Origin of the sequence: Veillonella sp. KGMB01456 (assembly GCF_023051165.1) — a bacterium.
Classification (GTDB): Bacteria; Bacillota; Negativicutes; order Veillonellales; family Veillonellaceae; genus Veillonella_A.
On the sequence record NZ_JALKIG010000011.1, the window covers coordinates 1 to 57671 of the forward strand.

The window sequence follows — 57671 nt, forward strand, 5'->3', positions numbered from 1 at the left end:
ACAGGAACAATATTGTGTCTTATTTATTTGTCGCATTTGATTATACTATGAACCATTATAAATAACTCTAATTATTTTATTTTTAACAGTTGCATATTTTGAATTGTTATGATACTATTTAATCATAGGAACAAAACAAATTGTTAGGCTAACAGAAAATTAGTTAGCATAATGATTTTGGAAATGAAGGATGAATAATCAAAATGCCGATGGAAGTTGGTGTTGAGACCATTCAGTTTGCATAGGCATTTGGTTACGACACCAAACAGTTAGTTTGTATGACGCCAAGATGCGTGAAAGGTGAGGAGCGGTTTTTATGAAAAATGAATTGGAAAATTTGAAACAAATTGCTCACGGGTTAGCTCAGCAGTTTGGCGAAACTTGTGAAATTGTAATTCACGACGTACGGACGCCGGAAATGGAAGGTACCGTTGTTTGTATTGAAAACGGCGAAATATCTAACAGAAAGTTAGGTGACGGACCGTCACATGTGGTGCTCGATGCACTTAAGAATGACGGCAAAGATTTGGAAGACCGATACGGTTATTTAACCAAAACTAAAGACGGTCGCGTTTTTCGCTCCAGTACCATGTACATGCGTGATGATAAAGGGCAAATTACGTATGTGTTCTGTATTAATTCAGACATTACCAATTTGATTCATTTGCAACAAATGGTAAATCAACTCACGGAACCGGTGGGGCTCGCGACGAGCACTTCGGCAAGTAAAGAAGCCGACGGGGCTGAACGAATTACGACGAGCGTAACTGATTTGCTGGATGATTTAATTGAGCAGGCGGTGGCTAAGGTAGGTAAGCCGGCGCAGCTCATGACGAAGGCCGAACGGTGCGAAGCTTTGAAGTATCTAAACGATGCGGGCGCCTTTTTAATATCTAAAGCGGCGGACAAAATCGGAGAATACTTCGGCATTTCAAGATTTACTTTATACAGCGATTTAAACGCTGTTAAAGATAAAGAGAAGGAAGAGCAAATTAAAGCGAAAGTTAAATAATGGGGACATAAACATCGGTTACAGCACCGGCTGATTCGCTCACATAAGGGGCTGATAATCAGTCTGACAATTTGTTAGCCGATACACATAGGATGGATTTAGAGGTTAGTAGGTATGGGAGGTATAACATGGATTCATTGAAGTGGCAAGTTAATACATTACCTAAGGGTAATGATGATAATTTAGCTATCATGTCGGTGGCGGAAGCCAAAAAAGCCCGCGCGTTTCATCAGAGTTTTCCACAATATGAAACAACACCGTTAACGCAACTGCCGCAGTTGGCCAGATTCTGGGGCTTGGGAAGCCTTTTTATTAAAGATGAATCATATCGTTTCGGCTTAAATGCCTTTAAGGTATTGGGCGGCTCGTATTCGATGGTCAAATATGTAGCGCAGCAGCTCCATAAAGACGTATTGGATTTGCCGTATAGCGTAATGACATCCGAAGAATTGCACAAACAAATGCCGGAGATTACGTTCTTTACGGCTACCGACGGTAACCATGGTCGCGGGGTAGCTTGGTCAGCTCGTCAATTAGGTCAAAAAGCCGTTGTATTTATGCCAAAAGGGACGACTAAATCCCGCTTGGAGCATATTCAGCGCGAAGGGGCTACGGTAACCATTGAAGATCTCAATTATGATGATTGTGTGCGTAAAGCGGTAGCCGAAGCGGCTAAGGTCAAAAACGGCGTAGTTGTGCAGGATACAGCCTGGGAAGGGTATGAAGAGGTACCAAGCTGGATCATGCAAGGTTACGGCACGATGGCCTTGGAAGCGGGTGAACAATTGGCGACGGCCGGTGCTATGCCGACTCACATTTTTGTTCAAGCCGGGGTAGGATCGTTAGCCGGTGCCGTTACAGGCTATTTTAGAAATTTATATAAAAATGAGGCGCAACAACCGAAAATTATCGTAGTGGAAGCTCAAGCGGCAGATTGCCTATATCAAGGGGCTGTAGCCGGTGACGGCAAACCGCGTATGGTGGGCGGCGATTTGCAGACGATTATGGCCGGTCTTGCTTGCGGCGAGCCGAATACGATAAGTTGGGAAATTTTACGAAATCACGCTGATGTGTTTGTATCCGCACCGGATTGGGTAGCCGAGTGGGGCATGCGCATCAGTGCAGCTCCGATAAAAGGGGATACGCCGATTACATCCGGAGAATCCGGCGCAGCACCGTTGGGGACGGTCGCAGCCATTATGACTTGTCCGGAATATAAGGAATTAAAAGACATCTTAGGTTTGGACGAAACATCGAAGGTATTATGTTTCTCCACCGAAGGCGACACCGATCCGATTCGCTATAAAGACATCGTTTGGTACGGTAAAAAATAAGGGAATCAATTAATTGATTTTGGTGAGAATGCGTAGAAATTAGGTTAATCAATTAAATGATTATAAGTAAGAATGTGTAGGTATTGAGGAGGTTGTATTATGGATTTTGAAGCTATCAAAAAAGCAGCGCAGAGCTATGAAGCGGCTATGACGAAATGTTTGCGTGACATCGTGGCAATTCCCGGTGAAAGTGCTGATGAAAAGGGCCATGCCGATCGCATTGCGGAGGAAATGCGAGCCGTAGGTTTTGATGAAGTGCTGATTGATCCGCAAGGGAACGTGTTGGGCTATATGGGAAGCGGTAAAACGTTAATTGCTTATGATGCTCATATTGATACGGTAGGTATCGGCAATCGTGAAAACTGGACATTTGATCCGTATGAAGGTTTTGAATCGGCCACCGAAATCGGCGGTCGCGGTGTATCGGACCAGTTGGGTGGTATCGTTTCCGCCATTTACGGCGCTAAAATCATGAAAGACTTAGGCCTTTTGAACGATAAATATCGCGTACTCGTAACCGGTACCGTTCAGGAAGAAGACTGTGACGGCCTTTGCTGGGAATACATGATTAAAGAAAGTAAAATTCGCCCTGAATTTGTAGTATCTACGGAACCTACGGACGGCGGTATCTATCGCGGTCAACGAGGACGTATGGAAATCCGCATCGACGTAAAAGGCGTTTCCTGCCACGGCTCCGCACCGGAACGCGGTGACAATGCAATTTATAAAATGGCCGATATTTTACAAGATATCAGAGCCCTTAATGAAAACGATGCGGCCGCTGAAACGAAGATTAAAGGCCTCGTAAAAATGCTCGACAAAGAATATAACGATCAATGGGAAGAAGCGCAATTCCTCGGTCGCGGTACGGTTACCGCTTCGGAAATCTTCTTCACATCCCCAAGTCGTTGCGCCGTAGCTGACTCTTGCGCCGTATCCTTGGACCGCCGCATGACAGCCGGTGAAACTTGGGAAAGCTGCCTCGATGAAATCAGAGCTTTACCGGCCGTACAGAAATACGGCGATGATGTGACCGTATCCATGTACCAATATGATCGTCCATCGTACACAGGACTTGTATATCCGATTGAATGCTATTTCCCAACCTGGGTTATTCCTAAAGACCACAAGGTAACAGTTGCGCTTGAAGAAGCCTATAAAGGCTTATACGGCACGGAACGCATCGGCGACAGCACGACCGTTGAAATGCGTAAAGCACGTCCGTTGACGGATAAATGGACATTCTCCACTAACGGCGTTTCCATTATGGGACGCAACGGCATTCCATGTATTGGTTTCGGTCCGGGCGCAGAAGCACAGGCTCATGCACCGAATGAAAAAACTTGGAAACAGGACCTTGTAACTTGTGCCGCTGTATATGCAGCTTTACCAACTATGTATTGTAAATAAAGGGGATAGTATCATGACAGATTTCAATAAAGTAGTTAGTGAATTAGCCAAATTGGATTGTAAAAATATATTCGGCGAGGATTTTTTCCTTACCTGGGAAAAAAGTGATGATGAATTAAAAGCCGTTTGGGCCGTAGCTGATGCGCTTCGTGCTTTGCGTGAACAGAATATCTCCACGAAAGTGTTTGACAGCGGTCTCGGCATCTCCTTATTCCGCGATAATTCAACCCGTACACGCTTCTCCTTCGCATCCGCTTGTAACCTCTTGGGCCTTGAAGTGCAAGACCTTGATGAAGGTAAATCGCAGATTGCCCATGGTGAAACGGTTCGCGAAACGGCCAACATGGTATCTTTCATGGCCGATGTAATCGGTATTCGCGATGATATGTACATCGGCAAGGGCAATGCGTATATGCATGCCGTGTCTGATGCGGTTAAAGAAGGCTTTGAAGACGGCGTGTTGGAACAGCGTCCGAATCTTGTGAACCTGCAGTGCGATATCGACCATCCGACTCAGGTTATGGCCGATGCAGCTCACATTATTAAAGAGTTCGGCGGTATTGAAAACTTAAAGGGCAAAAAAGTGGCTATGACTTGGGCTTACTCTCCATCTTACGGCAAACCTTTATCCGTACCGCAAGGGGTTATCGGCTTATTCACGCGCCTTGGCATGGAAGTTGTTTTGGCCCATCCGGAAGGCTATGAAGTAATGCCGGAAGTAGAAGAAGTAGCTAAGAAGAATGCAGCGGCATCGGGCGGTTCTTTTAAAAAGACCCACGACATGAAAGAAGCCTTCAAAGACGCTGATATTGTATACCCTAAGAGCTGGGCACCGTTCGCGGCTATGGAAAAACGAACTAAATTATATGGCGATGGCGATTTAGAAGGAATTGATACCTTAGAAAAAGAATTATTACAACAGAATGCTAATTATAAAGATTGGGCTTGCACCGAAGACATGATGAAGCTCACTAAAGACGGCAAAGCCTTATACTTGCACTGCTTACCGGCCGATATTACCGGCGTAAGCTGTGAAACCGGCGAAGTAGACGCCACTGTATTTGACCGCTATCGTGTACCGCTTTATAAAGAAGCAAGCTATAAACCATACGTAATTGCCGCTATGATTTTCCTTAGCAAATTCAAAGACCCTGTACAGAAATTGAAAGATTTACAGGCTAAAGGTAAAGCGCGCATAGATCGTTAATTGGAAGCAAGGTACTGTGGCTATAGCGTAGCAAAACTACCCTATAGCCCGGTGCTAAGGTATAAGTTTCAGAGGTATACAGTATGGCAAAACGGGCAGTTATTGCATTAGGTGGCAATGCATTGGGCAATACGCTACCGGAACAGATGCAAGCAGTTAAAGGGACCTCAAAAATCATCGTTGATTTGGTTGAAATGGGGTACGAAGTTGTTGTCACACACGGCAACGGTCCTCAAGTGGGGATGATAAATAACGCTATGGCTGCATTATCGCGAGAAAATCCGAAACAACCGAATACACCATTATCGGTTTGTGTAGCCATGAGTCAAGCCTATATCGGCTATGACCTTCAGAACGCGCTAAGAGAAGAACTGTTAAATCGCAACATTCGTGACTTAGCAGTGTCCACCATGGTGACGCAGGTACGGGTCGATGAAAATGATCCGGGGTTTAAAAATCCTACGAAGCCGATCGGTCACTTCATGAGTGAAGCAGAAGCGCGCTATGCGGAAGAACATTATGATTACAAATGCGTAGAAGATTCGGGGCGCGGTTGGCGACGGGTAGTCGCTTCGCCGGCACCTATGGAAATTGTGGAACTGGATGCCATTAAGCAACTCGTAGGTCATCAATTGGTGATTTGCTGCGGTGGCGGCGGTATTCCGGTTGTGAAAAAAGACTATCATTTAAGCGGGGCCTCCGCAGTTATTGATAAAGATTGGACCAGCAGCGTCTTGGCACAGGCTATTGATGCGGATGTATTTATAATTTTGACAGCCATTGAAAAAGTAGCCATTCATTTCGGTAAGCCGAATGAACAGTGGCTCGATGAAATGACGGTAGCGGAAGCTAAACAATATGCTGCGGACGGTGAATTCGCCGCCGGTTCCATGCTGCCGAAGGTAGAAGCGGCCATTCAATTTGCTGATAGCAAACCGGGCCGCACAGCCATTATCACCTTATTGGAAAAAGCCAAAGAAGGGCTTGAAGGCAAAACCGGTACACGTATACACCGGTAGAAAGGTGGCTAACTATGTTATTACTTGGCGAAGGTACGGTTATTACAAGAAATCCGGCTCAGCCTATGATTACGCGCGGTGCCGTCGTGATGGACGGCAAGACGATTATCGCGGTGGGCGGTTACGATGAGCTGAAGGCGAAATATCCTGACGCTACCGTAATTAATGCGCATGGCAAGTTGATTATGCCGGCGTTTATTAATGCCCATCATCATATTTACTCCGCTTTGGCACGCGGGCTGGCACTACCGAATTACAATCCCACTAACTTTAACGAGATTTTAGAAGGCATGTGGTTTTATTTAGACAATAATCTAAACAGAAATTCCGTGTGGGCCAGTGCGGTGGCTACCTATATGGCCTGTATTGAAAACGGCGTTACCACGATTTTTGACCATCATGCCAGTTATGGTGAAACGGCCGGCAGCCTCAGTGTTATCGGTGATGTGGCCAAAGAGTTTGGCGTTCGTTCCTGTCTTTGCTACGAAGTGAGCGATCGGAACGGGCAAGAAGCCATGGAAGCAGCCGTAGCGGAAAATGTGCGCTTCGGTAAGACAGTAAAAGAAGCTGATCCGGAGGATATTGAATTAGCGGCTATGTTCGGTCTCCATGCATCGTTTACATTGAGTCCGGCCACGCTTGATTATGTACGGACGCAAAATACGGACGGTTTGGGCTATCATATTCACGTTGCCGAAGGTATAAGCGATGAAGAAGACAGCATCGTTAAATACGGTAAACGGGTTGTCAATCGACTTTATGACGAAGGGATTTTAGGACCGACTACGATTACCGGCCATTGTATTCATATTGATGCGGATGAACTTTCAATTCTTAAAAAGACGGATACTATGGTTGTCCATAATCCGGAAAGTAATATGGGCAATGCCGTAGGGGCACCGGATATTTTGGCCATGACTAAAGCGGGTTTACGTGTAGGTCTCGGCACGGACGGTTACACCAGCGATATGTTGGAATCCTATAAAGCGGCGAATTGCCTCGTTAAACATCGCAGCGGTTTACCAAATCAAGGGTGGGTTGAAATTCCGACCATGCTCTTTGATACGAACCGCAAGATGGCGGAACAGTTTTTCCACATCACCACCGGTATTTTGACACCGGGCGCAGCAGCCGATGTAATTGTGATGGATTATGAACCGCCAACACGCTTAACCGCTGATAATATTAACGGTCACCTCCTATTCGGTGCCAACGGCATGAATGTAGTGACGACAATCAGTAACGGCGTGGTGCGGTACCAAAATCGCCAATGGCAGGGCCTCGATAAACAGGCGTTGCTCGGCGAAGTACGTGAGATAGCCGAAGAACTGTGGCATCAACTAAAGGCTTAAATTGGAAGCGTAATCTTCCGGCAGACATCATAGGCAGAAAGTTATAGCCGACATTATAGGCCTAAACTACAGACATAAATAAGAAGTATAAATTACAGGTGTAATGTATTCGATGTTCGCAAAAAGGAGTGAGTCCTCATGAGCGATATTATGTACCCGGTAAGTTTTGATAAATTAATGAATCATATTCTACAGGAATATGCTCTTCATCAACGTATTTATAATGTAACTAAAATTCACCACTACGAAGGAACCAAGGTGCTGAAGTTGTTTGGCAAAACCTTGGAAAACCCATTGGGACCGGCAGCCGGGCCGCATACCCAGTTAGCGCAGAATATTATTGCCGCCTATGTGGGCGGCGCACGGTTTATCGAATTGAAAACCGTGCAAACCATGTACGGCGAAGAACTTGGTATTCCGAGACCATGCATCTACTCCAATGATGAATCGTACAACGTGGAATGGTCCGCTGAATACAGAGCGGATGAAGCCATGGCGGAATATATTAAAGCCTGGTTTGCCCTCAAATTAATCAGTAAAGAATTTGGTTTGGGGAGTCCGGACGGCTTTATCTTCAATATGAGTGTGGGCTACAATTTAGCGGGCATCAAAGACCCTTTAATCGACGCTTTTATTGAAAACTTAAAAGACGCCGGTAAGACGGAAACCTGGCAGGCTTGCAAAGCATGGACCTTGGCTAATTTAGACAGATTCAAGCAGATTGATGCAGCTTATGTTGAAAACATTAATTCAGATATTTGTCAGTCCATTACCTTATCTACCATGCACGGTTGCCCGGCCAATGAAATTGAAGCCATTTGCAGCTATTTGTTGGAAGAAAAGGGTCTCAACTTATATTTGAAATGTAATCCTACTTTACTCGGCTATGACCGCGTACGCACTTTATTGGACGATGCCGGTTTTGCCTATGTAAAGTTTGATAAACATCAATTTGAAGTGGATCCCACTATGGCTGACGCCGTGCCGATGATAGAGCGCTTACAAGCGTTAGGTCAAAAGTGCGGTAAGCAATTCGGCGTTAAGCTCACCAATACCTTCCCGGTTCAAATTCTTGAAAAAGAACTGCCGGGTGAGCAAATGTATATGGCCGGCAAAGCCTTATTGCCATTGACGATTACCTTGGCGGCCGAGCTGAGCCGAGCATTAGACGGTAAACTCGCTATTTCCTATAGCGGCGGCGCCGACCGCAAGAGCATCGGGGATATTTTTGAAACCGGCATTTGGCCGATTACGGTATGTACCACCTTGCTGCAAGGTGCCGGTTACGATCAGCTTGATGATTTGGCAAAACGCGTAGAAAGTAAAGACTATGATTCTATTACTGCGTTAAATGTACCGGCCATCGAAAAGTTGGCACAAACCGTGGCGCTATCACCGGAATTCCACAAAACCGAGGCTATGCGCATAAAAAGAGCGAAACAGCCCGGTTTTCAGGCGGCTCACAGTGAAGATTACCGGTGCCGCGTAACCTGTGGTACTTGCGTTCGTGTTTGCCCGAACCGGTCTAATGAACTCGTTACGGTGTATGGTCAAAAACTGATTATTCACATTGATGAAGCGTGCAATGAATGCGGTAACTGCGCCTGCAATTGCATCGAACCTTGCCAACCGTACAAAGATCGATTGACCTTCTTTTTAGACAAAGCGCGGTTACAGGCAAGTGAAAATGACGGCTTCTACAAAGCCGGTGAAGAATGGGGGTTCCGTTTTAAGGGGCAGGAAGCCGTGCTTCCGCTTGAAAAATTACCGAGCCCGTTACAGTCGATAGTAAGTGCATTCAGTAAGGAGCTGCCTTATTATCTATAACCCTTCAATGTTGAAGGAGGGAGGCTTACCCTATGTTTAAATTTCAAATTAACGGACAATGGCATGAAACAGCAACGGACAAGACATTGCTTCAATATTTGCGCGATGACCTTCACTTAACGGGGACGAAGGATGGTTGCGCAGCGGGCGCTTGCGGGGCTTGTACAGTCATTGCCGGCGGGAAAAAGGTAAAAGCCTGTGTACTTAAGGTTTCACAGTTGGCGGATAAGCCGGTTGTGACCATCGAAGGCTTGACGGAGCGAGAAAAAGACGTGTATGTATATGCTTTTGGTGAATGCGGTGCCGTGCAGTGCGGTTTTTGTATTCCCGGCATGGTTATGAGCGCCAAAGCATTGTTAGATGAGAATTTAAATCCTACCCGCGACGATGTGAAGTTAGCGATTAACGGTAATATTTGTCGCTGCACGGGGTATGTAAAAATTGAAGACGCCATTTTGTTGGTAGCGAAACTATTTCGTGAAAACAGTCCGATTCCCGAGAGCGACAGATCCGGTAAAATCGGTAGCTTACTCCATCGGGTCGATGTGAAGGAAAAAACCTTGGGCACCGGTTTATACACCGATGACATGGTGTTGCCGGGCATGATTTATGCCAAAGCGGTACGCAGTAAATATCCGCGAGCCGTGGTGGAACATATCGACATTTCCAAGGCCTTAGCCCATCCCGATTGCGTAACGGTGCTATTGGCGAAAGACGTGCCTTTTAATAAAACGGGGCATATCATCCAAGATTGGGACGTGCTCATCGCCGAAGGCGATACGACGCGCTATATAGGCGATGCCATTGCCCTTGTGGCGACAGAACATAAGGACACGCTTGATGAAGTGTGCAATTTGGTGGACGTTACCTATACGGAACTGACCCCGATTCTAACGCCGGAAGCGGCTATGGCACCGGATGCACCGCTCATTCACAGTGGTGGCAATATGCTATCCCATCAAGTGCTTAATCGCGGTGATGCGGACGCAGCCATTAAAGCGGCTAAATATGTGGTAACCCGTCACTATTCGACGCCGCAAACGGACCATGCGTTCATGGAACCGGAATGTGCCATTGCGGAACCGCGTGAAGACGGCGGACTCAACCTGTATACGGGTGGTCAAAGCGTGTATGATGAGCAACGCGAAGTAAGCCGTATGTTAAAAGTCGATCAAAGTGAAATTCATGTTCACAGCATGCTGGTAGGCGGCGGTTTCGGCGGCAAGGAAGACATGAGCGTGCAGCATCATGCGGCACTCATGGCTTGGCATACCAAGCGGCCGGTGAAAGTGAAGTTTTCACGACAGGAAAGTCTGGACATTCATGTGAAGCGCCATGCTATGGAAATGGATATTACCACGGCCTGTGATGAAGAAGGCAATTTGGTAGCCAGCAAGGTTGTTATTGTGTCAGACGGCGGTGCTTATGCATCCTTGGGCGGTCCGGTTTTACAAAGGGCCTGCACCCACTCGGGCGGACCTTACCACTATGACAACTTCTCGGTGGAAGGTACCTGCTACTATACCAATAATGTACCGGGCGGTGCGTTCCGGGGGTTTGGCGTAACGCAAAGCGTGTTCGGTCAGGAAATTAACATTGATTTACTCGCCGAAATGGTGGGCATGGATCCTTGGGAGTTCCGTTATAAAAACGCAGTTCGCCCCGGTGAATCCTTACCGAATGGGCAATTGGCGGGACCGGAAACGGGGCTCGTTGAATGTTTGGAAGCGGTAAAAGAGGCCTACTATGCTTCACCTAGAACGGGTCTCGCCGTATGTATGAAGAATAGTGGTATCGGCGTAGGCTTGCCGGATACGGGTCGTGTACGCCTTGAAGTACGGGACGGTAAAGTGCGCATTCGTACGTCTGCAGCCTGTATCGGCCAAGGTTTGGGTACCGTAGCCACTCATATTCTCTGCGAAACTACCGGAATTTCGCCGGATGATGTCATCGTTGAGGCGCCGGATACGGATAGAACGCCGGATTCGGGAACTACCACAGCATCGAGACAGACTGTTTTCACCGGCGAGGCAACGCATGTGGCAGCCCAAGAGCTAAAAGCTGTGCTTGATTCGGGGAAAACGTTAAAAGACCTGGAAGGTTGTGAATATTACGGTGAATATCACGGCATTACGGACCCGATGGGCAGTGACAAACCGCATCCGGTAAGTCATGTGGCGTACGGTTATGGCGCCTGCGTGGCCACAATCGATGAGAAAAACTTTGTAAGTAAAATGGACGTAGCCTTTGATGTAGGACGTGTCATTAACCCGAAAGCCTGTGAGGGGCAGGTTGAGGGCGGTACTTTGATGGGCATGGGCTACGGCGTAACAGAAGATTTTAAAATGGATAACGGTCGTGTAGTAACTAAATATGGAACCTTGGGTTTACTCAGAGCGAAACAGCGGCCGGACATTACCGTACATTTTGTTGAAAAGGGTACGCCGGACCAAATGGCGTACGGAGCGAAAGGGATTGGCGAAATTGCCAGCATTCCGATGGCTCCGGCTATATCCAATGCATACCGTCATATTGATAAAGAAGAACGTCGGCGACTTCCTTTGCAACATACAGGCTATAAACGATAGGCAAGGAGTTGAAGGGGTATGACAACGGATAGAACCGAAGTAGTGCAGTCGAACGCTGTAGGCGTCGATGAACTTACGGAAACACTAACGGATGAGGTTGAAGTAACAATGCCGGGTGGCACCAAGCGCGTGAATCCGGTAGATGAAATTTTACCGGTGGGACAGATGTTTGCTTACGGCTTGCAGCACGTACTGGCCATGTATGCCGGTGCGGTAGCCGTGCCGATTATTATCGCCCAAGGATTGGGCCTTTCCACAGAACTTTTGACATGTTTAATCAATGCCGACCTTATGGCGGCCGGCATTGCTACCTTGATTCAAACCTTGGGGGTCTGGAAAATAGGGGCCAGAATCCCAATGATTCAAGGTGTTAGTTTTGCCTCGGTAGCACCGATGTTGGTTATCGGCCGAGAATTCGGCCTTACGGCCATCTTCGGCGCCGTTATCGTGGCCGGCTTAATCGGGTTCTTGATTTCGCCGTATTTCAGTAAATTGATTCGTTTTTTCCCACCCGTTGTAACGGGGACAATTATTACCTTAATCGGTATTTCGCTCTTACCGGTAGCCGTTCGCTGGGCCGGCGGGGGCAATCCGAATTCAGCGGATTTTGCAAGCCTTCACAATCTGGGCTTAGCCATAATTACGTTAGCCATCGTGGTGCTCGTGTACCGTGTATTTAAAGGCTTTATCAGTAATTTATCAATCTTAATCGGTCTCATGGGCGGCACTATGGTGGCGTACTTTATGGGCTATACCGATTTTAGTGCCGTTGGTCACGCTGACTGGGTCAGCATCGTGCCACCACTGTATTTTGGCTTCCCACGGTTTGAATGGTCCGCCATTTTGTCCATGCTGATTGTAATGCTCGTTATTATGGTGGAAACGACTGGTGACTGCATTGCTATCGGTGAAATCGTAGGGCGCAAGATCAATAAACCGCACCTCGCCGCCTGCCTCCGGGCTGACGGTATCTCCACCGCTTTGGCGGGTGTACTTAATACCTTCCCACATTCTGCGTTTGCTCAAAACGTAGGGCTTGTAGCGGTAACGGGCATTAAGAGCCGCTATGTAGTGGCTTGCTCCGGTATTATTCTATTGGTATTGGGCTTATTCCCTAAGATGGGGGCCTTGATTGCGTCCATTCCGAGTGCCGTTCTCGGCGGAGCCGGTCTTGCCATGTTCGGTATGATTATTGCCAGCGGGATTCGCGCCTTAGGTAAAGTATCCTTTGAAGGCAATTATAACTTGATGATTGTAGCAGTCAGCATCAGCGTGGGCATGATTACACTAGTGTATCCGAGCTTTTTTGCCCGCTTCCCTGAATGGGCTCAGACCGTAATGCATAGCGGCATTACCTTGGGCAGCTTGGTAGCCGTGCTTATGAACGTGCTCTTGAACGGCAGCGAAGGACATCCTTCAGATCGGCCGGATAAGATTAAATAGTTTCTTTACTCTTTTGAGACCGCTATCAAAATTACTTTCATATGAGATGCTTTGTTTTTTCAAAAAAATAATTTTGACAAAACGGAACAATCATTGTTTAATAAATAGCGTAAATATATAGTTAACATTAAATAAGAATAAATTATTAAACAACAAAAAATAGTTATGAATTTGCTGTACGGATATTTGTCTTATTGATAGAAACTGTATAAAATATAATTATATAAGAGGGTATATAATTATCAGTAGGTATTAAGCAGGTTGTTAGTATGAGGAGGTTCTCATGAGCGAAGAAACAAAACGGTCATTACATCCCGTGGATGAAATGCTGCCGCCTACGCAACTATTTGCCTATGGCTTGCAGCACGTATTGGCCATGTACGCCGGTGCCGTAGCCGTACCGATTATTGTGGCTCAGGCCATGCATTTGTCAGCGGAACAGTTAATTCACTTAATTAACGCGGATTTATTTACTTGTGGGATTGCCACACTGATTCAGACTTTGGGCTTTTGGAAAGTGGGCGCTCGTATTCCGATGATTCAAGGCGTTACCTTTGCGTCAGTTACACCGATGATTGTTATCGGTACGCAAGGCGGTATGACGGCCATCTATGGGGCCATAATCGTGGCCGGCCTGTTTACCTTCCTGATAGCGCCGTATTTCAGTCGTTTAATTCGTTTATTCCCGCCGGTGGTAACCGGTACAATCATCACGATTATCGGTATTACTTTATTGCCGGTATCCGTGCGTTGGATTACAGGGTATGGCAAGCCGACATCACCTGAATTTGCCAGTCCTATGAGTTTATTTTTGGCCTTTATTACCTTAGCCATTGTTATTATCGTATATCGTTATTGTAAAGGCTTTTTGAGTAACATCTCCGTGTTGATCGGGCTCATTGGCGGCACTATTATTGCCACCATCATGGGCGTAGCCGATTTCAGCAAAGTAGGTCAAGCGGATTGGGTGGCATTTATTACACCATTCTCCTTCGGTTATCCGACCTTTGATGTGGGCGCCATCATCTCCATGATTATCGTTATGTTTGTAGTTATGGTAGAAACGACCGGCGACTGTGTGGCTATCGGTGAAATTGTAGGGAAGCCGATGGGGCGTAAAGGACTCGCCAGATGTTTGCGGGCCGACGGTTTATCCACCATGCTCGGCGGTATTTTTAACAGCTTCCCATACACGGCGTTTGCTCAGAACGTAGGCCTTTTGGCGGTAACTCGTGTAAAAAGCCGTTTCGTAGTGGCAACGTCCGGTCTTATCCTCGTGGTGCTCGGCTTAGTGCCTAAGATGGCGGCCATTGTTGCGTGCATTCCGAACTCCGTGTTGGGCGGTGCCGGCATTGCCATGTTCAGCATGATTATTGCCAGCGGTATTCGTGCACTTTCCAAAGTAAACTTCGATGGCAACTATAACTTGATGCTCGTAGCCGTAAGTATCGGTATGAGTATGGTAACCTTGACCGAACCGAACTTCTATCATAACTTCCCAAGCTGGACGTCCGTTATTCTTCATAGCGGTATCACCCTTGGCAGTTTGACCGCCGTTGTGTTGAACCTTATCTTCAACGGCGTGGGTCACGAAGAAGCGGTGGAAGAGGAAGATTAATCGGTTAATTGGCTGAGCAATCATAAAAAGATGATGCTTAAAATCGTCTGAATTTTTGCAAAATAGAGGGACCACATTGATTTGTGGTCCCTTGTTGTTTATTCAACGATACGCGGTATTCAGCATAGCTTCGAACTCGATAGTATTATGTTGAATAAATATGGCATTATTTTGTTAAACAGTATTAAATTCAATTATAGCATGTTATAATAAAGTTTAGAATATTGAAAACAATCAATGCGGGCGTTGCCGGTGCAACATACAAACCGGCGCCTGCGGTGGCATACTAGATATAGATTATTAGAACCGGTGCATGTTTTAGATTTATGGTGGCTATGGTTTTAATGATGATGTATTTTTGTATGCAACAGAAAGGATTTACATATATATGGCAAAGATTATTGCTATTTCCATAAGTGAAAAAAAGGGTCAGAAAAAACACAACATTCCGGAAGCGGAATTGTTGACCGATTTCGGCATGGCCGGTGATGCCCATGCCGGCAAATGGCACCGTCAGATTAGTTTGCTCGGCATTCAGAGTATCGACTTGATGCGCGCTAAAGGGGCCGATGTGAATCCCGGCGATTTTGCTGAAAACATCACCGTGGAAGGTCTCGTTTTATACGAGTTGCCGGTCGGCACGAAGCTCAATGTGGGCAACGGTATTGTCCTTGAAGTGACACAAATCGGCAAGGAATGTCATTCCGGTTGTGAAATCCAAAAACAGGTGGGTTCCTGTATTATGCCGACTCAAGGGATTTTTGCCCGCGTGCTTACAGGCGGCAAGATTCGCGTCGGCGATGAAGTGACCGTCAGTAACGACTAATTTTATTTTAAATAAATCAGATTTGAATCAAGCAGAAACTACCGAATCAGTAGTTAATAAATCGGTAGTTAATAAATCGGTAGTTAATAAGTCTGTACCGAATGATTCGGTACCGGATAATACAGAAGTGTGTAAAGGAGAATTGTATGGTGCAGGATAATTGGCAACGGACAATTGAATATGTGCGTCTTTCGCTGACCGAAGCCTGCAACTTTTGTTGTCCTTATTGTCGGCCGGAGGCGATTACGCCGGAAAGTCAGACGAACTTATTGACGCCCGATGAATGGCTCACCGTTTTGGGAGCGTTTCATCAACTGGGCGTGCGAGCCTTGCGTCTTACGGGCGGTGAACCGCTACTCTATCCGCATTTAGACGAATTACTCCAGAAATTGCAGGAGCGTCAGTGGTTTGAAGATGTATCCATGACGACCAACGGCAGTTTGCTGGGGAAGCGTGCCAAGGAGCTTCAAAAGCTTGGTCTTAATCGCGTAAACATCAGCCTTGATGCGGTTGATGAAGATACCTTTGACATACGAACCGGACGAATCGGTGAGTTATCGGCCGTTATAGAAGGTATTGAAGCGGCACTTGCCGCGGGCTTTACGTCCGTTAAAATAAACACCGTGTTGATGGAGCCCATGTCCGATGACATGGTGCGATCCCTCTTGGCATATATGGAAAAATGGCCCGTAATTTGGCGTTTTATTGAATACATGCCGTTCCAAGGCCAGACATTTAGAGGCCCTACTTTTGAAGAATGGCAGGCTCAATTAACCAGAATCTGCGGGGGGCCGCTGATTCCGGTTGAAAAGAACGGAGCGAAAAAGGATGCTAAAAAGGGCGCTGAAAGCGGAAACGGTCATGCTCTTGACGCTGATGAAGTCAACGCCGATAAAGTCAATGCCGATAAACCGACCGCTGCTAAAAAATCCAAATCGGTAACCGGCTTCGGTCCGGCTACGTATTACGCATTGCCGCAAGGTCCGGTGGTGGGCTTTATTTTCCCAATGAGCCACAGCTATTGCCATGAATGCAACCGCGTGCGACTCACATCGGACGGGCGTTTGCGTCTTTGCTTATTGCGTGACGATGAAGCAGATTTGGTCAGCTTGGTGCGACAGGGTAAATCTTCCGAAGAATTGGCTGAGCACATTAAAGATGTATTGCAGCTGCGTCGTGAGCAGCATGAAGGGCCGGATATGGCAGCGCCTAAGCGTGCCATGTGGCGCATCGGCGGTTAGTCATTGCTTTTATTGGGTGTAAAAGGCAAGACTTAATCATTATATGAGGTAAAATGCGGTTTAGGCTTGACTGTAGGGTGTCGTCAGCCTGAATAGAGTAAATGAGGTGGTGTAATGAAACGATTTGATTGGGGCACAACGGCTAATGGTGAACCTGTTACTATGTATGAATTGGAATCGGATACAATTAAGCTGCGCGTAATCGACAGAGGGGCCACCATCGTCGACTTTATTGTAAAACCCTTAGAGCGCAACATTGTGTTGGGCTATGACTCCTTACAAGGTTATGAAGAAGGAACGGCCTATTTAGGTGCGTCAGTTGGTAGGGTTGCCAATCGAATTGCCGGCGCCCGCTGCGAAATTGACGGCACCGAGTATCATTGGAAGCCGAATAATGGGCCCAACTTACTTCATAGCGGTGAAAACAGCTTGAGTTTTGACGTGTGGCATTTAGTGCCGCAAAGCGCCAAACAGGCCTTTAACTATGATAAAATCACGTTGGCCACGATGTTGCGCAGTGAAGAAGACGGCTTTCCCGGCGACTTGCGAGTACAACTGGATATTATCGTCAATGGGGCGGACGTGAATTTAACGTATCGCTATATGACATCCCGTAATTCCGTAGTTAATATTACGGGGCACAGTTATTTTAATTTGAACGGCACCGATTTAGCGAGCGTGACCAAGAATCGTAATTTTGCCGCTCTGCAGGAGGCACCAGAGGCGTCGACTACTAATGAAGGCCCTAAAGAACAACCGTTGATAACGAATCACCAATTGCGCTTAGACGCGATTCGTTACATGCCGTTTGGTGAAAACCAAATCCCTACCGGTCATATTGCTTCGGTAGAACGAACACCTTTTGATTTCAGTGTATGGCGTACCTTAGGGAACAATTTGAATGCCTATAAGGAAGAATTGGCGGAATATAGAGGCTATGATCATCAGTATGTTTTGCGCCTGCCTACGACCAGCAAAATGTTTGCGCTACCCGTTAATCACCGTTTCAGCGATAGGGAGGATATGACCAAACACCTGGCTTTGTGTGGGACTATGCACGTAGCTGATTTAGCCCTGGAAGTATATTCCAATGCGCCGGGCTTTCAATTGTACACCGGTAACTGGCTCGATGAGACCGGCCGTGACGGCGTGCATTACGGGCCTTACAGCGGCATGTGCATAGAGCCGCAATTTGCCCCGAATGATGTGAACATGCCTAATTTCGGCGAATCGCTGACAAAAGCGGGGACCATTTATGAGCGGCATATTACCTATAGAGTAGATTTACTCAATGGCTGACAAAAACGATAATATATTTTACAATTAAAGTATGATACTTGACCGGTTGTGCCAAGCACAGCCGGTTTTATTTATATTGATATACCTGTTTACCAAGGAGGTTAAGACCTATGGACGCATTTACATTTCATAATCCGACCAAAATCGTATTTGGCAAGGACTGTGTAGCTCAATTAGAGCAAGATTTGGCAAAATACGGTCAAAACGTGCTGTTAACCTATGGCGGTGGCAGTATTAAACGCAACGGCATCTATGACGACGTCATGGCGCAACTTAAAGCGGCCGGTAAAAACGTCATTGAACTAAGCGGTATTATGTCCAATCCGCGTACTGAAAAAGTGCAGGAAGGGGCTGATTTGTGCCGTGAACATAAGATAGATTTCATCTTGGCGGTAGGCGGCGGATCCGTTATTGATTGCTCCAAATTCATTGCGGCAGTGGCTAAAACAGAGCCCGGCTATGACTGGTGGGAGCACATGTTTATGAAGCGTGAAAACGTAACCGATGCGTTACCGTTTGGTGTTGTGCTTACCATGTCAGCCACAGGCAGTGAAATGAACAATCGCGGCGTTGTGACCAATTGGGAATCGCAGAAGAAAATGGGCGGTTACGGCGATGCGCTGTTCCCTCAGTTCTCCTATTTAGATCCGGTCTACACCTATTCCATGCCGCATAATCAGATGATTAACGGTATTTGCGATATGCTCTCCCATTTGATGGAACAGTACTTCTCCTTGCCGGAAACCAACAACTTGAGCGATGCCCTCATTGAAGCGGCTTTTAAAAACATCATGGCTAACGCAGCTGTTGCCATTAAAAATCCGGAAGACTATGAAGCTCGTTCCAACCTCATGTGGGGTGCAACGTTAGCTTTGAACGGTATTATGGGGCTTGGCAAAAAACAGGATTGGATGGCCCATCAGATTGAACATGCGTTGTCCGCTTTTTACGACATTCCGCATGGTGCGGGCCTCGCCATTGTACATCCAATGTTACTTCGTTATATTTACAAAGATCATTTACCTCGTTTTGTTCGCTTTGCTAAAAATGTATGGGGTCTCAGCGAAGACGAATACGCCAACGAAGCCACCTTGGCCTTGGCCGGTATCGATGCGTTGCGCGCTTATTTCAAATCCATCGGGGCTCCCACAACTCTTACCGAAGTGGGTATTCCGGCTGAAGCGTTGCCTAAGATTGCTGAAAAATCTAACAGATATCTGACATCCTATACCAACTTTACGACGGAAGATATTTTGGCGATTTATCAGAGCGCGTTATGATTAATTTTCGATAATTAATTGATAAGAGCTTTTCAAGTGTTTAAAGAAAATTACAATATATATACCGAAACTTTACATAAATGAACTGTTTGTTCATTGCTATTAATAAATAGAAGTGTTAGTATAACAGTAGCATATGGCTCTTAAGAGCTCTTGGTGATGGCGGCATCACCTACCCGAAAGCGGCACGAAAGTGTCGCTTTTTTGGGATAAATTCAAATCGGATATTATTGGGTAAGGGGAATTAGCTATGACATGGGATGACTACAAAGATTACGTAAAATCGCTTAGTGATGAAGATCGGGAAAATATGGAATTGATAGAAAAGCTGGCTGAGATTGCGACACGCCATTTAAAAGATAAAGGGGAGTAGCGAAAGCAAATTCGCTTGAGCAGATGTAGTATTAAATAGACTTTTTGCGGCAGAAAGTATTTATGGTAAATACAATAGCTGTTTGTAAAAAGATAAAACTCAATAAATTCTATTTCCTTTGAGGCGGTCTTATTTCTATTGACCGCCTCTTTTGTTCCATTCATCGAAAACTCGTTTACGCCTTTTCTAAAATAACATACAATGCTATCAGATAAAGATAGGTTATAAAATATCTTACAGCATAGTTTATTGCATTTATTTTAGTAGGTTTATGTTTATGGAAATGAACGGGCTTTATTTAGTCATTGCTTCGGCCCTCATACTCGTAATTGCCTATCGCTTGTACGGGTCATTCGTGGCGGCTAAAGTATTAACAGTAAATCAATATCGCACAACCCCGGCGGTAGCGATTAATGACGGGGTAGACTATGTACCAACCAACAAATGGGTTACTTTCGGTCAGCACTTTGCAGCGATTGCCGGTGCCGGTCCTTTGGTTGGTCCTGTAATTGCCGCTCAGTTCGGTTACTTACCGGGCGTGCTCTGGATTTTGATTGGTTCCGTATTAGCCGGTGCCGTTCACGACTTCGTGTTGCTTTTTGCATCCGTTCGTTATAACGGTAAATCCATTGCGGATATTGCAAAATCCGAAATTTCCAGCGTTGCCGGTATGGGCACGTTGCTTGCTACTTTGTTCTTGCTCATCATCACGATGGCCGGTATGGCAGCCGTAGTTGCCAACTCCCTTGAAAACTCCCCATGGGGCTTTTTCACAGTAAGTGCTACGATTCCTATCGCCGTATTCATCGGTATTTACCTTCGTTGGATTCGCCCGGGCAAAATTCGTGAAGCCACTGTTATCGGTGTAGCTTTAATCATGGCCGCTGTTGTATACGGTCCTGACATCGCTCATTCTTCTTTGGCCCCTTACTTCACTTGGGATCGTAAATCCATTCAAATCATGTTGGCTGTTTACAGCTTCTTCGCAGCCGCTCTACCGGTTTGGTTATTATTAGCTCCACGTGGTTACTTGTCCACTTACATGAAAGTCGGCACCATCGGTGCATTAGCCTTAGGTATTATTCTTGTTATGCCGGTTCTTCAAATGCCAGCTTTCTCCGACTATGTAAACGGCGGTGGCCCTGTACTTAGCGGTTCCGCAGTTCCATTCGTATTCATCACCATTGCTTGTGGTGCGTTGTCCGGTTTCCATGCGACCGTATCTACCGGTACAACTCCTAAAATGATTACGAATGAAAAAGAAATGCTCCCAATCGGTTACGGTGCGATGCTTACTGAAGCCTTCATCGCTATGATGGCTTTGATTGCAGCAACCAGCTTACATCCAAACGATTACTTTGCAATTAACTCCACTACGGAAACTTTCTCCGCATTGGGTCTTCAAGTTCAAGAATTGCCAATGCTTTCCCAGATGGTAGGGGAAGACTTGATGCACCGTCCGGGCGGCGCTGTATCCTTGGCAGTTGGTATGGCTCACATTTTCTCCAAAATTCCTAACATGTCTCACTTGATGAGCTACTGGTACCACTTCTGTATCATGTTCGAAGCCTTGTTCATCTTGACTTTGATCGATACCGGTACTCGCGTAAGCCGTTATATGGTGCAGGAATTATTGGGTATGGCTTGGCCAAAAATGAAAGACGCTCACTGGTTACCAGGCGTTTACATTGCGTCCTTCCTCGTATGTTTCACTTGGGGTTACCTCGTATTACAAGGTAACATCGGTACCATTTGGCCATTATTCGGCGTATCCAACCAGCTCTTAGCAACTATGGGTCTCGCCATCGGTACAACGGTTATCATGCACCTTGGCCACAAACGCTATGCATGGGTAATGATGATTCCATGTTTCTTCATTGCCATCATCACTGTTATGGCTGACTATCAAAACGTATTCGGCAACTACATTCCGGAAGGTCAGTGGATGCTCGTTGGCGTTAGTGTAGTCATGTTCATCTTGGTAGCAGTCGTTATGGTTGAAGCGGTTCGCAGCTGGATTCGTTTGGTAAAACAGCCGCAAGATTTCCGTACCGAAGCTGATATCGAAGAGGAAACTCTCGAAGATATGGAACCTGAAAACGTTTAATCGAACGTTAATAGGCTAAAAAGTAAACGACTAATAGCTTACAAACATAAATGTACGCCCTTAAATTATGCTGTTAAGCAGATAAAAAATGCCATAGACACGTTGCTCGGTGAAAACCGTAGTAACGATGCCTATGGCATTTGTCGTATATTGTTAAAATGTTTGAAGCTGATTGTTGAGGCTAGCTTATTAATTAAGCATTTGATGCTTTGTCGTATAGTCCAAGTCGTTGTCTTATAGTCCGCGGCTTTCTTAGCTGATGCCCAACAATTCTTTAATCAGTTTAACCTGTGCCTTGCTCACTGGAATATCTACGAGCTCTTGGCCTTTGGCCGTCTGCTGGGGCAAACGTAACCAATAAGTGCCTTTGAACCACGGAATGACTTCCTGCACTTTATTTAAGTTGACGATATAACTGCGGTGAACGCGGAAGAGGGATGTGCCTTTTAAGCGATCCTGTAACTCCGTCAGCGTTTTATTGGAGCCGTATTTACCGGTATCGGTATGAACGTCGAGACGGCCCGATTCACCGGTAATGTAGTTGATGCTGTCGATGTCGATGAGCATGATGTGGGCACCGTCATCAACGGCCAGTTTATTAGTGCGGATAACAGGCTTGATGCTTTGATCGTTTGCGTCGTTCTGCTTTGCACCGGCTACGCTGATAGCTTCGGGAGCACTTTTGGCTCCGGTGGCCGCAACTGATGTAGCATTGTTAGCGGCTGCATGGTTAGCGGTTGTACCATTACTTGCGGCTGCGTTACCGGCGGCTCCGGTGCCGTGTGACTGCGTATGGCCGGTGGCTCCCACCAATTTTTGCACATGCTGAACCGCTTTAGCCAAACGGTCATCTTCAATCGGTTTTACCACATAGTCTAAAGCCTGCAGCTCGAAGGCTTTGAGGGCATATTCATCATAGGCCGTGGCAAAGATGATTTTGCTATCCGGTGAAATGTCGTGAATGACTTGAGCCAGTTCCAAACCGGACAGACCGCGCATATGGATATCAAGGAAGATTAAAGCCGGTTTTTCACGGGTAATTAAAGAAATCGCGGCCGTAGCGTTGTCGGCTTCGCCGATAATATCGATTACATCACTGTGGTTGGTAGTGAGTAAGTACCGCAGCTCGTCGCGAGCCGGCGCTTCATCATCAATAAGGATGGTGCGAATCATAGAATCGCCTTTCTATTCCGTTCGTTCCGGTGTCGGATCGGATTCCGGTTGAACTTTAGGGATGCGGATAACAACGGTGGTGCCTTCTTCAGGAACCGAAGTAATTTCAAGACCGTACGGGGCACCGTAGAGACCGCGCAAGCGGCGATGCACATTGCTAAGTCCGATATGACCTTGTGGCGGATGTTCCAGATAATAATCCGGGTCGCCTTGGAAACCGACGCCGTCATCGGTAACGGTGATTATAATATCCGTGTCCGTCATGGTTCCTTCAATGGCGATGGAACCGCCCACCTCGCGCGGTTGGAGACCGTGCTTGATGGAGTTTTCAATAATCGGTTGCAGCGTTAAGGACGGGATGCCGTAGCTGAAAATAGCGGGGTCCAAATTATGCGTTACGAATAACTTATCGCCGTGGCGGGCAATGGCAATTTCAAGAAAACCGCTGACCTGAGCCCATTCTTTTTCAAACATAATAACGCGGCCCGTATACTGCAAGGTAAAACGGAAAATTTGCGAGAATTTGATGAGCAAACGCCTTGCCAGCTCCGGATTGGTACGAATCAATGAGGAAATGGTATTCAGCGTATTGAACAGAAAATGCGGATTAATCTGGGTATGTAATGCCTGCATTTTCGCTGCCTCGGTCAAACGACGTTGGTAGTCGATTTCCGTCAGCTCCAGCTGGGTTGAAAATAAGTCAGCCAGACCTTGAGCGAAGGCAATATCCGACGAATCCGGATGATAGGACGGCGATGTATAATACATCTTCAACGTACCGATGATACGCGTTTTTATCATGAGCGGTACCACAATGGCACTGCTGAGCGTACAGTTCGGGTGGGTACAACCGATTTCAGCTGGCGAGTAGGCGATATGAATCGTACCGGACGTCAACGAATCGATGGTTACATGCGTCAAATGGTCATTCATGCCGGGCGCATGGTGATTGCTTTCGGCCCCGATATAGGCGAGAACCTGCTTCGTATCCGTAATAGACACCGCGTCGTAGGGGCTGTGCTTTTTAATAATTTGCACAACCGCATTGGCCGAATCCGGATTAAGACCTTTACGGAAATAACGTACCGTTTCGCGGGCGATGGACAAGATATTTTGACTCTGATTCGCCTTTTGCTGCGTCCGTTGGTAGAGGCCTGCTTTGATGATATACATGAAAAGGGCAAGGCCTAACGAGTTGGCAATCGTCATCGGTACAGCGATGCTGTTTACGAGGGCGTATGCTTGGTCATAGGGCTGAGCGACGAGCAAGATGATAAGCATCTGCAGAATCTCGCTGAAGAACCCGATACCGAGGGCAATCGGCCACGGAATGAGCTTGCCTTTGTAGTATTTTTGAAAAAGACCGGCCAAGAACCCTTCGGTGATGGAGGAAATGGCACAGGCAAGGGCCGTAAAACCACCCAACGAATAGCGGTGCAAGCCGGACACGATACCGACGGACGTGCCGAGGTACGGGCCGCCAATGAGACCGGCCGCCATGATACCAATCATGCGCGAGTTGGCAAGGGCATCCTGAATGGGAATCCCGCCGTAGGTGCCGAGGATGGCGATGCTGGAAAAAATGACCGTAAAGGCGATGCGGTCGAACCACGATAGTTTGTTGACCATGAGACGGTCGAAAAGTTTGAGCCTTGAAACGATGAGCCCCAGTATGACGGCATAGCTGATGCGTTTTATCATTTCAAGTAAAAGTATGTCGATAGCCATGAAAAATCCTTTCGTTAATGCAATTTATTGTTATTATTATATCACAGATGCAAAATACTAAAGGATAGCCATAGGGTTATATTAAGATTGCAAAATGGTCATTTTTCGATTGTGAAACGATGACGAATTTAGTAAAATAAAACCATCTAAAACATAGGTGAGATTAGGCAAGATTGAATGATTGATTACCTGTCACAGTGACAGTTTAGTTTGATAGGAGGCATAGTATGTGTTGGTGCGATATCGTATTTAAATCCGGGGCAAACCGTTTAGGTCAGGGTCTCGAAGGTACCCTTCATTTCTTGGCGTTCTGGGTGCTCACACTCAGCTTTGTGCGCTTGGGCGTGTTCTGGATTTTCGGATTATAAAAACGGTTTAACTTAAACTTTGCATAGGCTCAATATATTCATTTCGTTGAAATGATGTATATTGGGCTTATTTTTATGGTCTAAACTTGATTTAATTATTGCAAATTTGATTGACGAGTGATATATTTAACTCGTGATAAGAAAAATGAATATATTTTCAAAAATTATTTGTCACTCATATCACATGGAGGTTTAGGGCGTAGGTTTTATATCTATTAGGGGGCTATAATATGCGCACATTTAAAGTACCATACTCAAAAGACTTCATTTCAATCCAGGTGCCGGAAGCAAATCTCAAAGGCGTTTTAGAATCCGGCTCAGCCGAATATAAGGCTACGGCACCTGAAGAAGCATTAGTGGAACAAGCCTTGGATAATCCGATTGGCAGTGTCAAATTAGAAGACCTGGTTAAAGGGAAAAAGAACATGGTCATCATCACCAGTGACCATACCAGACCGGTACCAAGTAAGATTACCATGCCGATTTTGCTGCGTCGAATCCGTGAGGTGAATCCTGCCATTGATATTACAATTCTCGTGGCTACCGGTTTTCACAGACCCACAACCAAGGAAGAAATGATCGATAAATTCGGTCCGGACATCGTAGCCCATGAAAAGATTGTAAATCATATATCCGGTGATGACTCGCAAATGGCGAGAATTGGTACTTTGCCGTCAGGCGGTGCGTGTATCATCAATAAATTAGCTGTAGAAACAGAATTACTCATAGCCGAAGGTTTCATTGAACCGCACTTTTTTGCCGGTTTTTCCGGAGGTCGTAAGAGTATTTTACCGGGGATTGCCTCAGCGGTTACAGTCATGGCCAATCACTGTGCTGAATTTATAAATAGCCCAAATGCCAGGACCGGTATATTGGAAAACAACCCTATTCATAAAGATATGAAATACGCTGCTAAAGCTGCTAATTTAGCATTTATCCTAAACGTTGTTATCGATTCTGAAAAGCATATTATCAATGCCTTTGCCGGCGATTCTGAAAAAGCCCATGAAGTAGGCTGTGAATTTGTTTCAAAACTTGCCAGCGTACCAAAGGCACCCGCTGATATTGTTGTTACCACTAATGGCGGCTATCCGTTGGACCAGAATATTTATCAAGCGGTTAAAGGGATGACGGCCGCTGAAGCAACATGCAATAAAGATGGCGTTATTATTATGATTGCGGCCTGCAATGATGGGCACGGCGGTCAATCCCTATATGATAATTTAAAGGCGGTCAAAACCCCTAGAGAACTGCTTGACCGCATTGCTAAGGTGCCACGGAATGAAACAATTCCGGATCAGTGGGAAATGCAAATTCTAGCACGAATTCTTGACCAATTTACAGTCATTGTTGTGACTGATCAGTGTGATCCTCAAATGTTAAAAGACATGCATATTGAACATGCCTTTACATTTGCGGAAGCTTTAAATCGTGCTATGGAGATAAAAGGGAAGAATGCATCAATAACTGTCATTCCTGATGGAGTATCGGTTGTAGTGAAATAAAAGGAAATTAATAAGGAGCAGTAACTGAAATGTGAGTTTAAAAACTCGATTTCGTTACTGCTCCTTACTTTGTTTTAGACTTACCATATATTAATCAACGAGGAGGTGTTTTTATACTTGCTATAGATTAATAAGTGGGGCGGCGCAAAATTAATCTTCGCGTTCGTTGTCCATTGGTTCGCCGGATTTTGTTACTTCTACAGCTTTAGCATAGCTTTCTAAAAGAAGACGATAATTTGTAAAAATACGACCCCAAATTTGAGCCCATTTGTCGGCTTGAGGTGTATGCCATGTGCGCTGTAATTCTGCCAATACAGCACCGGCGTCAGTTACCACAACCCCTGCTTGGGTGAGGCGCATCATAGTGGCCATAGCAGCTTCTTTGGAATACGTACCGGATGCGTCAGGCACTGCAAATACGCGATAGCCTTCATTAACAGCACAAATAGCCGGTAATGCCATGCATACACTTGTTACCGTACCGGCGATGATTAACGTCTTTTTACCGGTTGCTTTTACAGCATCTACGAAATCTTTACAATCCCAAGAGTTTACTTCGCCGCGACGTGCTACATATACTGCATGCGGAGCCACTTCATGGATTTCCGGAATCAACGGACCATTTGGACCTTGGGGTACGGAAGCCGTCGTAATAACAGGCATATTTACTAATGCAGCTGCTTCAGCTAACGCAATCGCTCTGTCGCGAATACGCAAGAAATCAATGTCATTAATACATTGGAAGAGACCGCTTTGGTGGTCAATAAGCAACATAGCTGTGTCATTAACGTCAATCATAGGGGCTTTGCCGTCAAAATTTTTGTAAAGTTCCATTTTGAAATCTCCTTTCAAGGAATACAAACCTTGGTACATCTCTGGTGTACCTTGTGTATCCTATTATAGTGAGCGGGCTATTTAGAAACAATATGCAGAAATTTAAATATGTCTATACTTTGGCTGATTGTTAGAAAGCAATGAACAGAAAATAAAAAGTGTACATAAATTGCGTTTTTTGTAAAAAATATACAGAAATTGAAATGTGTTTATAGTTGACCGGGTTTTTCACAGAAATAATAGTCTCCATGATAAAATAAGAGATAATAATATAGCTATGATTTCAACAGTAAGGAGATGGAGATTTACCTTGATTGAAAGCTCGAATGAAAAAACAGGAACTAAACGACACGTATCAACGGATACTCGCGAACATATAAAAGATACACTGCTGCTTATGCTGAAAACCAGTCATTTTCGGACCATCCGCATTACCGCACTTTGTCGGGAAGCGCATATTGCGCGAGGAACGTTTTATTTATACTACAACACCATTGATGACTTGTTGGAGGATATTATTAACGATAGCCTGCAACTTATCAATTCCATGACGCCCAAAGAAAAGCAGGGATCGCTTAAGAAGTTGCAAATTATGTTAAATCAGACGGGGGATGAGGAGTTACCGAAGGACAGCTCTTTATTTCCGCCGTGTCATAAATATTTGGAACTTGAAAAATACAGATTCCTCGTAAAAGATGCGGATGTGGCTCCGATTATCGCTCAAAAAATCCACCAGTATGAAAGCCCTAAGATCGTTCCGGTGCTCATGAAAGAGCTAAATATGAAACAGGATGAAGCGGAATTGCTTTTTAAATTTATCGTTAATGGCAGCAGCTCGGTTAACCGCAGTTTGTTAGAGTTAAAAGAGAACGAGTGGTATCGCCTGCAAAAGAAGATTTTGCAATTTATTTTGGGCGGTTTGAAATGTGACCAGTGGAGTTAAAAAGCTCGGAGTATTCAATTAAATAGTGTGTGTACAAGCTCAATGTATAGCCAGCGTATTTATAAGCTATACATTGAGTTTTTTTGTTGTGAAAAAATCATAGAGAATTAATATGAATAAAATGAAATTAACATGGATTAGTGAATTTATAGTAAAAACTTTTCATTAATATATATTGTAACTATTTATTAATATATTTTCTGAAAATTATCATTTTAAAAACATGAAGTTTTCATGCGTATTTACTGATTAAAGTAGTAAATGAATAAAAGTTGTGACGTATTATTGCGATTTGATTATAATAAATTGGAACTAAAAAATAAATAAATCCTTTTATATTGCGTGTTGATGGACATAATAAACCTTCTTATATCAAACTTGAAATAAGAACTATATTAATGAGTTTAAAATGAAAAAATAACATTGGAAATATACGAATTGAATTGACAGTTATAAACACAAATTATAGAATTAAGATAAATAAAAGTGATATTTTTTGAGGTATTAATAAGGTTTTTAAAATGAATTTACTGTGATTTTTTTATCATGGGGAGGTTCTGTAATGAATAAGCAGTACAAAGTCATTTGGAGTAAAGTAAAAAACAGTTACGTAGTAGTATCTGAGTTGGCCAAACGTAATGGCAAAGCCGGATCTACACATAGCCAGTCAGGCCAGAAAATTGGCGTGGCTCTTTCTGTGTTGGCACTGTGTGCTGGGATGACAGCCGGGGTAAGTGCGGCTGATCAGTATTACAGTGTTAATGATATGAATGGTGCATTATCACAATTTGGGAATAAAAGTAACGACGGAGCCCAAGGTGTTGGCTCTGTAGCTGCCGGTGCAGGTGCTAAGGTTGAATCTGCTTCCGGTAGTTTCCAAGGTGCTATGGCTACCGTTGTAGGCTCTTTGAATACTGTAGCAGCTGGAACTCAACAATTTGATGGAGTTGCTAATTCTATTGTTGGTGCAGCTAATGCCACGCAGAATGCCAATGCGACACTTATTTTTGGTGCCGGTAATGCGGTAACTAATTCTTATGGTAATGTAACCTTTAATGTTGGTAATGTTGATCCGACTGATCCAATCGCTACGGCTAAAGCTTTAGCTGCTTCGGTAGGTGACAGTGGTGGTCAAGTTTTGGTTGTTGGTGGTGCTAATACAGTAGACTATGCTCGTTTCTCGGCTGTTACCGGTGTTGGCAATAAGTTGAATGGTGCAGACGGCAATACCAGTGATTATAACTTTATTACCGGTGCAAAAAATACTTTGACCAATACGGATGGCACATATGTAATCGGTTCCAGCAATACTGTGTCAGATGGGACGTCCAATATTGTAATTGGGGATAAACGTAAATTGACGGGGCGACTAATGACGTTGTCATCGGGTCTGCTGATGCAGAAATGGCAACAACTGTATCCAACGCAACTATCCTTGGACATAATGCTAATGCAACCGTAGATAATGGCGTAGCTTTAGGTTCTAACTCATTGGCTAATGTAGATTATGGTGTTGCAGGTTATGATCCGTCCACAAAAGCTGCTTCTACGGATACATCAGCGACTTGGAAATCTACTTTGGGAGCTGTATCTGTTGGTGTACTTGGTAGTGATGGAACAGCAACTGCAACTCGTCAGATTACAGGTGTTGCAGCCGGTGTGAAAGACACTGATGCTGTTAACGTGGCACAGCTTATGGCTGTTGCCGGTAATAGTTCGGGCGGAAGTTCGGTACATTTTTTCCAAGTTAATTCAGGCACTAGTGGTACTAACTATAATAACGATGGAGCTAAAGGGATAGACTCTATTGCTATAGGTAAAGCTAGCACAGCTGCAGATAATAGCATTGCTATCGGTAACGGTGCAAGCGTTTCTGATAGTAATGGTGGTAAGGGTAGTGGCGATATTGTCATCGGTAACGGTGCAAAAATCAATAACTATGTAGACCAAAGTGCTAGTATTGCAATAGGCCAAAATGCGCAGATTGATAACATGGCCGGTATGCAAGAATTTATGTTTGGGCTAGGACAAACTAATTATAATATAGTTGATAGACCTGGTGGCGGTATGGCATTTATTCCGGAAGATCCTTCGAAAGTAGCTACCGGCATTGCGATTGGTGAAAACACCTTCGTTCGTACCGGTGGTTTGATGATTGGTACGCATAATTATCGTGGAACTCTAGGCGATGTTGATGTAGATAGTGCCAATATCCGTGCTACCGGTGTTAATGTTAATAGTACGACTTTAGGTACAAACAGCTATAACAGCGGAGCTTTTGCCACTATTGTAGGCTCATACTCTATTGCAAGCGGTAACTATGCCAGCGGTGGTGATGAGAATAATGCCGGCAAAAATCTGGGAACTACTATTGTAGGTTCTTTGAACAGTGTAGAATCCTCTACTGCTGAAAATACTACATCAGGTGTAGCCAATAGCGTTGTTGGTTTTGCAAATCGTACCTTTAATTCAAATGGATCTTTAATATTTGGCGCGGGTAACGAGATTACTAACTCTGTAAGCAAAATTGAAGGGGTAGATATTTCGCTTGATGGTTCGGCAAAAGATTTACAAACTGGTTTAATAGAAGGTATTAAGAATGCTAATAGTGGCGGATCCACGTTGGCGATTGGTGGTGGCAACAAGGCAGATTACACGCAACAATCGGCCCTCGTCGGTGTTAATAATACTTTAGAAGGTACTGAGGATTCCGTAGCTCAATATAACGCGTTAACCGGTTTTAACAATACGGCAACCGGTGTAACTAATGTAACTGTAACAGGTAGTAATAACACGGTTAGTGGCTCTACATCAATTGTTAACTTAGGTAATGAAAATGCGGTAGCAGACTCTAACAATACTATTCTTCTTGGCGATAATCGTACTGTAACAGGTTCCGATAATAGCGTTATCTTAGGTCGTGCTAATAAAGAAACTACGACTGCGCTTCGTGCCGCAGCTGATACTACTTTAACTACAACAGCAGATAACGTTGTTGTTATGGGTTACAATGCTAATGCGACTGTTGATGATGGCGTAGCGTTAGGATCTAATTCTGTTGCTAGTGTTAATAAAGGTGTAGACGGTTATAATCCTAGTACAAAAGAATTATCCGGTACTGCATGGACTTCTACGATAGGTTCGGTATCTGTAGGTGATGCAGCAAATGATATCACTCGTCAGATTACTGGCGTAGCAGCTGGCACTGCAGATACAGATGCCGTTAACGTAGCTCAGTTGAAAGCTAATAAAGTAACGGTAACTGCAGGTGATAATGTCACACTTACGACTACAACTGGCACTGATGGATCTACAGATTATAAGATTGCTTCTACAGATAAAAATATATATCTTACTAGTGCAGCTTTTGACAATGGGACATTAACTCTCACTCAGACTGAAGGTACACCTATTACCGTAAGTGGTTTAGCAACAGCCGCTCAAGTTGAAGCTAATAAGATTCATTACTTCCAGGTAAATTCTGCGGCTAATGGCACTAACTATAATAATAATGGCGCAACCGGTACAGATGCAATTGCTATCGGTAAATCCAGTACATCCGGTGCTAATAGTATAGCTATCGGTCAATCGACTACAGCTGCTAATAATAGTATTGCTATCGGTAATGGTGCCAATATTAATAACTACGTTGATCAAAGCGGAAGTATTGCTATCGGTCAAAATGCGAAAATTGAAAACATGTCAGGTATGCAAGAGTATCTATTCTCTATGGGACAAACAACGTTCACTGCAGGTAATTGGCTCGGTACTCTTCAAATACCGAATGATCCATCCAAAGAAGCAACTGGTATTGCTATAGGTGAAAATACCTATGCTCGTACAGGTAGTCTTATGGTTGGTTCGCATAATTATCGTGGATTATTAGGTGATGTAACGGTTGATAGTGCTGATACTAAAGCACAAGGTGTAAATATTAATAGTACTACATTAGGTACGAATAGTTATAATGGTGGTGCATTTGCAACGATTACGGGCGCTTATTCGATTGCCAGTAGTAACTATAATGGCGGTGGTTTTTCTTCTAGTGCAGGGAAAAACTTTGGTGCTACCATTATGGGTTCTTTGAATAGCATAGAGTCTGCTACTGCGTCTAATTCATCCGGTATCGCTAATAGTGTTGTAGGTGTGGCTAATAGAACCTTTAACTCCAATGGTTCCTTAATCTTTGGTGCTGGTAATGAAATTACTAACTCCATTACAACAATAGCAGCACCAAGCTCTGCAGGAGATTCTGCTAAAGCTTTACAGACAACATTGATGAATTCTATTAAGTCGTCCAATAGTGGTGGCTCGACTCTTGCAATCGGTGGCGGCAACAAGGCTGATTATACTCAACAATCTGCCCTCCTTGGTGTTAATAACACCTTGACCGGTGCTAGTGACAATATTAGCCAATACAACTACATTACAGGTTTTAAAAATACCGGTACTAATGTAGATAATGTAACGATTATCGGCACAAATCGTACGGTATCTGATGCGGCTAATAGCGTAGTTATCGGCTCGGCTGATTCTGTAATGACATCGAGTGCAAGTGATGCGGTTACTATCGGTCGAAATGCAAATACAACTATTGATGGTGGTGTAGCTTTAGGCTCTAATTCTGTGGCAAGCGTTGATAAAGGCGTAGATGGATATAATCCTAGCACTAAAGCGTTAACCGGTTCTACATGGACCTCTACAGTTGGTTCCGTATCTGTTGGTGATGCAGCCAATGATATTACTCGTCAGATTACAGGTGTAGCAGCCGGTACTCAAGATACAGATGCTGTTAACGTAGCTCAGTTGAAAGCAAATAAAGTAACCTTGAAACAAGGCGAAAATGTAACGATTACTACTGATGTGGCTGATGATGGTGCAACAACGTATACAATTAAATCAACAGATACAAATACAGTTTTAGCTAAAGGCGAAGTAACATATGTTGGTGCCGATGGTACATTAGTTTTGACTGACTCTGATAATAATCCAATTACCGTGACCGGTTTAAAAAATACATACCTTACGGGAGCATCTTTAGAAAATAATACTTTAACACTTACTCAAAATGAAGGGGCTCCTATTACCGTAACCGGTATTGCTACAACAGCTGAATTGGCGGCTAATAAAGTTAAATACTTCTCTGTAAAATCTGAATTAGCAGCTAACCAGAATAATGACGGAGCTAAAGGCACAAACTCAATTGCTATTGGCCCGAATGCTGTAGCTCAACGTGAAAATGGCATAGCTTTGGGGACCAATGTCTATTCCGGCGGCAAGGGCAGTATTGTCATCGGTAGTGATGCTAAAGTTTCGGAAAATATTGCTTTGGATGGTAGCATTGTTATCGGTAAAGGAGCCGTAGCCTTCACCGGTGGCGGTGAACAAGAAGCCTTATTGGGAATGGATCCAACGAATTGGCCTAAGCGTGGTTCCGGTGGATATGATAATCCGACTGATGCTAGCCGAGTAGCTACATCTATCGTTATCGGCACAAATGCTTTTGGCCGTACGGGTTCGATTGATATTGGGGATCGTGTATACCGAGGCACCATGGGTGGTAAACAAATTACTGATAACAACACCAGTTTTCATGTAAATCAGACTACCTTGGGTACGAATACCTATAATAAAGGCTTGTTTTCGACTATGATGGGCTCTTACTCTATTGCTACGGGTGGTTTTGATGGTAGTGGTAGGTTGAATACCGGTGCTTATGGGGCACAAAACTTTGGTGCTACTGTATTGGGCTCTTTAAATAGTGTTAGATCTAATGAAAAGTTACCTGAATTTTTTGGTGTACCAATAGGTTCGTCTTATCAGGGTATTGCAAATACTATTGTTGGCTTAGGCAATATTACGGATAATACTAACGGTTCATTAGTATTTGGTGCCGGGAATAAGATCACAAACTCTATTACCTCTATTTCTATGCCAACGAGTGGCGCTGATTCCGTAGATGCTATGGTGGATAAGCTCCAAACTGTGATTAAAGACTCTAAAAGTGGTGGTGCGACCTTAGCTATCGGCGGTGCTAACACGGCTGATTACACCCGTACATCTTCTATCATTGGTGTGAACAATACCTTGAAGGGGACAAGTAGCAACATTAGTCAGTTTAATGCGTTGACCGGTTATCATAATACAGCAACTAATGTAGATAACGTAACTGTGACCGGTTCTAATAATACTGTAAAAGATACAACGACTGCTGTTGTAATTGGTGATAATCGTACATTAACCGGTGTCAATAATAATGTTGTTATTGGATCCGCAGATTCCGCACTTGAAACAACTGTTAGTGATGCAGTAGCTGTTGGTCGAAATGCTAATGTTACTATTAAGGGTGGCGTAGCTCTTGGTGCTAACTCTGTGGCTCGTACAGATAAGGGTGTTGTAGGTTATGACCCATCCGGTAGAATTACCGATGCGGATAGTATTTTAGGTAGTAATACACAGTATCAGAGCTTACAGACGGAAGTAACTGATGCACAAACAACGGTAAATGATTTAACCGCTAAGGCAGCTGAATATCAAGCTAATATTGATATGATTGTTTCCATGTATCCGGATAATTCGTATGAACAAGATGCGGGATATCAGGGAATAAAAGCATCTCTTGAATCAACACAGGCTCAGTTAGCTACAGCTCAGGCAGATTTGGACAGCAAACAAAGTGCATTGGCTGAAGCAGGTAAAGCTTTGTATACATGGCAGTCCACAGCCGGATCGGTATCGGTGGGCGATGTTTCTAAAGGAATCACCCGTCAAATTACTGATGTGGCAGCTGGTACTGCTGATACTGATGCCGTTAACGTGGCACAGTTAAAACAAGTGGCTGAAGCTGCTGAAGATGCCGGTAAGACAACTTTGAACTTCACAGGTGATGATACCACAGCTACTATTGCTCGTGGCAATGGTCAGACCTTGAATATTACCGGTGGTGCAACAGCAACTGATGCCGATGGCAACAGCTTATTGACTGATAACAATATAGGCGTTGTAAAAGACGGCGATAATGCACTGAAAGTACAGTTGGCTAAAGACCTTACAGGCTTAAATAGTGTTAAAGTTGGTAATGCGGTAACTCTTGGTACAACAGGCTTGATAATCACTAATGGTCCATCTGTTACTACAACAGGCATTGATGCAGGTAGCAAGAAGATTACTAATGTAGTAGCGGGTACAGATGATACAGATGCTGTCAACGTAAGTCAGTTGAATAGTGCTATTAAAGGTGCAAAACATACTGAAGTTACCCTCAATGGCGATGCTCCGACTGCAGGTGCAAATGGTGCTTTAGGTGAGTACATCGGATCTAGCAACCTTACTATGGCTGTGCAAGATGTTGACGGCCAGAAGGTTTACGACTTGAAGATGAGTAAAGACCTAGTAGCTGGTACTAAGCCTGGTGCAGATGGTAAAAACGGCGAAGCCGGTAGTATTACTATTATTGGTGAATCTGGTAAAGATGGTGCTGATGGAAAGAACACAAGTGCCAATATTACCGTTAAAGACGGGAAAAATGGACTTGATGGTACAGATGGAATCACACGTATTGTTTACAAAGATGAAGACGGTACAGATCATGAAATTGCAACCATGGATGATGGTTTAAATTTCACAGGTGACACAGAAAATGTAACCATTGCTAAGAAGCTTAATGAAACCTTGTCAATTACCGGTGGCATCACTAAGGCAGATCAACTTACAACGGAAGATAATATCGGTGTTGTAGCAAGCGACAGTGGCTTAAAAGTAAGATTAGCCAAAGACTTGCAAGACCTCAACAGTGTTCGTATTGGTGGTACAACTGAAAATGGTAAAGGCATCTACATTGCTAACCAGTCTGTAAGCACCTCAAAAGGCAATGCTGAAGAAGGTACGATTGCGTCTGCTGAAGATGCGCTGAGTCTAGGTAGTTATGCCAATGCAAGTAAAGATACAGCTGTTGCTCTAGGTGCGTATGCTAAAACTGATCGTGGTGCCGGTGAATTATTTGGCTATGTACCAGGCTTAACCGGTGATGAATTGACTAAATTCCAGACGGATAACGCAGGTTCTGTTATTTGGAACAGTAATCGTGGTGCGGTCAGTGTTGGTATAAAAGGTAAGGAAACTCGTCAAATTACAAATGTGGCAGCCGGTACCGAAGATACGGATGCTGTTAACATAGCGCAGTTGAAGGCGATAGATAGTAAGGTTGATGCTAATAAAATTTCTTATTTTTCTGTAAATTCTTCAACAGAAAGCAATAAAGATAATGATGGTGCTACCGGTGTAGAGTCTATTGCCATAGGTGGAGGAGCTAAGGCGAAGCACTATCAGAGCATTGCAATTGGTGGATTTACTGAGGCTGCTAATATAGATAGTATTGCAATTGGGTACTTGGCATCGGCAACAGAGATGGCCGATAACGGTGTAAGTATTGGACGAGAAACGAGAAATACAGTTCCTAATGGCATTGCTTTGGGAAGTTATTCTGTTGCTGATCGTAGAGAGAATATTCTTAGTTATGATCCTCTTACAGAAACTAATTTTAACTTTACACCTGAAATGCAGACTGCGTTAGACGCATGGAATGCGGCGGCTGCTGTATATTATCAGAACCCAACTCCGGAAAATGCACAGGCGGCTAAGGATGCCGGTATGAAGTATCGATTGATGGTTGCACCGTGGATGGCCGGCATGGGGTCACTCTCGCTTGGTAATGGTGAAGAAGGTCTTACCCGTCAGATTACTAATGTGGCAGCCGGGACAATTGATACTGACGCAGTTAATATAGCCCAACTTAAAGCTGCCAAAGTTGAAGTGCTTGCAGGCACTAATATCAGCAGCATAGATAAAGATACGAGTGCGGGTTATACTCAGTACAAAGTTAATGCAAAAGATACAATAACTGATAGTGCTACATTGAGTGGCGATACGATTACCTTTACTCGTAATGATGGAACGACTTATAAAGTAAGTGGTTTAGCATCAACTAGTGCACTAGATACTAATAAAACAAGATATTTTTCGGTAAATTCTACTGATGCGGGAAATAGAGGTAATGATGGTGCTACAGGGGCAGGTGCTTTGGCTGCCGGTGTAAATGCTAAAGCTACTAAGTCAGCTGATACAGCTATTGGTAATGGATCGAGTGCGTCAGGCAGCTGGAGTATTGCTGCAGGGGCTGGGAGCAACGCTTCAGGCACAGTTGCAGTAGCAATGGGGTATGGTGCTACTGCGGCTGCTAATCAGTCCGTCGCAATCGGCTATTCGGCTAAAGTAACGAGAAATGACTCGATAGCGATTGGGCGTGAAACGCAGGCAAATGAATTAAATACGGTAGCTATTGGTCTTCAAACAAAAGCTAACGGCAATCAAAGTATGGCTTTAGGTTATGGAGCCCTTACTGAACGTAGTGCTAATAATGGTTTAGCAATTGGTGTAAGTGCTTATGTGGGTCCTATACGTTCTACTGACCCAGTGCAAGGTGTGCCGGGTAATAGTACATCAGTTGTAGATGATGACACTGTGGTTGAAGCAGGCAAAGAACAAATGAACTCAATTGCTCTTGGCAACTCGGCTAAAGCATTTGGCTATCAGACGACTGCTTTAGGTGCCGGAGCTGAAGCACATGATACGAATAGCTTGGCAGTCGGCATAATGGCTATTGGTAAAGGTAACTATGCAACGGCATTAGGCAAACAGGCGTATGCTAATGGTAATGAAGCAACGGCACTTGGGCACTGGGCGCGTGCGTACGGCGATAATGCAATTGCTATTGGATCCTATGCAATTACTAATACCTTGGATGGAACAGGCACGGTAAATAATGGTATTGCTATTGGTCAGAAAGCGCGTGTTGCCTCTAATAATTCAGTCGCTTTGGGGCAAAATTCTTTAGCATATATTCCTGATAGTGTGAAAACGGAAGCCTACTTAACAAACGAAGCTTTTGCAGCGGAAAATGGTGTGGTTTCCGTAGGCAATGCTGAATACACAATCGGTGATGATACTGTAGCAGCTAATCGTCGTCGTATTACGAATGTGGCCGGTGGTGCTGATGATTATGATGCCGTTAACGTGGCACAGCTTAAAGAGTTATCTTCTAAATTAACTCAAGAGGCTACCAACAGTAAATTATCTTCCGGTAAAAATATTACTATTAACACAACAACTGATGATAATGGAGTTAAGACAAATACTATTGATTTGAATGATAAAATTACATTGAATAACGCAGCTGCACCGGGGCAACAAGTAGTAGTTGATGGTACGACATCGAATATTACTGCCGGTACAGGCAATAATCAAGTAGTAGTTAATGGCTCTAATGGGCAAGTAACAATTGGTGCCCAAGGTAGTCAGCTCACTATTGGTAAGCAAGGTGATACGGCGAAAGACAAAGAGGGCAATCTGATTAATCCGGATAAGACAGGTCACTATATTACAGGTCTCGACAATACGACTTGGAAGCCTGAAACGAACGGTATCGTGGAAAACCGTGCCGCAACTGAAGGACAATTGCGTGATGCGGTAAATAATATTGGAACTCAAATCGGTGACATTAATACCGATATTGAGGCCATTCAAAATGCTAAACGTGAGTTTATCAGCGATACCGAAGAAAAAATTGAAGTCGGTAATGCTGAAACCTTAAGTATCACCGGTGGAGCGATGGAACCTCTGACTGAGGGCAATATTGGTGTCGTGAATGACGGAACTAAAGGTTTTAAAGTTAAATTATCATCCAAACTTTCCGGTTTAGAACGTGTTACTGTAGGTTCTGGTGATACAGCAACTGTTATCGGTACTGATAGTGTAACGACTACGGAACTTGTAACGGGTAATACTACGGTTAATACGGATGGTGTAACGATTAAGACTACTGATGCAGCTAAATCAGATATTAAGCTCACTAGTGATACTATCAGCATGGGTAAAAATCAGATTCATGATGTAGTAGCCGGTGAAGCTGAAACTGATGCGGTCAATGTTGGTCAGTTAAATAGTGCGGTAACGAATATCGGTTCCAATATGAACTATTTAGGTAATCAGATTAACAAACTGGATAACCGTGTGAACCGTGTCGGTGCCGGTGCAGCAGCTCTTGCAGCTTTACATCCGTTAGATTACAATCCGACGACAAGATGGGAATTTGCAGCCGGTGTGGGTAACTACAAAGGTGCGAATGCAGTAGCAGTTGGTGCGTTCTATCGTCCACATAGCGACATGATGTTCAGCCTCGGCAGTTCCTTTGGTGGCGGTGAAAACATGGTTAACGCCGGTGTAACTTGGCGTGTTGGTGCCGGTCAGACAACTAACTACGGATCTAGCCAAGCGATGGCTCAGGAAATCGATAGTCTCCGTAGTGTAGTTAACGATCAGCAGTCCATGATTCAGTCGCAAAATCAAAAATTGGATACGCAAAGCGCTCAATTGGAAGAACAGAAACAACGTATAGAAGAGTTGACTCAGCTCGTAAATTCGTTGGTTAACAAATAAGAGTAGAGAACATTTGCAGCTAAATAGTGTGTAGAGGTTAAATGTTGCATTATAACTGCATAGAGCTTACAACTGAATAATTAAAAAGAGCGATAGTACTAACTATAGCCGGATCACCGGGATTAGTATTACTATCGCTCTTTATTTGATTTTAAGTGCAATATATCAAATTTTGGACATAAAAATGGTGGACCACCAGGGGTTCGAACCCTGGACACCCTGATTAAGAGTCAGGTGCTCTGCCAGCTGAGCTAGTGGTCCATAACAACATAGCTATTATATACTTATTGTTTCGAAATGTAAACCCTTATAGCAGTAAAGTTTAAAAATTATGTAAAATTTAAAGAAAACATAAGCTTTTAAAAGTTTCCGATATTCGTTTATTTTTAGGGGCCGGGAGATTTTTATTTTTTACAACATTTTGTAAAAATAATGTAATAACTTATAACGGTGCCGTAATTAAGGGGGAAAGCGTCGCTGTTGGTAGGTAGAAAAAAATGTGTATTTTCGGTATAATTAATTGAAAGAAGTAATAGAGAAATTTTCTATTATTATTTTAGATTAGTAGAAGTATGAGGGTAGAGAGATGAAGTATCGAAGTACACGAAGTGAAGAAACGGTAAGTGAAACGTATGCATTGCTCCATGGCTTGGCAAGTGACGGGGGTCTATATGTGCCGGCCTTATTTCCGGAACGCTGTCTGACTTATGACATGGTGGCGGAGAAATCCTACGAGGACATTGCGTATACCGTATTAAAAAATCTTTTCACAACTTTTGATGAAGCGGAATTACGTTCCATGATTGCGTCGGCTTACAGCAAAGCAAATTTCAGTACGCCTGAAATTGCACCGTTGCATTCTATTTTGGAACGTTTATCGGTGCTCGAATTGTTCCACGGACGTACGCAGGCGTTTAAGGATATGGCATTGTCCTTGTTCCCGTATTTGTTGGTAGCCGCCAAAGAAGCGGAAAAAGAAACGGATGAGGTGCTTATTTTGACGGCCACTTCCGGTGACACCGGTAAAGCGGCGCTGGAAGGTTTTAAAGATGTGCCGGGCACTCACATTCAGGTTTTTTATCCGACCGATGGCGTGAGTCCGATGCAGCAAGAACAGATGCAGAAACAAGAGGGCGATAATGTTAATGTAACGGCTATTCGCGGTAACTTTGACGATGCGCAGCAATTTTTAAAACGCCTCTTTGTGGACGAATCGATGGCTGAAAAAGTGGCGGCTAAGGGAGTTCGTTTCTCCAGTGCCAACTCCATTAATGTCGGTCGTTTGGCACCGCAGGTGGTTTACTATGTGGCAGCCTATGCAGAACTTGTAAACCAGGGTGCTATTCATCGCGATGAAGTGTTTAATGTGGTGGTCCCTACCGGCAACTTCGGCAATATTTTGGCCGCTTATTATGCGAAAAAGATGGGTGTGCCAATCGGTAAGTTGATTTGTGCTTCCAATCGTAATAATGTGTTGACGGACTTTTTCAAAACGGGCACCTATGATATGAAGCGTGAATTCTACACGACCATTTCACCGTCCATGGATATTTTGGAAAGTTCCAACTTTGAACGCTTCTTATATTATGTGAGCGGCGAGGATTACGAAGCCACCAACAGCCGCATGAAGGATTTAAAACAAAACGGTTCCTTGTCGGTAACGGCCGAAGAGTTACAGCGCATTCAGAAGGATTTCAGCGGTCAATTTGTTTCCGACGAAGAAACGAAAGCTGTCATTGCGCAGGTTTATAACTCCTACGGTTATTTGTTGGATCCGCACACGGCGGTGGCCATGGGGGCCTACATGAAGGAATTGCAGGCGCATCCGGAAGATGGTGGCCGTCATACGGTGATTGCGGCGACGGCCCATCCGTTCAAGTTCCCGAATCCGATTTGCGAAGCCTTGGAAATTCAGACCGGCGATACGCCATATGAAAGCCTTGAGCACATCAGTGCGGTGACGGGCGTGGCGTTCCCGAAACAACTGGCTGCTTTGCAGGCGAAGGAATTGCGTTTTACCAAAGTCATTGATAAAGAATCAATGGGGAAAGAAATACTTGCTTTTGTCGATACTTTTAAAAAATAAGCTATATTGAGTCAGACGCATCCTACTTATTAACGATATAAGTTGTTGGTTGATACTATATAGCAATCAAAATAGTAGTAATACATTAAGAAAGTAGTGACAACGTGAGACAAGCTTTTTTCTATGCCATTGCATCCGCTTTGGCGTTTAGTATCATGAATTTATTTGTAAAAATGCTGGGGCAAGCCATGCCGGCGGCGGAGATTACCTTTTTCCGCGGCCTCATCGGCACGGTGGCAGTCCTTATCTATATGCGGGTCAAGGGCATTGCCTTTTCCACGGAAAATCGCGGGATGCTTACGGTTCGCGGGATTTTCGGCGGTTTAGGCAACTTGTGTAACTTTATTGCTTTGGCGTACATGAAGTTGGCCGACGCGGCGATTTTATTTCAGTTGTCCGGCATTTTCGTGTTTATTTTTAGCACACTCTATTTGAAAGAGTCAGTTCCGAAAGGGGCCGGTAAATGGCTTCTTTTGATTTTGGCGGCTGTTTGCCTTATGATTAAGCCTTGGTCGTTTAGTGAGTTCCATTGGTATTCGCTCTACGCCATCGCCGGTGCTGCCTTTGCGGCCGCTGCCTACACTACGATTCGCAAGCTCAGCCAAGTGGGACATCACAGTAATTATGAGATTATGTTTTATTTCTTAGTGACCACCATGATTGTCGGTGGTATCTTGATGGGACCTGATTTTGTATGGCCTGATTTGCGGCAATGGGTAATCCTTGGGATTATCGGCGGGATTTCCGTATTTGCCCAATTCTTCCTAACCGGTGCATTTGTGGCCACCAATGCAGTTGTGGCACAATTTTTACAATATATCGGCGTATTCTTCAACGCCATGTGGGGCTTTGTGATTTTTGACGAAACCTTATCGTGGCTGACGGTCTTGGCCGGTATTATGATGTTTGTCGCATCGGTTATGATTGCTCGTTTAAAAGAGCAACACGTCAAAGTATAAGCCCTAACAAAGGTAGGTGCCGATATGTACTTAGCAACTTTGGAAATTGAGAATTTTCGTAACTTGAATCAAACGAAGTTGAGTTTTCACGAGCATTGTAATTATCTGATTGGTGAAAACTCGATTGGGAAGTCTAATTTGTTGGCCTTGATTCAGATCATGACATCCGGCAGAAGGCTGGTGGAAGGGGATTTTTTTGATATCGTAAAACCCGTCAAGGTTCGCCTTGAAATCGTGGTGACGCCGCACGAAGAGTTGCCTCCCTTATTGATTAAGGCGGTTAAAAACGGTCGTATTCTGCTCGAGTGGGAGCAGGTGAATGTAGCGACGAAGCCGCGTCTTTATGAGGTGTTGACTACGACGGCACGGCGGTCGGTACCGCTTAAAACGCTCACTTACATGGCCTATTTTGCCTTGAAGGATATTGGCATTTATTCTTTCGACACGAAGGAGGAGTCCTTTTACGAAGAGCTCCGCGATTTGTTGGGCGAGGCCCTCGATGTGGCGATTTGTAAAAAAGATTCGCCCGTCACGAAGTCTATGTCGCTCATTGCGCTGCGCATTCGGCAGTTTCAAATGGTCATGCCTCATTTGCCGATTTACATGATTATTGTATTGGCTCAGTTGACGCAATGGCCGCTTATGGAACGAGGATCCATGACGCATACGAAAATTGATAAGAGCGAGCGTTATGCCGGCTTTTATACGCCTGATGCGCTACGCCTCGTGGCCATGGTGGTATTTCGCTTGGTGCAGAAGATTTTTCGTTTGAAAAAACAAAATCGCCTCGAGTCGCGTATTGTCGTGATGAAGGGAAAACGGTATTTACCGCTGGCTATCAGCCTCGATGAAGTAGAAACCCATTTGAACCCGCTCATGCAGCGGGCCATGGTAGATTATTTTAAAGAAATGATGGCCAATGAGAATATCGGATTTTTGCGCATCTTAAAAGATGTGTTCGGCATTGACGGTATTTTAGGCCAGGTCTTTATCGTTACCCATTCGGCGGAAGTTTTGTCCGATGATTATCGGCAGATTATTCGCTTTTATCGCCAGCCGTCGGGGTCGTTGAAGATTGCCTGCGGGGTGACCTTTGAAGTGTCGTCGGAGGCGGAAGAACATTTGATTGCTTATTTTTCAGCGGTCAAAGAGGCCCTCTATACACGTTGTGTTATGATAGTAGAGGGCGAAACAGAGTACAGTAGTTTTCGGCAGTTTGCCAAAACGCTCGGTATTCCGCTCGACTTTTACGGCATCGGGCTTATCAATGCCCGCGGCCAAGGGTCTATCAGCCGATTGGCTGAATTATTTAATCGTTTTGACATTCCCGTCATTGCCCTATATGATAGGGATGTGCGTACCGACGTACGGGCGGGTAAAAAGCAAGTATATTTCACGGATACAATTTGCTATGAATATGATTTGGTCAGTCACTTGATTCGCCGGCGCCAACGGTCCGTTTTGGATAATATTGTGCGCATGGTAGTCAGTCTTGAAGGCGGTTCACAGCTGGTGTCCAAAAAAGCCATCACCCAAGGGGTGGATAAGCTGATTAAGTACGCCAAGTCGCAAAATGAGTCAGCTCAAGGTCTGGTGAACCGGGCGTTTCACGAACGCAAATTAAATTCGATTCCGAATCGGGAAGAACACCTATTGGAAGTGTATTACTTCAGTTGGCTGTTTTTTCAAAAAGGAATTACTATCGGCAAGTGTATTGCGTATAATATAAAAGAGCGGGAGGATATTCCCCCTGCGTTTGTAAAAGTTATAAAAAAAGCACAGCAGCTGGCGCAACAACAGGACGCCTGGCTGGCTGTGGCAGAGGAGACGAAATATGGAAAATAAGACATATGAATTCGGTTTAGTCGGTTTGGCCGTTATGGGTCAAAACTTAGCGCGTAATGTGGCACACAAAGGTTTTAGCATTGCTGTTTATAACCGTACGCCGCAGAAAACGGATGAGTTTTTGCAAAAATTCGGTCACGAAGGCAACATCGGCGGCGCTCACAGCCCTGAAGAACTCGTTAACATGCTCGCTAAACCTCGCAAAATCATGTTCCTCGTAAAAGCTGGCCAACCGGTAGATGACATGATTGAAGCGTTCTTGCCATATTTGGATAAAGGCGACATCTTAATCGATGGCGGTAACTCGTATTTCAAAGATACGCGTCGCCGCAGCCAGGAACTCGAAGCTAAAGGCTTCCGCTTATTAGGCGTTGGCGTATCCGGCGGGGAAGAAGGGGCTCTTAACGGTCCAAGCCTCATGCCGGGCGGTAACGAAACGTCCTATAAAGAAGTGGAAAAAATTTTCACGTCCATCGCCGCTCAGGTGGCTGACGGTCCTTGCTGCAGCTATGTTGGTGATGACGGTGCCGGTCACTATGTAAAAATGGTGCACAACGGTATCGAATACGGCGATATGCAGCTCATCTCCGAAGCGTATTTCATGATGAAAGAGTTGCTCCACATGAGTGCCGAAGAAATGGCCGAAGTGTTCACCGAATGGAATAAAGGCGTACTCGATTCTTATTTAATCGAAATCACGTCTAAAATCTTGCGCGTACGTGACAAAGAAACGGGCGAGCCTTTATTGGAAAAAATCCTCGACAAAGCGGGCCAAAAGGGTACCGGTAAATGGACGAGCCAGGAAGCCCTTGATTTAGGAGTACCAATTCCGACTATCGCGGAAGCTGTATTTGCGCGCGGCATGTCGGCTTACAAAACGGAACGCGTGGAAGCGGCTAAGATGCTCAAAGGTCCTGAAGGGGAATACAAAGGCGACAAAAAAGCCTTTATTGATGCTATTCATTCCGCATTGTATGCATCCAAAATCTGTTCTTACGCACAGGGCTTTGCGTTGATTAAAGCAGCAGCCAAAGAATACAACTGGAATATCAACTTTGGTGATATGGCGCTCTTATGGCGTGGTGGTTGTATCATTCGTGCCGTATTCTTGGAAGATATTAAAAAAGCGTTCGAACGCAATCCGGAACTTACCAACTTGCTTCTCGATCCGTTCTTCATTGAAGCCATCGAACAGCATCAGGCTAAATGGCGTGAAGCGATTATCGAAGCCAAACGTTTCGGCATTCCGACTCCGGCGTTCTCCGCATCCCTTGATTACTACGACAGCTATCGTCGTGCCAATTTGTCCGCTAACATGATTCAGGCGCAGCGCGACTTCTTCGGTGCACATACGTATGAACGTGTTGACCAAGACGGTATTTTCCATACCGAATGGGAAGCTGAATTGGAAGGGAAATAAAATTTTTGGTGGGTTAAGTTTGTCGTTACACGAATGCTCTTATTAGATATTTTAGGCTTCGTTTGAATTGAATAAAACTTGCACGAAAGGGGCACATCATGAAGCATAATAAATTTATGGATAGCACATGTTTATTAATGCATAAGGATGTGCCCTGTATTTTATTTTCTTTTGATAATATGATGCTTTGGGCACAGGTTAATGAAGTGTTAAGTATTGCTCATTTGCCACCATATATGATTGATAACTTCCGTGGCTACGAATATAATTTGAATAAATTTTTGGATCATCGAGTTATTCCTAAAGAACGGCCCAATATCAGTGCCATTAAGGATTACTTTGACAGTGATTCCTCGCTGGAACTATCCTTGCGCTCCTATATGCTTAGCGTGTCCGATCATTATTGGATTAAACCGGCCGACAGTAAAGTAACTTGGGCTGATGTAAACTTCTATGATAATTCATTTGAAGATGATTCGATATTTATCTCATCTTTGACGACGTTGAAAAAACAGATTGGCGATAGAACGCTGATTTCGTTTCATAGTCATACGCCGAATACTTCGAATAACGGTACTTTACCGCAGATGTGGTTGCATACAGATGAATCGCCGGTTCTATATAAAACAGGTAATCAGCCGTTTATGCAGGAGCCTTTTAATGAAGCGGTGGTTTCCGATTTATTAGATGTACTGGGTTTTAACCATGTGTTGTATCGTTTGGGAACATTCGGTGGCTCGGTCGTATCCGCTTGTGATGCGTTCACGACGGCGTCCATCGAGTTTATACCGGCTTGGCAATTGGAAAAATCCAGAACCAATCATTTAAACGGGTTAGATAATTATTTGGAATTTCTACGACAAAATGGTTGTGCCGTAACGGATGAAATTCGTAAGCAGCTGGAAGAAATGATTATTATTGATTATCTGACAATGAACGATGATCGTCATTGGGGGAATTTCGGTATCTTACGGAACAGTGAGACACTTGAGTTTATAGGTCTGGCGCCTATTTTTGATAATGGCCGAACCTTTGCATATAACTCTTTTAGTGGTGATTATGAAGCACAGCCGGCACCATATAATTTGTCTAAAGCGTTTGCTGAAAACGGTACTCATGACCGTGAACTTACTTATGTAACAGGGGTTCATGATATCGATTATGCTGCATTGAAAGCGGCAGTGCCGGATATTTTTGAAAAAAGATTAATTGAAGTGATGGCACGCTTTGAGGCGGTTGATACGAGTAGGGAAGTCGTGGTAGTGCTCGAGCGAAAAGTGCCCGGGTTGATTCAGACTTTATTAGGACGTATTGATGCGATGGCGAAAGAACTCGGTTAAGATGGCTTTATTTAAAATTAAATACGGGCATGGTTTGACTTTCTTGCTCTAAATTTATATAATTAGAGCAAGAAAGTTATTTTGTTTTAAGGGGGGAGCTATATGAGTAAAAGTGCTGTAATAAAAATGGCCTATGAAAATAATGGTATTGTTACTTCCTCTATGGTTTCAGAAGCCAATTTATCGAGAAATTATTTATCGCAACTTGTTAAGGATAATAAATTAGAGAAAGTATCTCGTGGTGTATATACGTTGCCGGAAGCATGGGAAGATGAGTTTTTAAACGCACAAGTTAGCTATAAAAGAGGATTTTTTTCATTAGGGACAGCTTTGTATTTACATGGTTTTACAGATAGAACACCAATGCAATTACAGTTTACATTTCCTGAAGGTTATAATACATCGGCCCCCATTAGAAGTGGGTTTAGATGCAATAAAGTAAAGAAAGATGTATTTGAGTTAGGTGTTGAAGAGGTGACTAGTCCATCAGGTAATTTGGTCAGAGCGTATAATATTGAGAGAACACTTTGTGATATTGTGAAAGTCACTAATAGAGTTGAAATTCAAGTGATAACAGATGCCTTCAAACAATATATGAGTAGTAAGTCTAAAAATATTCCCTTATTGTCATTTTATGCCAAAATATTAAAAGTGGATAAGAGAATTAGACCTTATTTAGAGGTATTGCAATGAGTAATGTTATGAAATTTAAAGCATTAATCAAAAAAGTTGCGAAGGAAAAACAGATAACAGCTCAATCTATTTTACAAAACTTTATGTTAGAACGATTTTTAGAACGAATGTCTTTATCATCTTATAAAGATAAGTTTATTCTTAAGGGCGGATTTTTGATTGCTTCTATTGCCGGTTTATCAGCACGATCAACAATGGATATGGATGCAACAATTAAAGGATATCCAGTTACTCAAAAAAGTATAGAATCTATGATATCAGAGATAATTGATATACAGCTTAATGATGAAGTTGCATTTGTGTTGAGTTCAATTAAGGAAATACGGGAAACGGATGATTATGCTGGTTATAGAGCAGCCTTAAAAGGAGAATATGCTAATTCGAAATTAGCTGTAGATTTAAAAATAGATATTACAACCGGTGATAGTATCAGCCCGAAGGAGATTAAATACTCATATCCATTATTATTTGAGAATAGAAGTATCTCAATTTTGGCGTATAGCTTTGTTACTGTATTGGCAGAAAAAATTGAAACCATATTATCCAGAGGTGATCAGAGCACAAGACCGAGAGATTATTACGATGTCTTTTTACTTTTAAAACTCTTTGAGGAACGGATTGATTTTTCAGTATTATTTGAGGCAATACATAAAACGGCAACGAGAAGAAATTCGGTGTTTATTTTTTCTGATTATCCTAACATTTTGGATTCTGTTAAACATAGTAAAGAAATGCAAAAACGTTGGGAGATATATCAATATGAGTATAGCTATGCACAGCATATAATATTTGATGATATATGTGATTTGATAAAAACTATAATGGATAAAGAAAAGGTACTGTAACGAATTGAATAAAAAATCAATTCGTTACAGTACCTTGTTTAATTTATTTTTTAGTTATCTACCTTAGTGGTCTTAATTCTGCATGAAAAATGACCTAATCGTTAAGTAACGACTAGGCTATTTCTCAATTTCCTATTTTCACCAGAGATGAGCCTAGCGGTACTAATCACTATGACGGCTCGTCTTATGTATATCTTAACGCAATAAGCTATAAGCGTCAAGTTAATGACTTAGGGGGATATTTCGTTGCAGCCCTTTTGTTTAGTTCTTGTCTTAGAAATCTTCGTAATCTTCGATTTCCGTAATCGGTGCGGATCGTTTTACGGTGTTAGATAAGGTACCGATGCCCGGTACGGTGATGGATACGAGATCGTCTTCCTGCAAGAAGCGAGGTGGTTCGAAACCGACGCCTACACCCGATGGCGTACCGGTGGCGATGATGTCGCCCGGTTCCAAGGTGATGCCGCGGCTTAAGGTGCTAACCAAGGTCGGGATGGAAAAGATTAAATCTTCTGTGGAGCCCGATTGGCGAAGTTCGTCGTTAACATAGGTGCGAATTTCAAAGTCGCGCGGTTGTTTGTTGCCGATTAAAATGGCAGGGCCCATTGGGCAGAAGCCGTCCAGGCTTTTACCTAAGAACCACTGATTGTGACGACGCTGTAAATCGCGTGCCGTTACATCGTTTACAATGGTGTAACCGAAGATGTGATCATATACTTCATCTTCCGGAATGTTGCTGGCTCGTTTGCCGATGATGATGGCCAGTTCGCCTTCGTAATCCACTTGTGAAGTTGCATTCGGATGCAACGGAATTACGCGGTTAGGGCCGGTTACGGCTGTCGGTAATTTACTGAAGAAAATAGGGAACTCCGGTTCGTCGGCCGTTTTGTCGAATTCAACGATGTGTTCGCGGTAGTTTTTGCCCACGCAGATAATGTTGCGATGTGGGCTGAACGGTGTATCGATGGTTACATCGCTGAGATTGTAAGGCACGGCTACAGGTGATTCATTGTGTTTTTCCAAAGCTGTAGCTAATAATAACACGCCTTCGTCACCTAAGCTGATGAGCTCTTCAATCGTTTCCGGTAGGAAGGAGAAGTATGCTTCTTCCAAATCGGCACTGCCGAGAATAGTTTGTGATTCGTCGTCGATAACGCCCCATTGGCGGAAGCCGGATGGCGTTGTAAAGGTTGCGATTTTCATAAGTCCTCCCAAGTGTAATGCTGATTCATGACCGACCTAAGCCGGTTTTTATACAATCATGTAAATATTATAAATATATTTTTTTCGATATAAAAGAGCTTATATTAAATAAATACGATGTGCTTAAAACTAATTTAATGGATTTCAAGCCGGGTGAATCCATTAGAATATTTATCAAACAGTTTTATATACATCGCCTATTTTTCAAGTAATTTGATCTTCTTGTTAAGCCATTTTTGACAACTGGCACGGTCGTTAAAAAAGCGTAAATCCCGAATGCCGTCAAAATCTACATACAAGCCGTATACAAACGGAATCGGTGTGTTTTCAGCAATATTAAACGTATCAATGGCCATGTAAGTACCCGGTTCTTTTGGTTCTTCCAACGTTTCAAACGGGATTTCCTTAATGGCAAATGCCTCACCGTTTGAGCGCCGGCGCGTACGTTTCGGTACTAATGAAAATGTACGTGATTCACCGTCTTCTTCGATGGTAATCGTAACCGGTTTCTTTGGATTGTAATTGGTCATGAGTCGATTTAATACAGATTTAAAATCACGTAGTGTAACTTCTTGTTCAGTTAATGCGTCGATATATGCCATAGGAAGTTCCTCTTTTCAAATAAATTCACAATACGTAATTGACGAGCTTGGGAGAATGATTAATTGTTTGTATTTATCGATAAGTTAACTATAACATAGATTGATGAATAGATAAAGTAAATAGTTGTAATATTCCTGAAAAACATGAGCACAAAGGAGATATTTTTTTACCATGAAAAAGCAATTAAAATATTCTAAAGTACCAAAAGATTTATTTATTTAAAAATATCTATGATTTTGTTTTATCTATGGCCTCAAATTGTATATAATAAGAGAGAGATGATATCAATTTACTTGATTGACAATTCGGCTGTTTTTTTCAGATATGTTGCAACAGCTTTTAGAGTTTTTATAACTCTTCGAAGTTTTAGATTTTTTACATACAAATGATTTTATATATGTCCGGGAGGTTGACACAAATGAGTAAACCAGTTGTAGTTGTACCAGGTTTGGTTCGTAAAGATGCGCTTGCCTATTTAGGTGAACATGTGACGATTAAGCAATGGACGGAAAAGACGCCAATGCCCCGTGAAACTTTGAAAGAATGGCTCAAGGAGGCCGATGCTCTCTGGAGTATTAATACTGTCAAAGTAGATGCCGATTTAATCGCCGATGCACCGAATTTAAAAGTTATCGCGCAAGCTTCGGTGGGCTACGATAATGTGACGGTGGATGATTTGACGGCCCGTCAGATTCCTTACGGCAATACACCTGACGTTTTGACCGAATCGGTAGCCGAATTGGCCTTTACGCTTGTGGCAGCGGCGAGCCGTCGCATTGTGGAAAATGCGGATTTTGTCAAAAGCGGTATGTGGGCACAACGTCCGTCCAATATTAAAGGTAAAGATTTAAGTCGTTCGACTTTGGGGATTATCGGACTTGGCGCCATCGGGATTTCCATTTCGCGCCGTGCCCGGGCGTTCGGTATGACCGTTATTTACAACAATCGTCATAAACGTGCGGATGAGCATTTATACATGGTTGAATACCGTGATCGCGATACACTCTTGGCCGAAAGCGATGTGGTCCTCGTTATGGCTCCGTTAACGCCGGAAACGTATCACATGTTTGACAAAGAGGCGTTCAAAAAGATGAAAAATGATGCGCTGTTTGTCAATGTGGGCCGCGGTATAATCGTGGACACCGATGCGCTCGTGTGGGCTCTTAATGAAGGGGAAATCGACTATGCCGCTTTGGATGTAACGGATCCGGAACCGTTACCGGCTGATCATCCGCTTTTGCAGACCGGTAAAGTGCTGGTGGTACCGCACATTGGCTCCTTCACAGACCGTACCCGTCGTGACATGGCTATGCTTACGGCCGATAACATTATTCTGGGCTTGCAGGGAAAACCGCTTAAAACATGCGTAAATAAGGAAGTAAACTATAAGGGGTAATTAGTGTTTGACCGCTTCGATACTATTGTTTGGCCACTTCGATACGAAGTCCGTTGCGGTCGGACTTTAGCTATCAATAAGTCTCTATTTATGATAAAATAAAGAGATGTAAATAAACGGACATTAAGTCGCAGAGAGGATGATTGTTGTTGGAAACTCCAAATAATGAAACAGTTAATTTTATAGAGGCGATTATAAATAAAGATAACGAATCCGGTAAGTACGGCAAACGTGTGCATACTCGTTTCCCACCGGAACCGAATGGCTATCTTCACATCGGCCATGCTAAGTCGATTTGCTTAAACTTCGGCTTGGGCAATGACTATAACGGTCTTACGAACCTTCGTTTTGATGACACCAATCCGTCCAAAGAAGAAGTGGAATATGTGAAATCCATTGAAGCCGATGTAAAATGGCTCGGTTTTGATTGGGACGACCGCGAATATTTTGCGTCCGACTACTTTGACACCATGTATGAATATGCGAAAGAATTGATTAAAAAAGGCAAAGCCTATGTGGATGATCAGACGCCGGAACAGATTAAAGAAACTCGCGGCGATTTCGGTACGCCGGGCACCAACAGCCCATATCGTGACCGTCCGGTAGAAGAAAACTTGCGTCTTTTTGAAGAAATGAAGGAAGGCAAGTATAAAGACGGTGAAAAAGTGCTTCGTGCCAAAATTGATATGGCTTCGCCAAACATCGTAATGCGTGACCCAGTATTGTATCGTATTATGCATGCGGAACATCATCGCACGGGCGACAAATGGTGCATTTATCCGATGTATGACTTTGCTCACCCTGTAGAAGATGCGATTGAACGTATCACCCATTCCGTATGTACTTTGGAATTTGAAGTGCATCGTCCGCTTTACAATTGGGTTCTTGAAGATTGGCCGGATACGGAAAAACCTCAGCAGATTGAATTTGCTCGCTTAAATGTTACCAACATGGTCATGAGTAAACGTAAATTGCGTCAGCTTGTTGAAAAGAATCTCGTAAGCGGCTGGGACGATCCGCGTATGCCTACCATTTCCGGTTTGCGTCGTCGCGGTTATACACCGGCTTCGATTCGCGATTTCTGTCAGCGCATCGGTGTAGCTAAAGCGGATAGTGTGGTAGATATTGCGCTTCTCGAATTCTGTATTCGTGAAGATTTGAAGATGAAAGCACCGCGTCAGATGGCGGTTATTAACCCGGTAAAAGTGGTTATTACTAACTATCCGGAAGGTCAGACGGAAATGATGACCATTGAAAACAATCCGGAAAATGAAGCTATGGGTACTCGTGAAGTTCCGTTCGGTCGTGAAATCTACATTGAACAGGACGATTTCATGGAAGTTCCGGTGAAAAAATTCTTCCGCATGACCCCGGGCAAAGAAGTTCGTCTCAAAGGTGCTTACATCGTTATGTGCGATGAAGTCATTAAAAACGAAGACGGCTCTATTAAAGAAATTCATTGTACCTATGATCCGGAAAGCCGCAGCGGCAGCGGTTGCCAGCGTAAAGTAAAAGGCACCTTGCACTGGGTGGAAGCCTCCACGGCGGTGGACATGGAAATTCGCTTGTACGATTATCTCTTAAAACCTGAAGAAGAATGGGAAAGCAAAGATTTCTTAGAACAGCTTAATCCAAATTCCTTGGTAGTAATGCAGGGTAAAGGGGAACCGGCTTTCAAAACGACGAAACCGGGCGACCACTTCCAGTTCTTGCGTCAGGGGTATTTCGTAACCGATTTGGACAGCACCCCTGAACATATTGTGATGAACCGTATTGTGGGCCTGCGTGACAGCTGGGCGAAAGCACAGAAAAAAGGTTAATGTTAGCCGGAATAAGTTAACTGTTAGCAGGAATAAGCTAACCGTTAGCAGGAGTAAGCTCATCGTTAGCCGGTAGTTATTGAGATTAATTTACAGTAATATGCTAGTCGGTCCGGCCTTGTTGCCGGACTGTTAGCAGTTAAGCAGAAGAGTCAGAATAGTCAGTCAGCAAAAAGGAGTTGTGCATGAAACTAACTACTTGGTGTGCAGCGGCTGTGTTGGCGCTTACCTTTAGTGTGGGGAGTGCTGTGCAGGCGGCCACACCGGCCACTACAGCTATTAAAGATATTAAGGCACCGACGAATGTTACCTTGTCGGCCGGTTCGGAAAAAGCTTTATTTACGAACAGTGAGGATATTCAGCAGTACTTGTTGAATCGCGGCGTATTGAGTGCCGATGTGTACCAATTGCGTTATAAAAAAGACAATGTGTTCAGCTACGGCATCGTAGCGGATATTCGTCTTGGTGAACAGGGCCTTCGTACTTTGGGCATTGAAAGTGAAATGCCGGTCTTTTCTTTCAGTACGAAAAATAAAGACAAACAAGAAGATTCCGTATTGCCGGAATTGGCCGAATTAATCAATGAAGGCGGCCAAAATGTATTCCAACAGTATCGTGTCATCGAACCGTTAACTTTGCAGAAAAACGGTACCTATACCGGTACTTTGCGTTTTGACAATATGGTAAGCACTGTAATTTACGGTGAAACCCTTCATGTAGTTTTGTACGATAATTTATATTTCGGACCGAGTGTTCGCGTCATCGCTCTTAACAGTGCCGATGATGATACCTTGTGGCCGATTGTTAACGGCTACGCCAAAGTAATCAAATAAAGTCAGCAAATAAGGAGAATAACGAAGCAGAATGAATATGCTATTTCATAATTTATTTCGCTATCATGATTTCGGATTGTTGTTTTATCGCATCGTATTCGGTTTATCCATGATGGCTCACGGATATTTCAAATTTGCCGGTGGTGAGCAAAATTTATATGCCATCGGTCATACGACGGCTCAATTCGGTGTACCGGACGGTTTTTTGTTGCTCGGTATGGCCGCGGCCGGGGCAGAACTTTTAGGCGGATTTCTTCTTATTTTGGGCTTTTTGACACGTCTCGGCGCGCTATTGATTGCATTCACTTTATTCATTGCGACTGCAGCCGCATGGGACGCCGGATTTTTTAGATGTGATTATCCTTCACAGATGATGTTCGGCGCCATTATGCTCTTTATCGCAGGTCCGGGCCGCTACAGTGTAGATAGTGCCTTTACCAAACGATAAAATTGCGTATAACAAAGGAAAGAAGATACCTTATGAATTCGACATACTTACAAATGATACGCGGGGAAGAAACGTCTCATTGCCCCGTATGGTTTATGCGGCAAGCAGGCCGCAGCCAAGCCGAATATCGCCGTATTAAGGAAAAATATTCCTTGTTCGAAATAACACAACAACCGGAGCTTTGCGCTTATATTACGCGCTTGCCCGTTGAAGAATATAATGTAGATGCTGCTATCTTGTATAAAGATATTATGACTCCTTTGGTGCCTATCGGGGTGGAGGTAGAGCTCAAGTCCGGCATTGGTCCGGTTATCGGCAATCCGATTCGCACGGCGGAAGATATTGCCGCTATCGGCGCTCTCGATATGGCGGAGTCCTTGCCTCATGTGTTGGAAACAATTCGTATTCTGACGAAAGAGCAACTTAAGGTGCCGCTCATCGGTTTTGGCGGGGCCCCGTTTACTTTAGCCAGTTACATGCTGGAAGGGGGCCCTTCGAAGACGTATCAGAAAACGCGGCAAATGCTCGTGACGCGTCCTGATTTGTGGGATGCGTTGATGGAAAAATTGACAGCCATGAGCATTGTCTATTTAGGTGCGCAAATCGAAGCAGGTGCCGCCGCCATCCAGATTTTTGATTCTTGGGTAGGTGCCGTGAGTGCGCGCGAATACGAAGCCCGCATTTATCCGTTTATGAAAGAGTTAATTACGGCCTTAAAGACTAAGTTCCCGACTACGCCAATCACCATGTTCGGCGTAGGGACGTATCACTTATTGCCGTTGTGGCGCCAATTGCCGGTTGATGTAATCGGCCTTGATTGGCGTTCGCCGATTGCCGATGCGAAAGCTATGGGGATTACGCAGGCGGTGCAGGGCAATTTGGATCCGGCCTATTTATTTGCGGATTGGCCGGTGATTCAGGGCGAAATCGATCGCATCTTGGCGGAAGGTAAGGAACATGGTCGTCATATTTTTAACCTGGGCCATGGGGTTGTGCCGGAAGCTAATCCGGATGTATTGAAGCGCATCGTGTCCTATGTGCATGAAGTGACGGCGCGATGAGGGACGGAATGAAAGAGCGAATCGGGTTATTGGTGATGGATTACGGCACACCAACCGCTGAAGCCGATTTGATGCCTTATTATACAAGCATTCGCCGCGGTTATGCACCGACGGAGGCGGAAGTAGCGGTTTTGAAAAAACGCTATGAAGCCATCGGCGGTTTGTCGCCCCTGGGGGCTTTAACCGAAGGGCAAGCGGAATTATTAGCTAAGCAGCTTAACGAGCATAGCGATGATGTAAGCTATGAATTATATATCGGCCATAAGCATATGCCGCCATTTATTGAAGATGCGGTGACGGCCATGGGTGAAGCGGGTATCACGAAGGCGGTGGCTATTGTGATGGCGCCGTATTTTTCACTCTTTGCGACGGCTTCCTATTTTGAACGAGCCAAACGACGGGCGGCTCGTTATCAAATGGAAATTCGGGAAGTGGCGGCCTGGAATGAAGAACCGGAGTTCCTGGCCTATTGGCATCAGGCGTTGGAAACGACGCTGGCGGAAACCGTAGGCCTATTGCGTCGGACAGATTCATCAAATTCGTCGGACATAACGAATTCGGTTGAAACAGCCATTCCGGCGGAAACAACAAATCCGGCTGAGGTCGGCGTAATCTTTACGGCCCACAGTTTGCCGTACCACGTAATTCACATGGGTGACACCTATCCGGAAGCTGTTCAAGCTACGGCTAAGCGCATTGCTGCATCCGTAGGTCTTAGGACTTATGAAATGGCTTGGCAAAGTGCCGGTGTACGCGGTGACTGGTTGACGCCGGATGTGGCAACGGTGACTCGCAAAGTCGTGGCGAGAGATAATGTGAAAGCGGTTGTGTATGTACCTATCGGGTTCGTATGTGACCATTTGGAAATATTATATGATAATGATATTGCTTGTAGAGCTCTTTGCGATGAGCTTGGGGTTGCCTACAAGCGCGTACCGATGCCGAATACGGATGCGCTTTTTGTAAAAGCCATGGCGCAGGCGGTACGACATTTACCTTTAGAAGATGAGGTGACAGAATGAGTCGAGTAGCGGTGATTGGCGGTGGTCTGACGGGCCTTTCGACGGCCTACTATTTGGGCCGAGCTAAGCCGGACTGGCAGATTGATGTGTTCGAAGAAGAACAGCGATTTGGCGGTA

The 57671-nt window shown here is 44.2% G+C and carries 40 protein-coding genes and 1 tRNA gene (1 of these 41 running past the window's edge); 35 read left to right on the plus strand and 6 right to left on the minus strand.

The genetic code is table 11. The features are described from left to right. Positions 1-316: 316 nt before the first annotated feature. From MXE28_RS04795 to MXE28_RS04865, 16 genes are all read left to right on the plus strand, one after another. On the plus strand, positions 317-1012 hold the full coding sequence (locus tag MXE28_RS04795; protein ID WP_226974012.1) for a helix-turn-helix transcriptional regulator: 696 nt from the start codon (positions 317-319) through the stop codon (positions 1010-1012). 128 nt (positions 1013-1140) lie between these two features. Next, complete coding sequence (gene dpaL, locus MXE28_RS04800; protein ID WP_226974013.1) at positions 1141-2346, plus strand: diaminopropionate ammonia-lyase; 1206 nt, start codon at positions 1141-1143, stop codon at positions 2344-2346. A gap of 99 nt (positions 2347-2445) precedes the next feature. Then, positions 2446-3756, plus strand: a complete 1311-nt coding sequence (locus MXE28_RS04805) for a YgeY family selenium metabolism-linked hydrolase (RefSeq protein WP_156705160.1) — start codon at positions 2446-2448, stop codon at positions 3754-3756. A 13-nt stretch (positions 3757-3769) separates the two neighbouring features. Beyond that, positions 3770-4963, plus strand: coding sequence for a knotted carbamoyltransferase YgeW (gene ygeW, locus MXE28_RS04810; protein WP_226974014.1), 1194 nt, complete (start codon positions 3770-3772; stop codon positions 4961-4963). Positions 4964-5046: 83 nt separating this feature from the next. Beyond that, complete coding sequence (arcC, locus tag MXE28_RS04815) at positions 5047-5982, plus strand: carbamate kinase (protein WP_247239876.1); 936 nt, start codon at positions 5047-5049, stop codon at positions 5980-5982. A 14-nt stretch (positions 5983-5996) separates the two neighbouring features. Beyond that, positions 5997-7334, plus strand: coding sequence for a putative aminohydrolase SsnA (ssnA, locus tag MXE28_RS04820; protein WP_226974016.1), 1338 nt, complete (start codon positions 5997-5999; stop codon positions 7332-7334). Between the two features lie 138 nt (positions 7335-7472). Further along, entirely contained in the window at positions 7473-9161 is a 1689-nt protein-coding gene (locus MXE28_RS04825) for a selenate reductase (protein ID WP_226974017.1), read from the plus strand. Positions 9162-9193: 32 nt separating this feature from the next. Next, positions 9194-11749: a selenium-dependent xanthine dehydrogenase gene (gene xdh / locus MXE28_RS04830; RefSeq protein WP_247239877.1), complete on the plus strand. Its 2556-nt coding sequence runs from the start codon at positions 9194-9196 to the stop codon at positions 11747-11749. Between the two features lie 108 nt (positions 11750-11857). Continuing rightward, positions 11858-13192, plus strand: a complete 1335-nt coding sequence (locus MXE28_RS04835; RefSeq protein WP_226974032.1) for a nucleobase:cation symporter-2 family protein — start codon at positions 11858-11860, stop codon at positions 13190-13192. Between the two features lie 283 nt (positions 13193-13475). After that, positions 13476-14810: a nucleobase:cation symporter-2 family protein gene (locus MXE28_RS04840; protein ID WP_226974019.1), complete on the plus strand. Its 1335-nt coding sequence runs from the start codon at positions 13476-13478 to the stop codon at positions 14808-14810. Positions 14811-15198: 388 nt separating this feature from the next. Further along, positions 15199-15636 (plus strand): MOSC domain-containing protein, encoded by a 438-nt coding sequence (locus MXE28_RS04845; protein WP_226974020.1) that lies wholly within the window; start codon positions 15199-15201, stop codon positions 15634-15636. A gap of 149 nt (positions 15637-15785) precedes the next feature. Then, complete coding sequence (locus tag MXE28_RS04850) at positions 15786-16877, plus strand: radical SAM protein (protein ID WP_226974033.1); 1092 nt, start codon at positions 15786-15788, stop codon at positions 16875-16877. Positions 16878-16991: 114 nt separating this feature from the next. Continuing rightward, a complete protein-coding gene (locus tag MXE28_RS04855; protein WP_021841250.1) occupies positions 16992-18176 on the plus strand; it encodes an aldose epimerase family protein in 1185 nt (394 codons plus the stop codon). Positions 18177-18286: 110 nt separating this feature from the next. After that, on the plus strand, positions 18287-19456 hold the full coding sequence (locus MXE28_RS04860) for an iron-containing alcohol dehydrogenase (protein ID WP_226974021.1): 1170 nt from the start codon (positions 18287-18289) through the stop codon (positions 19454-19456). Positions 19457-19706: 250 nt separating this feature from the next. Next, entirely contained in the window at positions 19707-19829 is a 123-nt protein-coding gene (locus tag MXE28_RS11535) for a hypothetical protein (protein ID WP_021841252.1), read from the plus strand. A gap of 277 nt (positions 19830-20106) precedes the next feature. Next, on the plus strand, positions 20107-21936 hold the full coding sequence (locus tag MXE28_RS04865) for a carbon starvation protein A (RefSeq protein WP_281493525.1): 1830 nt from the start codon (positions 20107-20109) through the stop codon (positions 21934-21936). Positions 21937-22188: 252 nt separating this feature from the next. On the opposite strand, the gene MXE28_RS04870 is transcribed toward MXE28_RS04865, so the two are convergent. Together MXE28_RS04870 and MXE28_RS04875 are read right to left on the minus strand one after the other, a co-directional pair. Beyond that, the gene (locus MXE28_RS04870) at positions 22189-23109 is read right to left on the minus strand and encodes a LytTR family transcriptional regulator DNA-binding domain-containing protein (RefSeq protein WP_127059357.1); all 921 of its coding nucleotides are present in this window, start codon (positions 23107-23109) and stop codon (positions 22189-22191) included. Positions 23110-23121: 12 nt separating this feature from the next. After that, positions 23122-24837 (minus strand): sensor histidine kinase, encoded by a 1716-nt coding sequence (locus MXE28_RS04875; protein ID WP_226974022.1) that lies wholly within the window; start codon positions 24835-24837, stop codon positions 23122-23124. 227 nt (positions 24838-25064) lie between these two features. Between MXE28_RS04875 and MXE28_RS04880 the strand changes: the two genes are divergently transcribed. Both MXE28_RS04880 and larA read left to right on the plus strand, forming a co-directional pair. Continuing rightward, positions 25065-25205: a hypothetical protein gene (locus MXE28_RS04880; protein ID WP_021841256.1), complete on the plus strand. Its 141-nt coding sequence runs from the start codon at positions 25065-25067 to the stop codon at positions 25203-25205. A 230-nt stretch (positions 25206-25435) separates the two neighbouring features. Then, a complete protein-coding gene (gene larA / locus MXE28_RS04885) occupies positions 25436-26710 on the plus strand; it encodes a nickel-dependent lactate racemase (protein WP_021841257.1) in 1275 nt (424 codons plus the stop codon). Positions 26711-26860: 150 nt separating this feature from the next. Here the strand turns inward: larA and MXE28_RS04890 are convergent, their stop codons facing one another. After that, complete coding sequence (locus MXE28_RS04890; RefSeq protein WP_021841258.1) at positions 26861-27544, minus strand: isochorismatase family protein; 684 nt, start codon at positions 27542-27544, stop codon at positions 26861-26863. A 310-nt stretch (positions 27545-27854) separates the two neighbouring features. On the opposite strand from MXE28_RS04890, the gene MXE28_RS04895 reads away from it, so the two are divergent. The 3 genes from MXE28_RS04895 (at position 27855) to MXE28_RS04905 (ending at position 39980) form a co-directional block, all read left to right on the plus strand. Next, positions 27855-28487: a TetR/AcrR family transcriptional regulator gene (locus MXE28_RS04895; RefSeq protein WP_021841259.1), complete on the plus strand. Its 633-nt coding sequence runs from the start codon at positions 27855-27857 to the stop codon at positions 28485-28487. Positions 28488-29049: 562 nt separating this feature from the next. Next, positions 29050-29949: an ESPR domain-containing protein gene (locus MXE28_RS04900; protein WP_226974023.1), complete on the plus strand. Its 900-nt coding sequence runs from the start codon at positions 29050-29052 to the stop codon at positions 29947-29949. Beyond that, positions 29892-39980 carry a YadA-like family protein gene (locus tag MXE28_RS04905; protein ID WP_247239878.1) on the plus strand — a complete coding sequence of 3363 codons (10089 nt, stop codon included), beginning with the start codon at positions 29892-29894 and terminating at the stop codon, positions 39978-39980. Before MXE28_RS04900 ends, MXE28_RS04905 begins: the two co-directional genes overlap by 58 nt. Positions 39981-40165: 185 nt before the next feature. On the opposite strand, the gene MXE28_RS04910 is transcribed toward MXE28_RS04905, so the two are convergent. After that, a tRNA-Lys gene (locus MXE28_RS04910) sits at positions 40166-40241 on the minus strand. Between the two features lie 325 nt (positions 40242-40566). On the opposite strand from MXE28_RS04910, the gene thrC reads away from it, so the two are divergent. The 7 genes from thrC to MXE28_RS04945 all read left to right on the plus strand — a co-directional run bounded on the left by thrC (position 40567) and on the right by MXE28_RS04945 (position 49168). Next, a complete protein-coding gene (gene thrC / locus MXE28_RS04915; protein ID WP_021841262.1) occupies positions 40567-42066 on the plus strand; it encodes a threonine synthase in 1500 nt (499 codons plus the stop codon). A 104-nt stretch (positions 42067-42170) separates the two neighbouring features. Then, entirely contained in the window at positions 42171-43025 is an 855-nt protein-coding gene (locus MXE28_RS11635; protein ID WP_021841263.1) for a DMT family transporter, read from the plus strand. A gap of 24 nt (positions 43026-43049) precedes the next feature. Beyond that, entirely contained in the window at positions 43050-44870 is a 1821-nt protein-coding gene (locus MXE28_RS04925) for an AAA family ATPase (RefSeq protein ID WP_226974025.1), read from the plus strand. Next, positions 44860-46290: a decarboxylating NADP(+)-dependent phosphogluconate dehydrogenase gene (gene gnd, locus MXE28_RS04930; RefSeq protein WP_021841265.1), complete on the plus strand. Its 1431-nt coding sequence runs from the start codon at positions 44860-44862 to the stop codon at positions 46288-46290. The genes MXE28_RS04925 and gnd overlap by 11 nt, the downstream gene beginning before the upstream one ends. A gap of 98 nt (positions 46291-46388) precedes the next feature. Further along, positions 46389-47630, plus strand: a complete 1242-nt coding sequence (locus MXE28_RS04935; RefSeq protein ID WP_226974026.1) for a protein kinase — start codon at positions 46389-46391, stop codon at positions 47628-47630. A gap of 102 nt (positions 47631-47732) precedes the next feature. Continuing rightward, positions 47733-48323 carry a type IV toxin-antitoxin system AbiEi family antitoxin domain-containing protein gene (locus MXE28_RS04940; protein ID WP_247239879.1) on the plus strand — a complete coding sequence of 197 codons (591 nt, stop codon included), beginning with the start codon at positions 47733-47735 and terminating at the stop codon, positions 48321-48323. An 8-nt stretch (positions 48324-48331) separates the two neighbouring features. Beyond that, a complete protein-coding gene (locus tag MXE28_RS04945; RefSeq protein ID WP_226974027.1) occupies positions 48332-49168 on the plus strand; it encodes a nucleotidyl transferase AbiEii/AbiGii toxin family protein in 837 nt (278 codons plus the stop codon). 273 nt (positions 49169-49441) lie between these two features. On the opposite strand, the gene MXE28_RS04950 is transcribed toward MXE28_RS04945, so the two are convergent. Further along, positions 49442-50371 (minus strand): fumarylacetoacetate hydrolase family protein, encoded by a 930-nt coding sequence (locus MXE28_RS04950; protein WP_021841269.1) that lies wholly within the window; start codon positions 50369-50371, stop codon positions 49442-49444. Positions 50372-50568: 197 nt separating this feature from the next. Continuing rightward, positions 50569-50973: a hypothetical protein gene (locus MXE28_RS04955; RefSeq protein ID WP_127058403.1), complete on the minus strand. Its 405-nt coding sequence runs from the start codon at positions 50971-50973 to the stop codon at positions 50569-50571. A 419-nt stretch (positions 50974-51392) separates the two neighbouring features. Here MXE28_RS04955 and MXE28_RS04960 point away from each other — a divergent pair, with 419 nt between their 5' ends. The 7 genes from MXE28_RS04960 to hemG all read left to right on the plus strand — a co-directional run. Continuing rightward, entirely contained in the window at positions 51393-52370 is a 978-nt protein-coding gene (locus MXE28_RS04960) for a D-glycerate dehydrogenase (RefSeq protein WP_247239880.1), read from the plus strand. A 149-nt stretch (positions 52371-52519) separates the two neighbouring features. Continuing rightward, entirely contained in the window at positions 52520-54190 is a 1671-nt protein-coding gene (locus MXE28_RS04965; protein WP_021841272.1) for a glutamine--tRNA ligase/YqeY domain fusion protein, read from the plus strand. Positions 54191-54375: 185 nt separating this feature from the next. After that, on the plus strand, positions 54376-55023 hold the full coding sequence (locus MXE28_RS04970) for a hypothetical protein (RefSeq protein ID WP_021841273.1): 648 nt from the start codon (positions 54376-54378) through the stop codon (positions 55021-55023). 31 nt (positions 55024-55054) lie between these two features. Continuing rightward, complete coding sequence (locus MXE28_RS04975) at positions 55055-55471, plus strand: DoxX family protein (protein WP_247239881.1); 417 nt, start codon at positions 55055-55057, stop codon at positions 55469-55471. Between the two features lie 32 nt (positions 55472-55503). Then, positions 55504-56532, plus strand: coding sequence for a uroporphyrinogen decarboxylase (gene hemE / locus MXE28_RS04980; protein WP_021841275.1), 1029 nt, complete (start codon positions 55504-55506; stop codon positions 56530-56532). 8 nt (positions 56533-56540) lie between these two features. After that, a complete protein-coding gene (locus MXE28_RS04985; protein ID WP_021841276.1) occupies positions 56541-57554 on the plus strand; it encodes a ferrochelatase in 1014 nt (337 codons plus the stop codon). Next, positions 57551-57671, plus strand: partial view of a protoporphyrinogen oxidase gene (hemG, locus tag MXE28_RS04990; protein WP_021841277.1) — the 5' portion only. It continues 1256 nt past the right edge of the window; the window shows 121 of its 1377 coding nt (coding positions 1-121); its start codon is at positions 57551-57553; its stop codon lies off the right edge, out of view. The genes MXE28_RS04985 and hemG overlap by 4 nt, the downstream gene beginning before the upstream one ends.

Coding starts and splice junctions, on each gene's coding strand:
- MXE28_RS04875 (WP_226974022.1), bottom strand. CDS start 24,837: ATGGCTATCGACATACTTTTACTTGAAATGATAAAACGCATCAGCTAT.
- MXE28_RS04925 (WP_226974025.1), top strand. CDS start 43,050: ATGTACTTAGCAACTTTGGAAATTGAGAATTTTCGTAACTTGAATCAA.
- MXE28_RS04975 (WP_247239881.1), top strand. CDS start 55,055: ATGAATATGCTATTTCATAATTTATTTCGCTATCATGATTTCGGATTG.
- MXE28_RS04940 (WP_247239879.1), top strand. CDS start 47,733: ATGAGTAAAAGTGCTGTAATAAAAATGGCCTATGAAAATAATGGTATT.
- MXE28_RS04935 (WP_226974026.1), top strand. CDS start 46,389: ATGAAGCATAATAAATTTATGGATAGCACATGTTTATTAATGCATAAG.
- dpaL (WP_226974013.1), top strand. CDS start 1,141: ATGGATTCATTGAAGTGGCAAGTTAATACATTACCTAAGGGTAATGAT.
- MXE28_RS04865 (WP_281493525.1), top strand. CDS start 20,107: ATGGAAATGAACGGGCTTTATTTAGTCATTGCTTCGGCCCTCATACTC.
- MXE28_RS04955 (WP_127058403.1), bottom strand. CDS start 50,973: ATGGCATATATCGACGCATTAACTGAACAAGAAGTTACACTACGTGAT.
- MXE28_RS04985 (WP_021841276.1), top strand. CDS start 56,541: ATGAAAGAGCGAATCGGGTTATTGGTGATGGATTACGGCACACCAACC.
- MXE28_RS04945 (WP_226974027.1), top strand. CDS start 48,332: ATGAAATTTAAAGCATTAATCAAAAAAGTTGCGAAGGAAAAACAGATA.
- MXE28_RS04870 (WP_127059357.1), bottom strand. CDS start 23,109: ATGATTCGCACCATCCTTATTGATGATGAAGCGCCGGCTCGCGACGAG.
- MXE28_RS04840 (WP_226974019.1), top strand. CDS start 13,476: ATGAGCGAAGAAACAAAACGGTCATTACATCCCGTGGATGAAATGCTG.
- ygeW (WP_226974014.1), top strand. CDS start 3,770: ATGACAGATTTCAATAAAGTAGTTAGTGAATTAGCCAAATTGGATTGT.
- MXE28_RS04795 (WP_226974012.1), top strand. CDS start 317: ATGAAAAATGAATTGGAAAATTTGAAACAAATTGCTCACGGGTTAGCT.
- MXE28_RS04960 (WP_247239880.1), top strand. CDS start 51,393: ATGAGTAAACCAGTTGTAGTTGTACCAGGTTTGGTTCGTAAAGATGCG.
- larA (WP_021841257.1), top strand. CDS start 25,436: ATGCGCACATTTAAAGTACCATACTCAAAAGACTTCATTTCAATCCAG.
- MXE28_RS11535 (WP_021841252.1), top strand. CDS start 19,707: ATGACATGGGATGACTACAAAGATTACGTAAAATCGCTTAGTGATGAA.
- MXE28_RS04900 (WP_226974023.1), top strand. CDS start 29,050: ATGAATAAGCAGTACAAAGTCATTTGGAGTAAAGTAAAAAACAGTTAC.
- MXE28_RS04825 (WP_226974017.1), top strand. CDS start 7,473: ATGAGCGATATTATGTACCCGGTAAGTTTTGATAAATTAATGAATCAT.
- MXE28_RS04950 (WP_021841269.1), bottom strand. CDS start 50,371: ATGAAAATCGCAACCTTTACAACGCCATCCGGCTTCCGCCAATGGGGC.
- hemE (WP_021841275.1), top strand. CDS start 55,504: ATGAATTCGACATACTTACAAATGATACGCGGGGAAGAAACGTCTCAT.
- MXE28_RS04805 (WP_156705160.1), top strand. CDS start 2,446: ATGGATTTTGAAGCTATCAAAAAAGCAGCGCAGAGCTATGAAGCGGCT.
- MXE28_RS04970 (WP_021841273.1), top strand. CDS start 54,376: ATGAAACTAACTACTTGGTGTGCAGCGGCTGTGTTGGCGCTTACCTTT.
- MXE28_RS04845 (WP_226974020.1), top strand. CDS start 15,199: ATGGCAAAGATTATTGCTATTTCCATAAGTGAAAAAAAGGGTCAGAAA.
- MXE28_RS04860 (WP_226974021.1), top strand. CDS start 18,287: ATGGACGCATTTACATTTCATAATCCGACCAAAATCGTATTTGGCAAG.
- MXE28_RS04880 (WP_021841256.1), top strand. CDS start 25,065: ATGTGTTGGTGCGATATCGTATTTAAATCCGGGGCAAACCGTTTAGGT.
- ssnA (WP_226974016.1), top strand. CDS start 5,997: ATGTTATTACTTGGCGAAGGTACGGTTATTACAAGAAATCCGGCTCAG.
- MXE28_RS04855 (WP_021841250.1), top strand. CDS start 16,992: ATGAAACGATTTGATTGGGGCACAACGGCTAATGGTGAACCTGTTACT.
- gnd (WP_021841265.1), top strand. CDS start 44,860: ATGGAAAATAAGACATATGAATTCGGTTTAGTCGGTTTGGCCGTTATG.
- MXE28_RS04905 (WP_247239878.1), top strand. CDS start 29,892: ATGGCAACAACTGTATCCAACGCAACTATCCTTGGACATAATGCTAAT.
- MXE28_RS04835 (WP_226974032.1), top strand. CDS start 11,858: ATGCCGGGTGGCACCAAGCGCGTGAATCCGGTAGATGAAATTTTACCG.
- arcC (WP_247239876.1), top strand. CDS start 5,047: ATGGCAAAACGGGCAGTTATTGCATTAGGTGGCAATGCATTGGGCAAT.
- xdh (WP_247239877.1), top strand. CDS start 9,194: ATGTTTAAATTTCAAATTAACGGACAATGGCATGAAACAGCAACGGAC.
- thrC (WP_021841262.1), top strand. CDS start 40,567: ATGAAGTATCGAAGTACACGAAGTGAAGAAACGGTAAGTGAAACGTAT.
- MXE28_RS04890 (WP_021841258.1), bottom strand. CDS start 27,544: ATGGAACTTTACAAAAATTTTGACGGCAAAGCCCCTATGATTGACGTT.